The organism is Amycolatopsis sp. NPDC049868, from assembly GCF_044461365.1.
In the GTDB taxonomy this organism is placed as follows: Bacteria; Actinomycetota; Actinomycetes; order Mycobacteriales; family Pseudonocardiaceae; genus Amycolatopsis.
The window spans coordinates 521517-577484 of record NZ_JBITKV010000002.1 but is presented as its reverse complement, the minus strand read 5'-3'; the positions used below and the strand labels follow the sequence as shown (position 1 = coordinate 577484).

General features: G+C 68.2%; 55 protein-coding genes and 1 tRNA gene (2 of these 56 running past the window's edge). 23 read left to right on the top strand and 33 right to left on the bottom strand.

Going from position 1 to position 55968, the window contains the following annotated elements; translation table 11 throughout:
- Positions 1-430, bottom strand: partial view of a 2-keto-4-pentenoate hydratase gene (locus ACIBTM_RS10920; RefSeq protein ID WP_395876306.1) — the 5' portion only. The gene continues 332 nt to the left of window position 1, outside the view; the window shows 430 of its 762 coding nt (coding positions 1-430); its start codon is at positions 428-430; its stop codon lies off the left edge, out of view.
- A complete protein-coding gene (locus ACIBTM_RS10915; RefSeq protein WP_395876305.1) occupies positions 427-1224 on the bottom strand; it encodes a 2-keto-4-pentenoate hydratase in 798 nt (265 codons plus the stop codon). The genes ACIBTM_RS10920 and ACIBTM_RS10915 overlap by 4 nt, the downstream gene beginning before the upstream one ends.
- Positions 1225-1354: 130 nt before the next feature.
- On the opposite strand from ACIBTM_RS10915, the gene ACIBTM_RS10910 reads away from it, so the two are divergent.
- The 6 genes from ACIBTM_RS10910 (at position 1355) to ACIBTM_RS10885 (ending at position 6773) form a co-directional block, all read left to right on the top strand.
- Positions 1355-1927, top strand: a complete 573-nt coding sequence (locus tag ACIBTM_RS10910) for a hypothetical protein (protein WP_395876304.1) — start codon at positions 1355-1357, stop codon at positions 1925-1927.
- A gap of 195 nt (positions 1928-2122) precedes the next feature.
- Entirely contained in the window at positions 2123-2530 is a 408-nt protein-coding gene (locus ACIBTM_RS10905; RefSeq protein WP_395876303.1) for a CoA-binding protein, read from the top strand.
- A 280-nt stretch (positions 2531-2810) separates the two neighbouring features.
- Positions 2811-3593, top strand: a complete 783-nt coding sequence (locus ACIBTM_RS10900; RefSeq protein WP_016337669.1) for an IclR family transcriptional regulator — start codon at positions 2811-2813, stop codon at positions 3591-3593.
- A gap of 1 nt (position 3594) precedes the next feature.
- Positions 3595-5283: an L-lactate permease gene (locus tag ACIBTM_RS10895; RefSeq protein ID WP_395876302.1), complete on the top strand. Its 1689-nt coding sequence runs from the start codon at positions 3595-3597 to the stop codon at positions 5281-5283.
- A 107-nt stretch (positions 5284-5390) separates the two neighbouring features.
- Positions 5391-6263 (top strand): nuclease, encoded by an 873-nt coding sequence (locus ACIBTM_RS10890; protein WP_395876301.1) that lies wholly within the window; start codon positions 5391-5393, stop codon positions 6261-6263.
- Positions 6264-6383: 120 nt separating this feature from the next.
- On the top strand, positions 6384-6773 hold the full coding sequence (locus tag ACIBTM_RS10885) for a sigma factor-like helix-turn-helix DNA-binding protein (protein WP_395876300.1): 390 nt from the start codon (positions 6384-6386) through the stop codon (positions 6771-6773).
- Here ACIBTM_RS10885 and ACIBTM_RS10880 read toward each other — a convergent pair.
- Both ACIBTM_RS10880 and ACIBTM_RS10875 read right to left on the bottom strand, forming a co-directional pair.
- Complete coding sequence (locus tag ACIBTM_RS10880) at positions 6770-8044, bottom strand: RNA polymerase sigma factor (protein WP_395876299.1); 1275 nt, start codon at positions 8042-8044, stop codon at positions 6770-6772. The genes ACIBTM_RS10885 and ACIBTM_RS10880 overlap by 4 nt on opposite strands.
- A 193-nt stretch (positions 8045-8237) precedes the next feature.
- Positions 8238-8654, bottom strand: a complete 417-nt coding sequence (locus tag ACIBTM_RS10875; RefSeq protein WP_395876298.1) for a YciI family protein — start codon at positions 8652-8654, stop codon at positions 8238-8240.
- A gap of 133 nt (positions 8655-8787) precedes the next feature.
- Between ACIBTM_RS10875 and ACIBTM_RS10870 the strand changes: the two genes are divergently transcribed.
- Positions 8788-9795: a small ribosomal subunit Rsm22 family protein gene (locus ACIBTM_RS10870; protein WP_395876297.1), complete on the top strand. Its 1008-nt coding sequence runs from the start codon at positions 8788-8790 to the stop codon at positions 9793-9795.
- Here the strand turns inward: ACIBTM_RS10870 and ACIBTM_RS10865 are convergent.
- The 4 genes from ACIBTM_RS10865 to ACIBTM_RS10850 form a co-directional block, all read right to left on the bottom strand.
- Positions 9777-10691 carry a LysR substrate-binding domain-containing protein gene (locus ACIBTM_RS10865; protein WP_395876296.1) on the bottom strand — a complete coding sequence of 305 codons (915 nt, stop codon included), beginning with the start codon at positions 10689-10691 and terminating at the stop codon, positions 9777-9779. The two genes, ACIBTM_RS10870 and ACIBTM_RS10865, sit on opposite strands and share 19 nt — an antisense overlap.
- A 52-nt stretch (positions 10692-10743) precedes the next feature.
- Positions 10744-11457, bottom strand: a complete 714-nt coding sequence (locus ACIBTM_RS10860) for a GAF and ANTAR domain-containing protein (RefSeq protein ID WP_395876295.1) — start codon at positions 11455-11457, stop codon at positions 10744-10746.
- A 32-nt stretch (positions 11458-11489) separates the two neighbouring features.
- The gene (locus ACIBTM_RS10855) at positions 11490-12215 is read right to left on the bottom strand and encodes an ANTAR domain-containing protein (protein WP_395876294.1); all 726 of its coding nucleotides are present in this window, start codon (positions 12213-12215) and stop codon (positions 11490-11492) included.
- A 359-nt stretch (positions 12216-12574) separates the two neighbouring features.
- On the bottom strand, positions 12575-13195 hold the full coding sequence (locus ACIBTM_RS10850; protein WP_395876293.1) for a sigma-70 family RNA polymerase sigma factor: 621 nt from the start codon (positions 13193-13195) through the stop codon (positions 12575-12577).
- A gap of 304 nt (positions 13196-13499) precedes the next feature.
- Between ACIBTM_RS10850 and ACIBTM_RS10845 the strand changes: the two genes are divergently transcribed.
- Positions 13500-14687, top strand: coding sequence for a beta-1,3-glucanase family protein (locus ACIBTM_RS10845; protein WP_395876292.1), 1188 nt, complete (start codon positions 13500-13502; stop codon positions 14685-14687).
- 219 nt (positions 14688-14906) lie between these two features.
- On the opposite strand, the gene ACIBTM_RS10840 is transcribed toward ACIBTM_RS10845, so the two are convergent.
- The 12 genes from ACIBTM_RS10840 to ACIBTM_RS10785 form a co-directional block, all read right to left on the bottom strand.
- Positions 14907-17054, bottom strand: coding sequence for a germacradienol/geosmin synthase (locus ACIBTM_RS10840; RefSeq protein WP_395876291.1), 2148 nt, complete (start codon positions 17052-17054; stop codon positions 14907-14909).
- Positions 17055-17159: 105 nt separating this feature from the next.
- Positions 17160-17939, bottom strand: a complete 780-nt coding sequence (locus ACIBTM_RS10835) for a DUF3800 domain-containing protein (RefSeq protein WP_395876290.1) — start codon at positions 17937-17939, stop codon at positions 17160-17162.
- Positions 17940-17971: 32 nt separating this feature from the next.
- Complete coding sequence (locus ACIBTM_RS10830) at positions 17972-18763, bottom strand: ArsR/SmtB family transcription factor (RefSeq protein ID WP_395876289.1); 792 nt, start codon at positions 18761-18763, stop codon at positions 17972-17974.
- A 427-nt stretch (positions 18764-19190) separates the two neighbouring features.
- Positions 19191-19910, bottom strand: a complete 720-nt coding sequence (locus ACIBTM_RS10825) for a hypothetical protein (protein WP_395876288.1) — start codon at positions 19908-19910, stop codon at positions 19191-19193.
- A 160-nt stretch (positions 19911-20070) separates the two neighbouring features.
- Positions 20071-20739, bottom strand: coding sequence for a response regulator (locus tag ACIBTM_RS10820; protein ID WP_395876287.1), 669 nt, complete (start codon positions 20737-20739; stop codon positions 20071-20073).
- Positions 20718-21824 carry a hypothetical protein gene (locus ACIBTM_RS10815; protein ID WP_395876286.1) on the bottom strand — a complete coding sequence of 369 codons (1107 nt, stop codon included), beginning with the start codon at positions 21822-21824 and terminating at the stop codon, positions 20718-20720. The genes ACIBTM_RS10820 and ACIBTM_RS10815 overlap by 22 nt, the downstream gene beginning before the upstream one ends.
- A complete protein-coding gene (locus ACIBTM_RS10810) occupies positions 21821-22915 on the bottom strand; it encodes a sensor histidine kinase (RefSeq protein WP_395876285.1) in 1095 nt (364 codons plus the stop codon). Before ACIBTM_RS10810 ends, ACIBTM_RS10815 begins: the two co-directional genes overlap by 4 nt.
- 87 nt (positions 22916-23002) lie before the next feature.
- Positions 23003-23518 (bottom strand): YbaB/EbfC family nucleoid-associated protein, encoded by a 516-nt coding sequence (locus ACIBTM_RS10805; protein ID WP_395876284.1) that lies wholly within the window; start codon positions 23516-23518, stop codon positions 23003-23005.
- Positions 23515-24015, bottom strand: a complete 501-nt coding sequence (locus ACIBTM_RS10800; RefSeq protein ID WP_395876283.1) for a hypothetical protein — start codon at positions 24013-24015, stop codon at positions 23515-23517. Before ACIBTM_RS10800 ends, ACIBTM_RS10805 begins: the two co-directional genes overlap by 4 nt.
- Before the next feature lie 42 nt (positions 24016-24057).
- Positions 24058-25512: a putative T7SS-secreted protein gene (locus ACIBTM_RS10795; RefSeq protein WP_395876282.1), complete on the bottom strand. Its 1455-nt coding sequence runs from the start codon at positions 25510-25512 to the stop codon at positions 24058-24060.
- A 60-nt stretch (positions 25513-25572) separates the two neighbouring features.
- Positions 25573-25956: a hypothetical protein gene (locus ACIBTM_RS10790; protein WP_395876281.1), complete on the bottom strand. Its 384-nt coding sequence runs from the start codon at positions 25954-25956 to the stop codon at positions 25573-25575.
- Positions 25957-26144: 188 nt separating this feature from the next.
- Positions 26145-26621 (bottom strand): hypothetical protein, encoded by a 477-nt coding sequence (locus ACIBTM_RS10785; RefSeq protein WP_395876280.1) that lies wholly within the window; start codon positions 26619-26621, stop codon positions 26145-26147.
- Positions 26622-26783: 162 nt separating this feature from the next.
- Between ACIBTM_RS10785 and ACIBTM_RS10780 the strand changes: the two genes are divergently transcribed.
- Complete coding sequence (locus ACIBTM_RS10780; protein ID WP_395876279.1) at positions 26784-27218, top strand: hypothetical protein; 435 nt, start codon at positions 26784-26786, stop codon at positions 27216-27218.
- Positions 27215-28162 carry a PaeR7I family type II restriction endonuclease gene (locus ACIBTM_RS10775; protein WP_395876278.1) on the top strand — a complete coding sequence of 316 codons (948 nt, stop codon included), beginning with the start codon at positions 27215-27217 and terminating at the stop codon, positions 28160-28162. Before ACIBTM_RS10780 ends, ACIBTM_RS10775 begins: the two co-directional genes overlap by 4 nt.
- Before the next feature lie 35 nt (positions 28163-28197).
- Here the strand turns inward: ACIBTM_RS10775 and ACIBTM_RS10770 are convergent, their stop codons facing one another.
- Positions 28198-28944, bottom strand: a complete 747-nt coding sequence (locus ACIBTM_RS10770; RefSeq protein WP_395876277.1) for a PaeR7I family type II restriction endonuclease — start codon at positions 28942-28944, stop codon at positions 28198-28200.
- A gap of 12 nt (positions 28945-28956) precedes the next feature.
- Positions 28957-30639: an Eco57I restriction-modification methylase domain-containing protein gene (locus ACIBTM_RS10765; protein ID WP_395876276.1), complete on the bottom strand. Its 1683-nt coding sequence runs from the start codon at positions 30637-30639 to the stop codon at positions 28957-28959.
- Positions 30640-31127: 488 nt separating this feature from the next.
- On the opposite strand from ACIBTM_RS10765, the gene ACIBTM_RS10760 reads away from it, so the two are divergent.
- Positions 31128-31385, top strand: a complete 258-nt coding sequence (locus ACIBTM_RS10760; RefSeq protein ID WP_395876275.1) for a hypothetical protein — start codon at positions 31128-31130, stop codon at positions 31383-31385.
- A 117-nt stretch (positions 31386-31502) separates the two neighbouring features.
- On the opposite strand, the gene ACIBTM_RS10755 is transcribed toward ACIBTM_RS10760, so the two are convergent.
- The 3 genes from ACIBTM_RS10755 to ACIBTM_RS10745 form a co-directional block, all read right to left on the bottom strand.
- The gene (locus ACIBTM_RS10755; RefSeq protein ID WP_395876274.1) at positions 31503-33281 is read right to left on the bottom strand and encodes a hypothetical protein; all 1779 of its coding nucleotides are present in this window, start codon (positions 33279-33281) and stop codon (positions 31503-31505) included.
- 75 nt (positions 33282-33356) lie between these two features.
- Positions 33357-34241: a hypothetical protein gene (locus ACIBTM_RS10750; RefSeq protein WP_395876273.1), complete on the bottom strand. Its 885-nt coding sequence runs from the start codon at positions 34239-34241 to the stop codon at positions 33357-33359.
- Between the two features lie 369 nt (positions 34242-34610).
- Positions 34611-36062 carry a hypothetical protein gene (locus ACIBTM_RS10745; protein WP_395876272.1) on the bottom strand — a complete coding sequence of 484 codons (1452 nt, stop codon included), beginning with the start codon at positions 36060-36062 and terminating at the stop codon, positions 34611-34613.
- Between the two features lie 103 nt (positions 36063-36165).
- Between ACIBTM_RS10745 and ACIBTM_RS10740 the strand changes: the two genes are divergently transcribed.
- Together ACIBTM_RS10740 and ACIBTM_RS10735 are read left to right on the top strand one after the other, a co-directional pair.
- Positions 36166-36717 carry an RNA polymerase sigma factor gene (locus ACIBTM_RS10740; protein WP_395876271.1) on the top strand — a complete coding sequence of 184 codons (552 nt, stop codon included), beginning with the start codon at positions 36166-36168 and terminating at the stop codon, positions 36715-36717.
- A complete protein-coding gene (locus ACIBTM_RS10735; protein WP_395876270.1) occupies positions 36714-37964 on the top strand; it encodes a hypothetical protein in 1251 nt (416 codons plus the stop codon). The genes ACIBTM_RS10740 and ACIBTM_RS10735 overlap by 4 nt, the downstream gene beginning before the upstream one ends.
- Before the next feature lie 377 nt (positions 37965-38341).
- Here ACIBTM_RS10735 and ACIBTM_RS10730 read toward each other — a convergent pair.
- Positions 38342-38414: transfer RNA gene (locus ACIBTM_RS10730), tRNA-Thr, on the bottom strand.
- A 44-nt stretch (positions 38415-38458) separates the two neighbouring features.
- Entirely contained in the window at positions 38459-40027 is a 1569-nt protein-coding gene (locus ACIBTM_RS10725; RefSeq protein ID WP_395876269.1) for an alkaline phosphatase D family protein, read from the bottom strand.
- 161 nt (positions 40028-40188) lie between these two features.
- On the opposite strand from ACIBTM_RS10725, the gene ACIBTM_RS10720 reads away from it, so the two are divergent.
- The 3 genes from ACIBTM_RS10720 to otsB all read left to right on the top strand — a co-directional run bounded on the left by ACIBTM_RS10720 (position 40189) and on the right by otsB (position 45852).
- Positions 40189-41754, top strand: a complete 1566-nt coding sequence (locus tag ACIBTM_RS10720) for a threonine/serine exporter ThrE family protein (RefSeq protein WP_395876268.1) — start codon at positions 40189-40191, stop codon at positions 41752-41754.
- A gap of 81 nt (positions 41755-41835) precedes the next feature.
- A complete protein-coding gene (locus tag ACIBTM_RS10715) occupies positions 41836-43287 on the top strand; it encodes a trehalose-6-phosphate synthase (RefSeq protein ID WP_395876267.1) in 1452 nt (483 codons plus the stop codon).
- A 36-nt stretch (positions 43288-43323) separates the two neighbouring features.
- Entirely contained in the window at positions 43324-45852 is a 2529-nt protein-coding gene (gene otsB, locus ACIBTM_RS10710; RefSeq protein WP_395876266.1) for a trehalose-phosphatase, read from the top strand.
- 67 nt (positions 45853-45919) lie between these two features.
- Here otsB and ACIBTM_RS10705 read toward each other — a convergent pair whose 3' ends face one another.
- From ACIBTM_RS10705 to ACIBTM_RS10690, 4 genes are all read right to left on the bottom strand, one after another.
- Positions 45920-46192 carry a MoaD/ThiS family protein gene (locus tag ACIBTM_RS10705; RefSeq protein ID WP_063274666.1) on the bottom strand — a complete coding sequence of 91 codons (273 nt, stop codon included), beginning with the start codon at positions 46190-46192 and terminating at the stop codon, positions 45920-45922.
- A complete protein-coding gene (locus ACIBTM_RS10700) occupies positions 46193-47245 on the bottom strand; it encodes a WD40/YVTN/BNR-like repeat-containing protein (RefSeq protein ID WP_395876265.1) in 1053 nt (350 codons plus the stop codon).
- A gap of 212 nt (positions 47246-47457) precedes the next feature.
- On the bottom strand, positions 47458-48414 hold the full coding sequence (locus ACIBTM_RS10695; RefSeq protein ID WP_395876264.1) for a glycoside hydrolase family 6 protein: 957 nt from the start codon (positions 48412-48414) through the stop codon (positions 47458-47460).
- A 93-nt stretch (positions 48415-48507) separates the two neighbouring features.
- Entirely contained in the window at positions 48508-49161 is a 654-nt protein-coding gene (locus ACIBTM_RS10690; RefSeq protein ID WP_395876263.1) for a C39 family peptidase, read from the bottom strand.
- Positions 49162-49319: 158 nt separating this feature from the next.
- On the opposite strand from ACIBTM_RS10690, the gene ACIBTM_RS10685 reads away from it, so the two are divergent.
- Both ACIBTM_RS10685 and ACIBTM_RS10680 read left to right on the top strand, forming a co-directional pair.
- On the top strand, positions 49320-49949 hold the full coding sequence (locus ACIBTM_RS10685; RefSeq protein ID WP_395876782.1) for an RNA polymerase sigma factor: 630 nt from the start codon (positions 49320-49322) through the stop codon (positions 49947-49949).
- Positions 49936-51048, top strand: a complete 1113-nt coding sequence (locus tag ACIBTM_RS10680) for a CU044_5270 family protein (protein ID WP_395876262.1) — start codon at positions 49936-49938, stop codon at positions 51046-51048. The genes ACIBTM_RS10685 and ACIBTM_RS10680 overlap by 14 nt, the downstream gene beginning before the upstream one ends.
- On the opposite strand, the gene radA is transcribed toward ACIBTM_RS10680, so the two are convergent.
- Both radA and ACIBTM_RS10670 read right to left on the bottom strand, forming a co-directional pair.
- Positions 51045-52403 carry a DNA repair protein RadA gene (gene radA / locus ACIBTM_RS10675; protein WP_395876261.1) on the bottom strand — a complete coding sequence of 453 codons (1359 nt, stop codon included), beginning with the start codon at positions 52401-52403 and terminating at the stop codon, positions 51045-51047. The two genes, ACIBTM_RS10680 and radA, sit on opposite strands and share 4 nt — an antisense overlap.
- Before the next feature lie 111 nt (positions 52404-52514).
- Positions 52515-53237, bottom strand: coding sequence for a hypothetical protein (locus tag ACIBTM_RS10670; RefSeq protein ID WP_395876260.1), 723 nt, complete (start codon positions 53235-53237; stop codon positions 52515-52517).
- Positions 53238-53534: 297 nt separating this feature from the next.
- On the opposite strand from ACIBTM_RS10670, the gene ACIBTM_RS10665 reads away from it, so the two are divergent.
- The 5 genes in view from ACIBTM_RS10665 to ACIBTM_RS10645 are tightly spaced (at most 59 nt apart) and all read left to right on the top strand, a layout consistent with a single transcriptional unit that may run on beyond the window.
- Positions 53535-54026 carry a CarD family transcriptional regulator gene (locus ACIBTM_RS10665; RefSeq protein ID WP_005165253.1) on the top strand — a complete coding sequence of 164 codons (492 nt, stop codon included), beginning with the start codon at positions 53535-53537 and terminating at the stop codon, positions 54024-54026.
- 59 nt (positions 54027-54085) lie between these two features.
- Positions 54086-54736 (top strand): 2-C-methyl-D-erythritol 4-phosphate cytidylyltransferase, encoded by a 651-nt coding sequence (locus tag ACIBTM_RS10660; RefSeq protein WP_395876259.1) that lies wholly within the window; start codon positions 54086-54088, stop codon positions 54734-54736.
- Positions 54733-55203 (top strand): 2-C-methyl-D-erythritol 2,4-cyclodiphosphate synthase, encoded by a 471-nt coding sequence (ispF, locus tag ACIBTM_RS10655; protein ID WP_007028591.1) that lies wholly within the window; start codon positions 54733-54735, stop codon positions 55201-55203. Before ACIBTM_RS10660 ends, ispF begins: the two co-directional genes overlap by 4 nt.
- Before the next feature lie 29 nt (positions 55204-55232).
- The gene (locus ACIBTM_RS10650) at positions 55233-55628 is read left to right on the top strand and encodes a PPOX class F420-dependent oxidoreductase (protein WP_395876258.1); all 396 of its coding nucleotides are present in this window, start codon (positions 55233-55235) and stop codon (positions 55626-55628) included.
- A 13-nt stretch (positions 55629-55641) separates the two neighbouring features.
- On the top strand, positions 55642-55968 hold the 5' portion of the coding sequence (locus ACIBTM_RS10645; RefSeq protein WP_395876257.1) for a PPOX class F420-dependent oxidoreductase. Its footprint extends 69 nt past the window's final position; only the first 327 of its 396 coding nucleotides appear in the window; the start codon lies at positions 55642-55644; the stop codon falls past the right edge of the window.

Sequence of the window (55968 nt, the reverse complement as noted above, 5' to 3'; positions counted from 1 at the left end):
GTTCGAAGCGATAGTCGCGGTAGCGGCTGTCGATGATCTCGACGCCGCCGTAGACCCGGTCCACCGCCGCCATCGCGGTCGCCGCGGTCACGCCCGGCCCCGAAAGACGTTGCCCCAGAACGAAAACCAGTTCCGGCTCGGCACGCGGATGGATCAGGGACGGCACGGGTACCCCGGCGGGGAGCACCATCGCGTCGGTCAGCCACGCGAGCAACGGCGAGTCGATGCCCATGCGCAGCTGCTTCGCTCGCGAGGTCAGGCCGAGTTTGACGCCGATCAGCGTCTCGCCGCGAGCCTGCCTGATCCGGAGCGCCTCGTCCTGGATCGCGTACGCGGTTTCGAGGTCCAGAGCGGGCCACGCGTCGGTCAGTGGTTCGCGTTCTTCCCCGGACAGCAGCGCTTCCGCCGTCTCACGCACATCAAGGCTCACGGCCGTTCCTCCCCGGAGAACTTCGCGGTGACACTGCCGAGCCCCGCCATGGTCGCGACGACGGTGTCGCCGGGACTCACCGGGATCGCCCGCGTCATCGAACCCGGCAGCACGACGTGCCCCGGTTCGAGCGCCACCCCGAGCGGGCCGACCGTGTTCGCGAGCCACACCAGCGCGTTCACCGGCGAGCCGAGTACCGCGCCACCGGCGCCGGTCGCCGCGATCTCGCCGTTCTGGTGCAGGACGCAGCCCGCCAGCCGAAGATCGACGTCGCCGATCGCGGTCGGCCTGCTGCCGAGGACGACACCACCCGAAGACGCGTTGTCCGCGATGGTGTCGACGATGCTGATCTTCCAGTCCCGGATCCGGGAATCGACGATCTCCAGCGCCGGGACGACGAAGTCCACCGCCCGCAGCGCGTCCGCCACCGTGACGCCGGGGCCGCGCAGCCTCGAACCGAGCACGAACGCGATCTCCGGTTCGATCTTCGGCTGCAGGAAACCGCCGATCGGGATCGGCTGGTGTTCGAGGTGGAACATCGAAGCGGTCAGATGGCCGTAGTCGGGCTGGTCGACGCCCATCTGCCGCTGCATGGCGGCGGAGGCGAGGCCGACCTTGTGCCCGCGCACGCCGTCGCCGCGTTCGGCCCAGTGGCGGACGAGCCGCTGCTGAATGCGGTACGCGTCCTCCGGCGTCGCGGCGGGATAGGTCTCGATGAGGGGCGCGATCGGCTTGCCGGTCTCGTACGCGCTGAGCAGCGCGGCCGCGGCCTCCTGCAGCGTGCTGGCGTCCATGGGCTCCTTCCGACAGCCGAACTCTGCCTCCTCGATGGGGGCCGCACAAGACGCCCGTTCCACTGGCCGGTACGACGAGATTAGGCCGAAAGGGTCTCGCACGACCCCGATCATCACCTAGCCTGCTCCCATGTCCGATTGGACGCTCTCCCGGGCGAAGACCAGGATCGACCGCCGCGAGGAGCTCGACGAGCTCACCGCGCGCATCCGTTACGAGGTGCGGGTGCACCTCAACGAGCCCACCGCGCACAACGCCTACGACGAGCTGACCGACATCTTCGCCATCGGGCACGCGGAGTGTTCGGCGCTGCTCAAGCACCGCCGTGTCCTGCCGTTGTGGGAGCGCCTGCTGCTCCAGCGCTACACCCGGCGCCTCTACGGCAAGGCCGTCTCGGCGACCATCGGTGATCTCCCCGCCGACGCGGGGCCTGCGCCCGCGGCCGCGTTCGGCCAGGAGATCGCCTCCCTGACCCCGGATTCCGGCGACACCGGCGCGAAGTTCGACATGCAGGGCCGCGGCCTCGTCAACGTCTTCCGGATCGCCGCCGGGCGGCACGGCGAGATCTGGCCGGACCGCCACGAAGTCGCGACGACGTCCGCGCGCAGTGTCCTCACCTGTTCCGCGGTCTTCCTGCGGCGCCGCGTCTGGCATGTCGTCTGGCCGGTGTACCGGGTGCGCGGCCTGCGGCTCTGGAAGCTTTAGGTACCCACGGATTCCGGCCGCATCGTGAAGATGTGAAGGTGTGAAGGTCGAGTTTCCTCGGCTGAGCCGAGGGAAGGGGTCCTTCACGCGCCGCCGCTGGGGCTGATGGTGTTGCCGAGGCTGCGGGTGGCGATCGCGTAGTCCGCCCTTGCCCTCGTCAGGAATTCGCGGCCACCGACCGTGGTTGTACGGGGTATGACCGATCGCGCCACCGAGATCCTCGCCGGATCGAAGACGATCGCCGTCGTGGGACTGAGCCGCGATCCGGCCAAGGCCTCGCACGGCGTCGCCGCCGTGTTGCAGGCACACGGCTTCCGGATCATCCCCGTCCATCCTTCGGCGGACGAACTGCTGGGCGAGAAGGTCTATCGCTCGCTCACCGACATCCCGGAGCCCGTCGACATCGTCGACGTCTTCCGCCCGTCCGCCGACACCCCGCCGATCGCCGAACAGGCCGTCGCGATCGGCGCGAAGGCGCTTTGGCTTCAGCAAGGCATCGTCTCCGCCGAGTCCCGCCGGATCGCCGAAGAAGGCGGTTTGGACTACGTCGAAGACCGCTGCACGGCCGTCGTCCGAGCGGTCGCGAACCTCTCGGTGCGTTAGAAACGGACTCTCGACCGAACCCTCGCCGCGATTTTCCGGCGAGGGTTCTTTCATATCCGTGAACAGAAAAATGACCTCTGAAGTCATACGCCGAACCGGACCCGCCGAACGGATTGGTCCAAACCGGTGATCTTGACGGGAAGCCCGCGAGCTGGGAAAACTTGTCCGGTCGCCAGTTTGTTAAGAAACCTTCCCAAGGGTGGATCGAGCTGTTAACGTCCGAATCCGCTTAGCGGAAACAGGTGCCGGTGATCGGCACCCCGGTCCTACGGAGGGCGAAGTGGGCACACCACGCGGGCTGGATTCCAGTGGCACACTCGAGCGCGGTCTCGCGGTTCTCGAGCACGTCGGCCAGAACCAGGAGATTTCCACCAACGCGATCGCCAGGCAACTGGGTCTCTCCCGGAGCGCCGCCTACCGCATCGTCGGCACCCTCAAGAACCTCGAATACCTCGAAGCCGATCGCGCCACCGGCCGCGTGCGGCTCGGTACCCGGCTGGTCGAACTCGGCGCCCGCGCCATGGCGGCGACCGACCTCCACCGCTGCGCGCCGCGTTACCTGGCGTCGCTCGCCGAGCGGAGCGGCGAGACGACCTACCTCGCCGTCCCGGACAACGACACGATGGTCTACGTCGCCACCGAACGTAGCGCCAACGCCGTCACCCTGGCCTGCCGCCTCGGCACCCGCCGTCCGCAGCACGCGACGTCGCTGGGCAAGGCGTGGCTGGCGGCGCTGCCCGAACAGGACCGCGTCGAACGTATCCGCCGGATGAAACTCGACAGTCTCACCCTCAAGACGATCAACGACCCCGTCCGGCTGCTCGACGACCTGGCCAGGACGAGCCGTCGCGGCTGGGCCGTGGACGACGTCGAAAACGAACCGGACGTGGGCTGTGTGGCCGCCGCCGTCCGCGACCACACCGGACGGCCGATCGCCGCGATCAGCGTCGCGGGCCCCGCCGGCCGCGTGCTCCGCCGCACCGACGAACTCGGCGCGACGGTGGCCGGGACCGCCGCCGCGCTGTCGCTCCGCCTGGGTTACGTGCGCGCGCAAAGGGGCTGAGGTGGGCTGGTTCCAGGACTACCAGCCGGCGGGCGGGCTGTGGCTGTCCGCCGCGCTGGCGGCGCTGCCGATCATCGTGCTGCTGGTGACGCTGGGAGTCCTGCGCCGCTCGGCGCATCTCTCGGCCGGGCTGGCGCTGATCACCGCGCTACTGGTCGCGGTCCTGCTGTACCGCATGCCCGCCGGGCTCGCCCTCGATTCCGCGGCCATGGGGATCGTGTTCGGGGTGTGGTCGGTGGCCTGGATCGCGTTCCACGCCGTGTACTTCCACAACGTCACCGTCGCGACCGGACGCTTCGACGACATCAAGGCGGTCCTCGCCGGGTTCAGTGAGGACCGCCGCCTCCAGGCGCTGCTGATCGCGTTCGGCTTCGGCGCGCTGCTGGAAGGGATCGCGGGTGGCGGCTCGCCGATCGCGATCACCGCGGCGATGATGGCCGCGCTCGGTTTCCCGCCGGTGAAGGCGGTCGTGCTCGCGTTGCTGGCGAACACCGCGCCGGTCGCGTTCGGCGGCCTCGGCAACCCGCTGATCGTGCTGGGCAGGCTGACCGCGCCGATCCTCGGCATGAAACAGGAACAGGCGACGGAACTGTTCTCGTCGATGGTCGGGCGCCAGCTCCCGTTGCTGGCGCTGATCGTTCCCGGTTTCCTGATCGTGGTCCTCGCGGGCTGGAAGCGGATGATCGAGGTCTGGCCCGCCGTGCTGACGGCCGGTCTGTCCTTCGCGGTCATGCAGTTCGTCACCTCGAACTTCATCAGCCCGAGCCTCGTGGACGTCGTCGCCGCGCTCGCCGCGATGGCCTCGCTGTGGATACTGACGCGGTTCTGGCAGCCATCGGCGGTTTGGCGTTTCGACGGCGAAGAACCGGTGAAGGCCGGAGGGAGTCTCGGCGCGGCGAAAGCCGGACGCGGCGCGCTGTACGCGTGGGCGCCGTACATCGTCCTGATCGCGGCGATCTTCCTTTCCCGGATCGGGACGATCTTCAAGGACCTGCCCGGATGGCTGGACCTGACGAAACTGCTGCACAAGGCCGACTGGGTGTTCGCGTGGCCGGGGCTGCACAAGGAGGTCGTCCAGCACGCGCCGATCACGCCCAAGGACACGCCGTACGCGGCGACACTGACCGTCGACTTCCTCTATTCGCCCGGGACGGTCGCCTTGATCGCGGCGATCGCGGCGGGTTTCGCGATGGGCGCGAAACCACGGCTGCTGCTGGCGACCTATCGCCGGACACTGCACCAGATGCGGTGGGCGCTGGCGACGATCTTCATGATCCTCGCGATCGCGTTCGTCATGAACTACTCGGGCGCGACGCAGACCCTCGGCCTCGCGCTCGCGACCACCGGGGTGCTGTTCCCGTTGTTCTCCGCCTACATCGGCTGGCTGGGTGTCTTCCTCACCGGCTCGGACGCGTCGACGAACAGTCTCTTCGGGCCGATGCAGGTGATCTCGGCGCAGCAACTGCACGTCGACCCGATCCTCGCCGGCGCCACCAACACCTCCGGCGGCGTGATGGGCAAGATGATCTCGCCGCAGAACCTGTCCATCGGCGCCACCGCGATCGGCCAGTCCGGCAAGGAAGGCGCGCTGCTGCGGCAGACCTTCCTGTGGTCGGTGGCGCTGACCGCCGTGGTCGGGGTGATCTCGCTGCTTCAGGCGACTGTGCTGAGGTTCATGATCCCGTCGTGAACGTGAATTCGATAATGTCCACAATGGTCATCCGATCTTAACCGGCCATTGGGCTGGATGGATGAACACCTGGTTCACCCGCCGGAATGCGAACTACCGTTGTCCTCATGCCCATGACGCTGATCAAAGGTACGTTCCAGCTTGTCGGAGCCTCACCGGACGGCGATTCGGTGCGGTTCTATCCCGAAGACCCCCAGGCGACCAAGAAGGCGGGCCTGAAGGTCCGGCTCAATTCGCGGGGCGGGATGCAGTTGCGGCTCGACGCGATCGACGCGCTCGAAACGCATTACCAGGCCAGGGGAACCGGCGGGATGTGGCATCAGCCCGCGGAATTCGCCGACGCCGCCGCGGCGAACCTGCTGAAGTGCCTCGGCTTCAAAACGGTCGAACGCGACGAGCGGGGAACGGTCACTTCGTCGACCCCGATCAAGGTACCGGGTCACATACTGACGCGATTCGCCGACAAATACGGACGAGCCGTCGCGTTCGCCTTTCCCGGACAACGGCCGGGCCGGTCGGCGGATCTTTCCAAGGTCCATCTCGACGTCAAAACGCTGAAGAACTCCGCGAACTACCGGCAGGTCGCGGACGGCCTCGTCTACCCGACGTTCTATTCACTGCTTTATCCCGATCTCCGTGACGCCTTGGCCGAAGCCGCGGTCAAAGCCCGCGAGAACGGGCTCGGGCTGTGGCCGCAGGACGTCACGAACTCCGGGTTCAAGCTCGCGTCGCGGCGGCAACTCGCCGACGAACTGGTGATCCTGCCGAAACTTTTCCGCAGGCTCGTCGACTACCTCGCGCTCGACGAAAGCGGCGGGGTCTCGCTGACCGGCTTCTCCGACTTCCTCGACTCCCGCGACGACCGCCTGTTCACGATCCCGGACGGGCACGCGACGGAATTCGAGACCTTGGTGAGCGTGAAACGGCAGACGGTGCGCCTGACGATCGAGCCGGAGCGGATCGTCTTCATCGAGGCATGACCCACCCGTGTGGGCAAAAAGACCGTACCTCCCTCCCCGTGACCGTGCTCATCTGAAAGGTGGGAGAGGGAGCCGATGGAAGGACACGGTTCACGGCGGTCGGAGGAGGCCGGCGGACGGATGGAGACGAAACTCGTCGACGCCGTACGCGTCCTCGCCGTGCGTTACTGCCGGGCGCGGATCGGCCGTCGTTCGGGCACCTACGACATCGCCGACGCGGTCGCCAAGGACAGCTGCCGCGAGATCTTCGCCGGGTCGGGCGGGGCACGCGCGCTGCTCACCTTCGCCTACGACGTCACGCACCGGCTGGTCGACGACTTCCACCGGACCACCGCCGAACTGCCGAACCCGCTTTCGGGTTTGCCGGGGCAGCAGCGCGAGATCATGGTGCTGCGGTCGCTCGTCGGGCTTTCCGCCGACGACACCGCGCTCGCGCTCGGCTGCTCCGTCCAGGCGGTCCGGCTGGGGCAGCACCGTGCGCTGACCGCGCTTCGCCCCGCCCCCGCCTAACCGCGAGGGGTGCATTCGGCGGCCCGGTTCAGGAGCAGGGTGCGTTCCCGGTCGTTCCCGGTCATCTCCGCGGCGCGCTCGAACTCGGCGCGGGCCTCGTCGAGGCGGCCGAGTTTCGACAGGAAGTCGCCGCGCACGCTCGGCAGCAGGTGGTACGACTTGAGCGCGGGCTCCGACGTCAGCTTGTCGACGATCTCAAGCCCCGCCTCCGGCCCGACGGCCATCGACAACGCCACCGCGCGGTTCAGTTCGATCACCGGCGACGGGTTGAGTTTCCCGAGCCCTTCGTACAGGACGGCGATCCGCCCCCAGTCGGTGTCCTCGCCCGTCCGCGCCCGCGCGTGGCAGGCGGCGATGGCGGCCTGCGCCGCGTAGACGCCGAAAGCGCCGCCCGTGAGCGACTCGGAGAGTCCCAGCGCGGCGAGGCCGCGGCCGATCAGGAGCCGGTTCCATTTCGTGCGGTCCTGGTCCATCAGCAACACGGGTTCGCCATTCGGCCCGACGCGGGCGGCGGACCGCGAAGCCTGGATCTCCATCAGCGCGACGAGCCCGTGCACCTCGGGTTCCTTCGGCATCAGCCCGGCCAGGATCCGCCCGAGCCGCAGCGCCTCCTCGCACAGCGCGGGCCGCATCCAGTCCTCGCCCGCCGTCGCCGAGTACCCCTCGTTGAAGATCAGGTAGATGACTTCGAGCACCGACGAAAGGCGCGCGACCCTGTCCGCCCCCTCGGGCACCTCGAACGGGACCTTGGCGTCGCCGAGCGTCTTCTTCGCGCGGACGATCCGCTGCGCGATGGCGGTCTCCTTGGCCAGGAACGCCCGCGCGATCTCGTGCGTCTGGAGCCCGCCGATCATCTTCAGCGTCAGCGCCACCCTGGCCTCGGTCGAAAGCACCGGGTGGCAGGCGGTGAACACCAGCCGCAGCAGATCGTCTTCGATGTGGTCGTCGAGGCCCGCGGTGAAGTCGGGCTCCTCCTCGTACTCCTGCTCGCGACCGATCTCGCCGAGCTTCTTCTCGTATCGCTCGTTGCGCCGGAAGGTGTCGACGGCCCGGCGTTTCGCCGTGGTCATGAGCCAGGCGCCCGGATTCCTCGGGACGCCCGACTCAGGCCACTGTTCGAGCGCGGCGACCAGCGCGTCCTGCGCCAGCTCCTCCGCGAGGCCGACGTCGCGCGTCATCCGCGCGAGGCCGGCGATGAGGCGGGCCGATTCGATCCGCCACACCGCGTCGATCGCCGAACGGGAGTCTGTTGTTGCCGTCACGCCGACCAATCAACAGCGTCGGCGCGACGACCGCAACCCTGGCCGCGTCCGGCGAGGCTTGTTCGATGGGCTTCGTGGTCCAGGCGGTTCCTGACGGTGCGGGCGGATCGCCCTCGTACCGGGTCGTACTCGGGCGCATCCGCCCGTGCCGTCAGGGACCACCTGGGCGCGAAGACCGCGAACAAGACTCGCCGGAGGCGGCCTAGTTCCCCTCGGCCTGCTCCCGCAGCTTCTGCTCGTGCTCGACGATCTCGGGGGTCGCGTTGTCGAAGTCCTCCATCTCCGCGATCCGGCGGATCTCGATCTCGCCCTCGCGGAACGGTGCGCGCTTCATCCATTCAAGGACCTCGGCCCGGTCCTTGACCTGCAGGATCCAGAAACCCGCGATGAGTTCCTTGCTCTCGGCGAAGGGCCCGTCGACGACACGCGCCTCGGCGGTGCCGGAGTACTGGAGGCGGAAACCCTCGGAGCTGGGGAGCAGTCCTTCACCCGCGAGCATGACGCCGGCCTTCACCAGTTCTTCGTTGAACTTCCCCATCTCCTGCAGCTCCTCGGCACTCGGCTGAGCACCCGCGACGTCGGTCTTCTCGTCGCTCTTGACAATCACCATGAACCGCATCGAAGTCTCCGTTCCCGGCGGGGCTCGTCCCTGCCACATCTACGCGTCGATCGGGCACCCCAGGTTTCGACACGGTCCCCGAACTTTTTTCCGCGAGTATTCGAGCAGCCGGAAAACCCCAGGTCAAGCACCCATGAGAGAATCTCCGATCGTGCCTGGACTCCCCGAAACCCTCCGCTCCGCCCTCGACGAGGAGCTGGGCAAGTACCCGCAGAACAGGCTGGCCCAGTCCGTCGAGCGGCTCAGCACGCGCTACCGCGAGAACGCCCCCGCGAGCGCGCCCATCCTCTCGTCCGAAGCCGACATCGCGGCGTACGCGGGCTACCGGATGCCGGCCACGTACGCGGCTGTCCACGCCGTTCTCGCCGAAGCCGCCCTTCGCGCTCCAGGGTTCGCTCCGCGGACACAGATCGACATCGGCGGCGGAACCGGTGCCGCGATCTGGGCGGCGGCCGACGTGTGGCCGTCGCTGGAGGAGAGCACCGTCGTCGAGCAGGTACCCGGCGCCATCGCGCTGGGGCGGCGGCTCGCGGAGAACGCCGGGGACAAGGCCGTCCGGGGCTCGACCTGGCGGCGCGGCCTGATCGACCCGGCGGCACCCGCGCCGGAGGCCGATCTGGTGACCCTCTCCTATGTCCTCGGCGAGCTGCCCGAAGCCCGCCGGGCCGACACCGTCCGCTGGCTCTCGGCGAAGGCCTCGATGCTGGTGCTGATCGAACCCGGTACCCCCGCGGGTTACGAACGGATCGTCACGGCGCGGGATCAGCTCGTCGAACTCGGGCTCTCCCTGGTCGCGCCCTGCCCCCACGAGGGCGCGTGCCCGATCCCGCGCGGCAAGGACTGGTGCCATTTCTCCGCGCGCCTCCCGCGCACCGGCCTGCATCGCCAGCTCAAGTCCGGGACGCTCGGCTTCGAGGACGAGAAGTTCTCCTACGTCGTGGCCTCCCGCACGGCCACGGAACGCGCGGATGCCCGCATCCTGCGGCATCCGGCCAAACGCAAGGGCATGGTCAGCCTGTCCCTGTGCGCCGAGACCGGACTCACCGAGAAGATCGTCACCAAACGGCACGGCACCGCCTACCGCGCGGCCCGCGACGCCGAATGGGGCGACGCCTGGCCCGATCACTCCACAGTGGACTGACGGCCGCGCCGCGCCAGGTTGCCGACGGCGGTGAGCAACGCGCCGAGCGCCGGATTGTCGTTGCCGCGCCGCCACATCAGTTCGAGTTCCACCGGACGGCCCTCGACACCGTCCACCGGACGGAGCACGACGCCCTCGAAGCGCAGCGTGCCGGCCGCGGCAGGCACCAGCGCGACCCCGAGTTCCGCCTTCACCAGCGCGAGCACCGTATGCACCTGGCAGGGGTATTGCGTGTACTCCGGCGACACCCGGGCGGCACGGAACACCGCCACGAGCAGATCGTGGAAGTACCGGCCCTCCGACGGCGAATACATGATGAACGGCTCGCCGTCGAAATCGCGGACGCCGGGATTCTTCTTGCGCCGGGCCAAAGGATGCGCCGACGGCAGCGCCGCCAGCAACGGCTCCCGCCACAGCGGCAGGGTCACGATGTCGGCGCCGGTGACCGGCGGCCGGATCATGCCGAGGTCGATCCCGCCCGCCAGCAGCTCCTCCACCTGCGCCGCCGTCACCATTTCCCGGAGCACGAGATCGACGCCGGGCACTTCGGCGTGCGCCGCGGCGATGACCCGTTCGAGAAAGGAATACGCCGCCGTAGCGGTGAACCCGAGCGTCACGACACCGGCCTCACCCTTCTTCGCCCGGCGCACGTACAGCGTCGCCTCGTGCGACGAACGCAGGATCTTCCTTGCCTCGGCGAGGAAAACGCGGCCGGCGGGGGTCAGCCGGACCGTGCGGTGCGCGCGGTCGAAAAGCTCGACCCCCAGTTCGCGCTCCAGCAGCTGGATCCGCCTGCTCAACGGCGGCTGGGTCATCGAGAGCCGCTCCGCCGCCCGGCCGTAGTGCAGTTCCTCGGCCACCGCGACGAAACTCACCAGCTGCTCCAGGGAAAACACCCATCCAGTCTAGGAATCGGCCGGGGGCGGACAAGCGCCGAACCGGTATCGCTCAGCGCCGGATTTCCACCGTGCGGTCGATGATCCCGGTCGCCACGGCGAGGATCTTGCGGTTGTTGCTCCGCGCGTAGGCGCGCATTACGCCGAACGCTTCGCTGACCGAAACCCCGAGCCGTTCGGCGAGCACGCCTTTCGCCTGTTCGATGATCACCCGGCTGTTCAGCGCCGTCTGCAGTTGTGCGGTGATGATCTCCTGCCGCTGCAACAGGCGGTGATGCACGATGCCGATCGTGGCGACGTCCGCGAGTGCCTGGCCCAGCCGCAATCCCTCGTCGTCGACCAGGGCAGGGCTGGTGCCGAACAGGTTCAGCGCGCCGATCACTTCTTCCCGCAACCGCATCGGCAACGCGTACACGGAACGAAATCCGGCGTTCTCCGCCTCCCGTGAGAACTTCGGCCATCTTCCGCGCGCACGCACCAGATCCGGGCATCTCACCGGCGCGGCGTCCTGGTAGCAGTCCAGGCACGGCCCTTCGGAGTTCTGCAACTGGAACAATTCGAGCAATCGGGTTTGTTCGTCGGAAGCGGCCACCATGGTGAGCGTGCCGCGCGGCTCCGCGAGCAACAGGCCCGCGGTGCAGACGCCGAGCAGCTCGACACATCTGAACGCGAGCAGATCGAGGAATTCGATGAGGTCGAAGTCGTCGACAAGCGTGTCCGCCAGCTGTACGAAGGTTTCCCGCAAGGCGGTCGCCGAGTCGGTCATCGTTTCTGCTCTCTCCTTAAGCACACGACCCATCACGAGCCGGGCCGGAACGCGAACCGGCGCATCACCACGTCCTCGGCCACCTCGCTCAGCTTGCGGCCGTGGGCGAAGGCGTGGGCACGCAAGCGGGCGAGCGCGTCCACGAGCCCGATGTCGAGCTGGACCGACACCATGCCCGCGGCCTGATGGATTTGAGCACGATGCTGGGTGAATTCGAGGTCGATCAGTTCGGCGAGACCGGGCCTGCCGACGTCGACGTCGGCGACAGCGAGGGTGATCGCGGCTTCGGCGCAGACGAGCGCTTCCGCCTGGCCATCCACCGAAGGGAACCCGGCGAGTTCGCGATAGCAGTCGACCACGCCCATTTTGATCGCCCCGGCCTGAATGGGCACCGCGACGATCGATTTGACGCCTCTGTCGATCGCCTCGGGAGCGAACATCGGCCACCGGAGCGACGCCTCCGAACCGGTCATATCGGTGACGACGACGAGCATACCGCCGTCCATCACCTCCAGCGCCGGTCCTTCGCCCAGGGTGAACTGCAGGTCTTCCAATTCCCTGCTGCGTTCGTCGGTCGCGAAGACCGGCTCGGCGGGACCTCCTTTCGCGACGAGGGTGAGGCCGACACCCGCGGCCTCGAGAACCTCTCCGCAGACGATGCACGCGTGCTCCACTGTCACCGCGGAACCGGTTTCCGAGGCGAGGGAACGCAACTTCGCCCAGACCAGTGCGGTGTGATCGGGCCTTGTAGGCCTCATGTCTGCCTCTCGGCGTTGTCCGGTGCCGGACGAGCCCGCCGAGGTCAGGAGCGAACAGTACGGGCCTGTCGCCCGCGCCACGACCATCCTCGCACATTTCCGCCCTTTGCCGTGTCCCCGAGTATTTCTTCGGCACCAATGCAGTAGTCCGAAAAGCTGAAAACCCGGTTCGAATGGGGGCCAATGGTCCGTTCAGCCGGTTCCGGCGCCTCGGGCCGCGCCTAGGGTGGGACCCGAGACCGCTGCTCTGGCCCTCGGCGGCGGTGCTCGACGGCGAGCTCTGGAGGGGCCATGTGCGTTCGCATTCTCGAAACCCGCGCCAAACGGGATAATCCGTTGATCCGGCTGTTGTTCCGAATTCAGCTCAAGGCGTCCTGGCGCTGAGCGCAGGCGCGCAGCCTGCTGATCGCGCGATGCTTGGTCACCCGCACGCGTGATGACGTCGTACCGAGCGCCGCCGCGGTCTCGTTCGACGTCAGCTCGCCGATCACGCGCATCCCCAGCACTTCGCGGTGGGAGACGGGCAGCATCCGCATCAACCTGCCGAGCCGGACCCCGAGGTCGGTCCGCAGCGCGCGCTGCTCCGGTTCGTCCGCGTCCCCCGCCGGGCGTTCGGGAAGTTCATCGGTGAGCACCTGCTTGCTCCGCGCCGCCTTGCGGAAGACGTCGGCGACCTTGTTCGCCGCGATGGCGCGCAGGAGGAACAGGAAGGAACCGCCGCGCACGCCGTACCCGGGGACGGCGACCAGGACCGCGAGGCAGATCTCCTGCGCGACGTCGGCCGGTTCGAGATAGGTCAGCTCGTGGCCGCCGAGACGGGTCTCGGTGTACTGCCGCGCCCACGCCGCGACGGCGGACATGAGGTCGTCCATCCCGCTCGGCTCGCCGTCCACCGCGGCCTTCGCGAGGCCGTCCCAGCCGGCGGGAGAAATCCACGTCTCACCGCCGCCGGTTCTTCGCATCGGAAATTCGTCGCTCATGTCCCGCTCCCCACGGATGAGAAAACCCGGCCGCCGGGGTCCAGGACGGAACCCGGACAACGGTAGTCGAGGAATCCGGCCACCTCAATCGACGAAGGTCCGCCACGAATTGTCCGTCGAGGCGGAAAACCGGACAGATTCCCACCAGTGGTCTGGACATGTCGGCGTCCCGCGACGTAACTTCCCGTGCTGAGACCCCTCGCCAAGGTCACGCCCAGGCCGGGAACGCGCCCCCGGCCGACATCCGCAAGCACCGCCGCGGCGCGTCCACGCTCCGCGGCGGGATTCCGCCGAGGAGTGAACTGTGCGCATCCGCAAGAAAGTCCGGCGCGTTTTGACCGCGTTGGCGGTCGCCCTCCCACTGGTCACCGGTGTTTCGGCGCTTTCGGCGCCCGGCGCGGTCGCCGCGGGGCCCGATCCGCTGCCGCTGACCGTGACGAACAATTCGAACCGCTCCGACGCGGTCCACCTCTACGTGCTCGGCACGAACCTCAACACCGGGAAGCTCGGCTACGTCAACGCCGCGGGCACCTTCACCCCGTGGCCGCCGGGCGCGAACCCGCCGAGCCCCGCGCCGGACGTCTCGATCGCGGGCCCCGGCAACGGCGGCTCGACCACGCTGCGGATCCCGCGCATGCTCTCGGGCCGGGTCTACATGTCGTTCGGGCAGAAGATCAAGTTCTTCCTGACCCCGGACGGCCTGGTGCAGCCCGCGCCGTGGGCCGACGGCGACCCGAACCGCGACATCCTGTTCGACTGGAGCGAATTCACCTACGACAACGGCGGGCTGTTCATCAACAGCTCGCAGGTCGACATGTTCAGCGTGCCGCACGCCGTCGGGCTGACCAACGGGGCGGGCGCGAACAAGGAGGCCGGGCGCCTGAAGCCCGGCGGCCGCGAGAACATCTTCAACGCCGTCCAGGGACAGTCCGGATTCTCGAACCTGGTGTACAACAGGCTGCGGGTCCTCGCGCCGGGCAAGGGGCTCGACACCGGCAAGTTCAGCGGCACCTATCTCGACGGTTACGTCACGAGCGCCTGGAACACCTACAAGTCGACACCGCTCACCGTGGTCCCGTTCGAAGCCGAACCCGGCAAGAAGTTCACCGGCCGGACCGGCGGTGACGACGTCCTGCGCTTCACCGACGCCTCGGGCGCCGAAGTGGCGTCGTTCAGCAAGCCGGGCACCCGCGACGTCTTCAACTGCGACGGACGGCTGCACGCGCCGAACGACCAGGTCGTCGGCCCGATCGCGCGGACGCTGTGCGCGGCGCTGCACCGCTCGACCCTCGGCTCCCTGCACACGCAGCCGACGTACGACGCGGGCCAGTTCTACAAGCAGTCCGTGACCGACCACTACTCGCGGATCGTGCACGAGCAGATGGTCGACGGGAAGGCGTACGGATTCGCCTTCGACGACGTCGGGCACTTCGAGTCGCTGGTGCACGACGGGGACCCGCGGACCGCGCGGATCGTCCTAACCGCGTTCTGACGGTTCGGCCTCAGGCGGCACCCGTGTCGCGAAAGCCACTTTCGGGACGCTTCTGGTGAGTGTGGGTCGGCCGGGGACGCCATGAACGGTCCTTTCCTTGCAAATTTTGCAAGGAAAGGACCGTTCATGGCGTCGGCCGGGTCTCAGGAGGGGATTGCGAGAGGTGAGAGAGGCAGGTTGCGAGGACACGCCGTCAGGTCCTCTCGCCGCTGCCAGGCTTCAGCGCGCCCCGCTCCCGATCCGCCAGGCCGACATCCCGATCCCGCTCGGCGCGAGCGAGAACACCGGCGGCTCGGGAGTGTGGAGGCGTGCCAGCTCCTCCGGCGTGTACCGCACGCATTTCCGGTGCCATTCCAGGATTCCGGCCATCCAGTCCTTCAGGTGGTCCGCGTACCTCGTCAGCTCCGCACGGACGTCGTCACCGAGTCCGAGGTCGTCGCACATCCGCGGCAGATCCTCGTCCGCGAGCTGCTCGAACTGGGCCATCCGCGCGTTCATCAGCCGGGCGGCGATGTCGCGGGCCTCGATCCGGCCGACGTCCAGGAACCGCTCGACGACGTACACGAGGTTGTGCACCTCGCCTTCGTATTCGATCTCCTTCTGGTACGAGAACAGATCGTTGGAGAAGGCCGCGTAGTCCTGCGCCGCCGTGTCGAGTTCGAACAGGACGCGATTCCGGAAGAGCTCGGCGGGCACGACGTCGCCGAGCTGGAGGAGCGCGAGGCTCTTGGTCAGGTCGGAACCGAACGTCCGCCGGCGCATCTCCACGTAGTCGACCGGGTCGGGGACGCGGTTCTGCGCCTGGTTCCCGACCTCCCAGGCCCAGCTCGCGGTCATGCTCTCGATCGCCCGCCGGAACTCCGCGCGCGCGTGCGGGGACAGCGGTCCCGCGGTCCGGCCCCACAGGTCCGCGAGACCCGTCTCGATCGGGTTCGACGGCTTCGGTACCGGCTCGTCCGCGAGCGGCATGAACAGGGAAAGCCGGTCACTGCACAGCTTCGCGGCGACCGCGTCCCGTTTCGCCCCGAAGAGCAGCGGGAAGTAGTCGTCGCCGTACGTGCCCCAGGTGAGCCAGTCGGTCGACAGCTTCAGCCCGGCGAAGTCCGCGGCCGGATCGATCATCGCGGCGCAGTGCGCCAGGTCGATCCCGCGGCACCGGCGCTCGTCCCAGACCCCGCCCTCGAACATCCCCATCTCCCGCGCCCAGCCGGGTGCGTATTCGCGGGCGGCGGCGAGGTGGGGGCTGGTGCGCACGGGGTACGGCATGCGGAATTCCGGCAACGGCAGCCGTCCGGTCTTCGCGAACGGCGGGGGCGCCTGCTGCCGCACCCGCTGGACGAGGCCCAGCCCACCGGCACCGGAGGCCGCGTCCTCGTTCATGTACCTGCTCGACCGGGTATGCCATTCGTGACCGCCGGACTGCCAGTCCTGCAGGCCTTTGACGTACAGGCCCACCCCGATCTGCTCCGGCAGCGAGACGTCGCGCTCGGCGAGCAACGCGGGCACCTCGACGAGCGCGGTGTTCTCGAACTGCTGCAATCGCGAGGTCAGCAGATCGTTGGTGAGTTCGGCGGCTTCCTGAGTCGGGCAGTCGAGGAACTTCTCGAAGACGAGGACCGCGTTGGAGTTCTCGCCCTCTTCTCGCACTTCACGTTGGTAGGAAAAGAGATCGTTGCGAAGGTGGACGGCGTCGGCGAACGTGTCGCGCAGCACCTCCATCGGCCTGGTCGCCGCGATCCTGTCCGGCACCTCGGCACCGACGGCGAACTCGATGAGGTTCGCCGACCACGGCGCCCCGCCGACCCGACGGCGCATCTGGATGTATTCGATGGGGTTCGCGATGCGACCGCGGTCGATGTTGTCCAGTTCCCAGAGCGATTCGACCATCAGGTTGTGCGTGCTGGTGACGAAACGCCGCCGCCAGGCCTCCGACATCGAAGGAATGGTGCGCGCCCAAAGGTTCTTGAGCCCGGCTTCGGCGGGGTTCCCCGGTTCCGGCGCGCTTTCCCCCGGCCCGGTCATGAACAGTTCCAAGCGGTCCAAGTAGGCCTTGGCACCCTCGGTGTTCCGGGTGTACTTGAATTGCGCGAGGAAATCGTCGTCGAAGAAGAACACCCACACGTACCAGTCCGTGACCAGATCGAGGGACGGCCCGTCACAGTCCGGATGGGTGTGCGCGCAGAGCAGCGCGTAATCCATTTTCGCCAGCGCCTGCTCGGTCCAGACGACGTCACCGGACGGCGACGGCGAATCGAGCATCCCCATTTCCCTCGCCCAGGCCATACTGTGCGCCCGCGCCGCTTCGAGGTGCGGATTCATCCTGGCCGGATACGGCACGTAGAACTCGGGCAAGGTGAAAGCCTGCATCTGCGACTGCCTCCCGGGCCGGTGTCGGATCCGTTCCGACGTTTCCAGCCCGCCGCCGCGCCGGGCAACCGTCCACCCGAGCGATTCGGCGCACCATGGAGTGAATCAGTCCCAGAGGGACGCCGGGTCGACATACGGCGCGAGCAATCCGGTCAATATCTCGTCACCGTTTCCGTTCAATTCGTCCTCGGCGATCCGGCGGGCGACGCCGACGAGGAAATCGGCGGTCTGCACCCGCGGATCCGTCCGTGAATCCACGAACTTCACCCCGGCCAATCCCGGGCTCGACTCGATCCGCGCGAGCCGGTCCCCTTTGAGCGACGGTTGTTCGTCGTGGACGAGGAAGACCGGCTCCCCTCCCGCGCTCCAGTACTCGATGGCGCGGAGGATCGCGGGCACCAGCGGATCGAGGGTCTTGGCGTCACGCGCCCGGCCGACCTTCGCCCGCAATTCGTCGGTGTCCCCGGCCATCGCGAAGAACGACCCCGCCGCCGGATCCCGGCGGTTCCTGGTCCGCAGCACGTCGTTGAACGTGGCGAGGAGCTCGTCGTCCGGCCGGATCTCCGGGCCGAGGAGCGCCCGGAGTTCGTTCGCCAGCAACCGCTTCTTGTCCACGAGGTACACGTGGGCCCGCCCGTGGACCGGGCCGAGCGGACCGAGGAACCATTCGAGTACCCGCCGGTGTTTCGTGCGGAGAAGGTGGTTCGCCTTGTACTCGACCGCCGGGGAACGGATCCTTCGCCGCAGCTCGGCCAGGCAGGCCGCGGCCTCTTCGAGACTCAACCGGACCCCCGCGTGCGCGAACACGCCGGTCTGCCCGCCGATCAGTTTCTCGCCCTCGGAGCCGGACTCGTCGCAGGCGATCTCCAGGGGCACACTGCGCATCGTGCCCGATCGCGAAGACCCGGTCGACCCGGTTACGCGGGTCCGGGCAGCGGTTCGCCGGTCTCGAGCAGCGACTTGAGGCTCGACAGGATCGGCGGCCAGCCACCCTTGACCATCTCCAGCGCGGTGCTGCCCTGGTCGAAACCGTCGTGCACCACGGTCAGCTTCACCGTGTCGCCGACGGGTTCGAGGTCGAAGGTCACCTTCGACCGCGACTCGGCCTGGAGCTTCGCCGACACGTCGTCGTCGAGCCCCACCGACTTGGCGAACTCCGGCGTGAAGGTGTGCCACGTGTAGGACAGCCGCCGGTACGGGTCGGACTCGAGAACGACCTGTTCGGGATCCTCCAGCTTCACGCCGAGCTGCTCCCAGGCCATCGTCGAGCCGGCCTTCCAGTCCGAGGTGAACTCGCAACCCCAGTACCGCTTGGTGAAGGCCGGATCGGTGAGCGCCTGCCAAAGCCGCTCCGGCGTCGTCCTGATGTAGCTGGTGTACACGAATTCGTCGGTGCTCATGGGTTCCTGCTCCAATGCCTTCTTGAGGTCGGCGAGCGCGTCGACCCGGCCCTGGTGGTACCGGTCGATCCAGCGCTCGGCGATCGCGTTGATCGGCTCCGCGTTCACGTAGTGCAACTTCTCGCGGCCACGCCACACCGTGGTCACCAGATTCGCCGCTTCCAGCACGGCCAGATGCTTGCTGACCGACTGCCGCGCCATGTCCAGGCCTGCGCACAGCTCGCGCAGGGTCTGCCCGTTGCGGGCGTTCAGGTCGTCGAGCAACCGGCGCCTGCTCGCGTCGGCCAGTGCCTTGAAGACCTCGTCCATGCCGCTCTCCCTGATATGCAGCCTCGCGGCTGCCTTTTCAGGTTAGGCAGCCGCATGGCTGCATGTCAAGCTGGGGCGGGTTGTACATGAAGGCCCCCTTCCTGTACCTAGGCGCAAGGATGGGGGCCTTCATGTACTGGGGAAGGTGTGAAGGTCGAGTTTCCTCGGCTGAGCCGAGGGAAGGGGTCCTTCACGCGCAGCAGCTGTGACTGCTGGTGTACCTGGGTCGAGTGTGGCGATCTGGGAGTCCGTGAAGGCCTCCTTCACTACCTTCAGGGTAGGCAAGGAGGCCTTCACGGACCTGACCCGAACCGCCGCTCCCTGTGGTTGACCGGGGGCGAAGGCTCCTTTCGTCGCATCAGACTCGGTGAAGGGAGCCTTCAGCCCACACCACCCCGCTAGCGCGTGAAGGCCCAGCCGTCCGGTCTCAGTGTTTCGGTGCCTTGCCGATGGCGACGGTGGCCAGTGCGGTCGCCCCGTCCTTGACCGGCGCGCCGTCGGTCTGGTTGGTGTAGTCGACGTGGTACACGACATTGCGGTATCGCGCCGTGACCGCCACCGAGTGGCCGCGTTTCCCCTGCTGGACGAGCAAGGCTTCTTCGGCGTCCTTCACATTCACCGCGACCCCGTTCGGGACCCGGCGTTTCAGGTGTTCCTTCGCGGCTTCGACCCCGGACCTCTTGCCGGTGGCGCGATAGACGTAGCTGGTGACGATCACGTGCGCCGCCCGGACCTTGTCCTTGATGAAGGTGTCGGTGTTGCTCCAGACGCACTGCCCCTGCTCCACGTAGTCCGCGGTCATGTTGCCCGAACCCGCCTCGAAGTCCGTCCGGCCGGGTATGTAGGGAGCCACCTCGCCCTTGTCGAAGACCGCACAACCGATCGGCGCCTTCGCCAGGTCCTGTGAGGCGTCCACCGGCGGTGGCGCGTCGGAGCCGCCCTCCCTGACGAACACCCAGTACCCGCCGAAAGCGAGCCCGAGCACCACGACGGTGCCCAGTACCAGCATCCCGATCAGCAGCCCGGTCTTCTTCTTCCGAGGTGGTGGCTGCTGGTGCCCCCAGCCGGCCCCCTGCTGGGGATAGTGCTGGTAACCCTGCCCCGGTTGCGGTACGGGATACGACCCTGGCGGACCGGGCTGGCTCATCGAACTCCCTCGGGCGTCTTCCTCGGAGCGGCACGCCCCTGGTCGCGGCAAAGGGCCGCGGGCGGTTCGGTACCCCTCGTCACCGAATGCCCGCGGCGCCCGTGCTCCGGCGACGTTAGACCGGCCGCGGCCCCCGGAATGTCCGGTGAACGCCTGACACCTACGCCTCGTTGAGCTCGGCTAGCGTGATGACACCGTCGTCGAGTGCCCGGGTGACGAGTTCGCTCTTGGTGCGGGCTTCGCGTCCGACGCCCGCGTACTTCACCCGCACCCGGGTGATGTGCGTGTCGACGGTCTTGACGGTGATGTGGAGTTTCGCGGCGACGAGTTCCTTGGAAGAGGCGGCGAACCATGCCCGCAGTACCTCGATTTCCCGCGGGGACAGGCGTGGCCTGCCCGGGGAGTCGTCCGCGGCGAGCGCGCCGGACAACGACGGCGCCGTGTACGCCTGCCCTCCGGCGACAGCCCTGATGGCGGGCACGAGGTGCTCCGGCCCCTCACGTTTGGTCAGATATGCGAGCGCACCGAGATCGATGCACTTGATCGCGGTGGCGTCGTCCGCGTGCTGCGAGTACACGACCACGCGGCGGCCGCTCTCGACCAGGCGGCGGAGTTCACCGAAGCCGGGATTGCGAGGCACCAGCTCGAGATCGAAGATCACCACGTCGGCGTCGGCGCCGGGGCCGGTCCACACATCGGCGAGGCGGTCACCGGCGTCGTGGAGACCGATCGGCGGGTCCGCCTGCTCGCACCAGTACCGCACCCCCGCCGCGATCGCCGCGTGATCGTCCACGATCACCGCCGTGATCAGCTTTCCGCCGGCTGCCATCGGGCCTCCATCCAGACTGTTCCGTCACCGTCGAAGATCTCGACCCGCACATCCGGTGTGGCCGGCGTGGACACGATCGGCTCCACGCAGTCCGCGACCACGTTGACCGACACCAGCCCGGCGCCTCCGGTCACGGTGACCCGCGCCCAGGATCCGGCCGTCGCCAGCGCGGTGAGCGCGGCGTCAGTGAGGTCGCGCCGTACGGCCACCGGCGGCACGGGCCAGTGGCCACGCACGTCCAAGTCGACCTCGACGCCTTTGCGGTCGGCGATATCCGCACAGTGCCTCAGCTCGTGCAGCAGCGGGTTCTCCACCGCGTCGGTTTCGGCGAACAGCCGGCGCATCCGGGCCGCTTCGATCGCACATCCCCGCTGCACCAAGGGATCCGACGGCAAGAGCGAACCGTCCGCCAGCCCCGCCAGCAACGGGACGGTCGTGTCGGCGAGTTCGGCGATCCGCTGCGTGCGACGACCGTGCGCGCCCGCCGCGGCGGCCTCCGCTGTGCGCAATCGTTCCAGTTCCCGGGTGGCACTGGCCGCCCGCGCACCGATCCTGCCCAGCATGGCCGCGACCACGGCGACGCACAGCGGAAGACCGAATACCGTCACCGAACCGGTGACGAACCGGGCCAGCACGGTCCGGTTCACGTCGTGGAACACCAGCAGGTTCGCCAACGCGAGCGACTCGTGCGTCAGCAGGAAGACCAGCATTGTCCTCAAAGGACGATCGAGCAGGACGACGACACCCGCCCAGTTGGCCGCTCCGAACAACCAGTCCACGGTGGTCGCGGTCTTTCCGGCCGGCAGGGTCAGGTACGCCAGCGTGGACGCGGCCAGCACGATGACGATGGCAAGCCGCCGCGCCCGGCCCCACGGCCGCCGCCGTACGACCAGCACCACCTCGACGGCCAGCACCGCGGTCAGCGCGGCCAGCGCGGCGAACTGAACCGCGGGCAGGTCGTGGGATTTCAAGCCCCGCGACAGATTGCTCAGCCCGAGCACGTCCACGGTCAGTATCGCGACGAGCAGCACGGCGATCCGCAGTCCACGCCTCAGCTGTTCCTGGGTCGCTTCGCCGTCGCTCATGACGACCATTTCAACCGGACCACCGTGCCCACCCCTTCGGCGGAGGTGATCGTCGCCGTGCCACCGACCCGGTTCATCCGGCCGTGCACGGATTCCCGCAGCCCGCGCCGTGCCGTCACGGTGTCACCGGCGGCGAATCCCCTTCCTTCGTCGGAGATCTCGACCAGCAGCGTCCGCGCGTCGCCGCGCAACCGGACCCATCCCCGGTCGGTCCCGGCATGGCGGCGGACATTGTTGAGCGCCTCCCGGACCGCTCCGGCGATCGCACCCGCCACGTCGGACGGCAGCGACAGCCGCGGCGGTACGTCGAGTTCGACCGTCAGGTGGCCGGTGCCGAGGTCCGCGCGGAGCAGCTCGACGAGGTCGGCCTCCGGCGATGTCCGCCCGCCGTCGAGGGCACGCAGCCGGTCCAGGTCGCGACGTGCCTGCGGGGCCAGCCAAGCCGCGCCTGGGGGTACCTGCCCGAGGCCGACCATCAGCAGGGTGGTCGCCGCGGTGTCGTGCAACGAGTTCACGAGTTCCCGTTCCTCGGCGCGGACGGCCGCCGCCACGGCGGCCTCCCTCCGCACCTTCTCGGCCTCGGCCGCCATGCGATCGGCACGCTCGGCGGCGCGGGTGACCAGCACCCAGGCCGCCCTGGACATCGCGGCCATCACCGGAACCCACACCTGCGACGCACTCAAGTCGAGCCCGGCGGCGGCGAAGACGACGAGCATCCCGCCACCGGCGATCAGCGCCGCGAGGGCACCGGTCAGCGGTGGGGTGTGCCATTGCCAGGTCACGCACGCGAAGACGACCAGGAGCCGAAGCCAGCCGGTATTGCCGTCCGCCTCGGCGCCGGTCCAGAACACGGTGAGGCACAAACCCAGCAGCACCACCACGTCCACGGCGATCTGGCCACGCCACCGCCACCGTCCCTGCACACAGGTCCAGACCACGGCGGCGGCGACCACCACCGCCGTGGCCGTGAACTCCGCGGACGAGCTTCTGAGCAGACCGATCGCCGCTATGGGCGGCAAAGTCGCGACCCGCACGACGACGGCGTAGCGGCGCCCGAAACCGCTCAGCAGCCGCCCGGCCTCCCCCGCCACCCGCTACCTCGCCAACCGTCGAACCCGGCAAACCTCGCGCGGGTGACCATACCGGCCACCAAGGTCAGGCAGTGCCGGTTCCCTGGTTCATCGGCGCCTGCCGTTTCGGTACAGCTGGAATTCCCCGAAGAATTCGTCGTCGTCGCGCTTGCGCCGCCGGCCCCCGGCCGGAGTTCCGCCAGGGTGCACGGGTTCTCTTTGCGCCGGGGCAGGCCCGGGCTCCGGCGGCGGCCGGTCACCGAACAGCTTCCGGTCGGCGTCGAGCACACTGTCCAGCAGGCGGGTATCGCCGAGGCCGCGACGGACCACTTCGGCCTGCTGTCGCACCGCGTCCGCTCGCGCGGAAGCGATCGTGTGCATGACCGTGGCCGACAGATCCGATGGTTCGATGGCGCGCGCACGGTCGCCGAAGGTGAGGCCGGTGACCTCACCTCCCGCGCTCGCGACCACGGTGACCACACCGTCCGGTGAAGTGGCGGTGCCCTCGACGGTCTTCAGCTCACCTTCCATCCGTTGGTAGGCCTCGGCTCGCCGTTGGTTGCCGGCGTTCGCGGTGTCGATCGCCTCGATCCGGCCGAGCAATCGCCTGGCGTATTCGCTCATGGTGTGTGCTCGCCTTCCTCGGGACGGATGGTCGACACGAACTTCTGGAAGTCCCCGGCGACCTGGTCGAACTGCTCCGGGAGCGCGCTGAGCACGATATGCAGCACTGCCCGCCGACGCGGTTCACGCTTGTCCCACATGCCGAGGAACACCTGTAGTTGCACGACATCCTGGCGGCGGCCGTCGAGCACCATCGACAGCCGGACGGACTGGGTCAGCCCCGGATTCGCCGGCGATCCGGACTCCTTTCGCTTGCCGAGCCGCGCTTCGGGGTCTGTCCGCCGCAGTGTCTCCAGCGCCTCGTCGGCGATGTGCGCCAGCGGGATGTACGACTCCCGGATCTCGCCGGTGATCGTGATGTTGGCGGTGAACCCCTTGCCGGCGGGCGGATGCAGCGCCACGAACGCACAGCCCCCCGCGCCGACCTCGTCAGGTGGCGCCGACAGCCAGCCCTCGGGAAGCGAGAACTCGATCGGCACCGGAAGTGTGGCTACCACGTTTTCTCCGTCTCCGTGTTGTCCCGGATGGGCGTTCCGGCCCTAGAGCCAGTCACCGGCAGCGTCCCACGCATCACCGGCGGCGTCCCAAGCATCGCCGGCGACATCGGCGACGTCGTCGGACACGTCGGCGACCGTGTCGACGACCTCGGCGGGATCGACGGACACGTCGAAACCGGCACTGGCACCGACGCCGAGCGCGGCACCGGCCGACGCACCGATATGGAACTTGCCGTCTTCGCCCATGCCGAACTGTCCGCTGGCCTCCACACCGACACCGACCCAGACCTCGCCGTTGGCGCCGGCCCCGAGGCCGCCCGCCTCGGCGCTGACGTCGCCTCCGGCCTTGGCCCCGGCGAAGGCTTCGACGCTGCCCTCCGCCCCGGTCCAGCTGATGTTCCCCTCGGCCGAGGCTTCGGCGCCGACCATGGCGTCCGCGCTGCCCGAAACGCCGGCGTGCTCGCCGAAGTTCAACTCACCTTCGGCATGGCCCTGGGCCAAGTAAGCCTCCGCATGGGCGGCACCGCTCGCCCCGAGCCAGCTCGCCGTACCGCTCGCCCCGGCACTGGCGCTGAGCACCGAACCCGAAAGCCCGCCGCTTCCGGAGACCGTGCCGTTGTCGAACTCGCCATCGATGCTGCCCTCACGCAGCGCCGCGGCCGCCTCACGTTCCCAGCCCACCTCCGTCACATCGATGCCCGCGGCCTCGGCGATGGCCTGAAGGTCCACCAAATCGGCGTCCGGGTCGCCGAACTGGTTGGCGTAGCTCCTGTTGATACCGTCCTGCTGCCAGCCGCCGGGGTCCACATCCTCGTACTCGCCGGTCTCGGGGTTGAAGACCCGCTCCGTCTGCCTGTTGTCGGCTCCCCACGCCCCGCCCCCGGGAAGGTCCGTGGAATAACCACCCTCGCCGTCGGAGTCCATCCCGAACGCCATCGCGGCGAAGTTGCCGAACATGGTCGCGATCGAGGCACCGTCGCCGCCGACCCCGAACGCCCGCGCGACCGAATCGCCGGTCGAGGCCACCGCTTCCCGAGCGGCGTCCAGGATCGACTGGGCTTCTTGTGCGAGCCCTGCCCCCGGATCCTGGAACATCCCGATCGACTGCCCCAGCTCCATCGCCTGCCGCGCCAGTCCGGTGAACTGTTCCAGCGCGGTCCTGCTCGCGGCCTGCGCCTCGGTGAACAACTCGATCGCGCGCTGCGCCTCACCTTGCGCCCACGTCAGCGTGTCACCGAAATCGGCGAGCGTTTCACCGCTCTGACCGAGGAAATCCACGGCCTGGAACCATTCGGGTATCGCGGCGCCGAACGCGTCGCGGAAGGAGTTGGCACCCTCACCGGTCCATTCCCTCGGATCGACACCCCGCAGACCGTCCCCGGCACCGCCGACCAAGTCGATATTGCCCACCAGTTGCCGAAGGTCATCGGCGATCGACTCCGGCTGCCCTGGAATCAGCGCCCTCGGATCGGTGGTCTCCCCCAGCTGAACCGCCATCACCAGTACTTCCCTTCGAATTCCCTCGCCGCGCCGTACCGCGCGTTGTCACCGGACACGTCAGGGGTTGAGCCTCGCCGCGATACCGCTGCCCGCCGCACCACCGATCGCGGGACCGATGGCCGCCCCCGCCGGACCGCCGGCGAAACCGTCGAGCAGGCCGCCCAAACGAGACAGCGCCTGCTCCGATTCCTGATCCGACACCTGGTACCGGCCGGCGGCGGTGCGTACCAGGTCGCCATGCTCGTTCGCCTTGCCCCGCAGTCCATCGACATGCGCCTTCGCGTTTTCGATGAACCGAGCCCAGCCTGCCTGCACGCCGGAATTCCCGTAGTCCCCGCTCGGGCCGTTCCAGGGCAGGCCATCGACGACCATGACGACGTCGGTGATCCTGTTCGCCGTCTGGTGCAAATCATCGAAGACCGCACCGAACCCGTAGGTCATGTTCACATCCCCATTGCAATAACCATGATTTTCGCCTGATCGGCCATCCACGACTCCGATGCCGGAATTCGCCGATCGGTTCCCTTTCGAGCGGTCTATTTTTCGCGACCGATTCCCACGATGATCGGCGATGCTACGACATAAAGACTTCTCGGGATGTCAGGTGAACACCCGACATCTCGGTCAATTCATTCTCCGGTCGGCGGCGAATCCGGGAGCTCCCGATAATTCACGGTCCCCTTGGCATAGGTCGAGCCAGGGTAGAGGACGGTCTGCCCGAAGCACACTGACCACGAATTCGCCCCCACCCCGGATTCCGGGCATTTCCAGGTGTCCAGCACCTGACTGCCGGACGGCCGGAACAGCGACACGTACGCGTTCGCCATGAAGAGGCTGGACCGGTTGTTGCGCACGATCACCGCCCCCTGCATGGAGGCCCGGTTCGGCGACACCACGATGCAGGTTTGCGCGACCACGGAGGAACTGACGGTCACCGTGGTTCCACACGTCCAGTCGCTGGAGCTGGAAGTGATCGGATTCGTGTTCCCATAGGCCCGCCAAGTACCGCTCGCGGCCGCGGCGGGGCCGGCGGTCGCCAGACCGAGCCCGAGGACGGCAGCGATGATCGCTGTCGATCCGGCGAGAACTCTTCGGGTGAGCTGCATCGATGTTCCCTTCGTCGACCATGGTCCCGAGCCGGACACTCGGGTGAGACGAAGGATGCGGACGGGACTTTCATCCCGCTTTCATGGCGGAGAAGGCGGCGCTGTCACGTTTCCGGCGGCTCTCTCGTCCAGGTGGTGACACGCCCACTCGAAGGAGTTCACATGCCGACCCCGTTGCGCGTCGCGATCGCCGTGCAGACCCTCGCCGTCTTCCTCACCCCGATCTCCGCCGGTCTCCTGCTGACCGTGCCGAGCGGTCACGCACTGCACAGCGCCACGGCCTACACGCTGTTCGTCGTGGCGACGCTGCACGTGCTCACCGCGGTCCTCGTATGGCGACCGGGTGGCGGCTCCGCCAAGCCGATCCTGCCCGCGGCCGTGTTCCTCGGACTCACACTGGTGCAGGTGTTCCTCGGGATCGCGCATATGACGGCGGTCCACGTCCCGCTCGGTGTCCTGCTGTTCGGCTTCAGCCTGGTGCAGCTGAGCCGGGTCCACCCGGCGCGGGAAGCGGCGGAGACGGCCGCCCTGAAGGCGGCCTCTTCTGTAGAGTTACTTGATCACAAGCGGAAGGCCACCGGGGGAGCCCACGCATGACACCGGAACAGTATGCCGAAGTAGCAGCAGCACTGGACAAGTTCTGGGAAGTACGCAAGAAAGCCCGGGACGACCAGGATGGTCGCGGAGTGAGTGAGCCCGGCGAACGCGCAGGAGTCACCGCAGGCGGTCACCTTGATCATGTCGCCCACATGCTCGCCATGACCTGCGTCAAAGCCGGCGCCCCGGCGACCGAGGTCTACTACAAGGCACCGCCGGAGTTCATCAAGAGCGGCCTTGTGGCGCCGGGGCAAACCTCGCCGGGATACACGCTCCCCGGCTTCTACAGACCCACCAAGGCATGGGACGTCGTCGTTCGAGCGAATAGAAGGCCTATTGTGGCGATTGAACTCAAGAGCCAGCTAGGGCCATCGTACGGAAATAACGCCAACAACAGAGCAGAAGAAGCGATCGGAACAGCAACCGATCTGACCAAAGCGGTCGAGCAAGGCCTACTGCCCGGCAAGCCTTGGACAGGCTACGTGTACGTCATCGAAGACGACCCCGCGTCCAGCATCGAACCCGGCAGAAAGGCAGACCAGATATTCCACCCCAAGGACGATATTTTTGACACGGCCTCATATCAGGACCGTGTTCGCATCCTGTGCCAACGCCTCGTCGAAGAAGACGTGTATGACAGCACATGGGCAGTGGCCACAAGAAGACCATACTGCCCAAACGAATACGCGAGCGAAAGTGCCAAGAAGAAAAATCTCTGCCCCTATCTGACCGCAAAGTTTTCACACCTGGATCACGAGACCGCCCACGGGTTCGACTTCAAGGAGCTTGACACAGAACTAAGCGGTTACGCCAAGTTCGCAAACTCACTGACCGCAGTCATCCAAAAGCACTACCCTTCCGGACAAGAGGGACGACCGTTCAGGGAACACTGGGACAGCAACTCCCCAACACTCTTCGACCACGCCCTCGACAGCGAGGCCTAGCGCTCGCTCGCGAAGCTCACGCGTCCAACCTCACTCTAGACTGGAAGCATTCCGGTGTCGCCGGGAATGCCGACACCTTCCAGGAACTTGATCCGTGCATTAATTGCGGACGAGAAGTGCTGCCAGTCGAGCTTCTTGACCAACTCAATGGGCTTGGCATCGACCTTCGATGAGGTGATGTAGCAGATCGAGTCGTAGATGCCTTCTGCCATCAGGCGCTCGCAGAACACGCTGAATCGTTTCTGATACGAAGCCTCGTGCCAGATTTCTTCGGATGGGAAGGCACCCTCGTTGATATGTATCGCCGAACGAGAGTTCGGCGCGTCTTCCAGGATGAAGAAATAACCCAGCCAGGGCTTCTCTCCTGGATAAAGGTCAGCCAGAGTGGCCCGGCGCAGGTCGACCGCGCTGCCGAGAGCTTCCTCGACCCGGTTGTTGTAGTTGTTACCGAAGGACGGGCCGCCGAGGGCCTTGAGTTCGAACGCGGCGACCAGCGTGTTCTTGTAGGCCACCACCACGTCCCATTGTTTGGTCGGGCGGAAATATCCGGGCAACTCCAGCCGCTGCCCTTGGGTCATCCGGATCGCTTCGGGCGGATAACCAGCGTCGAGGAAGAACTTCGAGATCAGTGCGGCGATCCCGTCGAAATGCTTACCGCCACGTACCGAACCAGCGGTACCAGCACCAACGGCGTCACGAATCGCGGACAGATCGTTCTGAGATTGCTTAGCCCCCCAGTACGCGGCGACAGCATCTTCGAAATTCTGGCGCGTGACCGCCACGCGGTCCTCCCCTTAGTCCGGCAACTCAGTCAACCCATATACCCGCAACGCCGCCACGGTCGCGGCTTCCACATCGCGCGCATCGAAGGCCTCAGCCAGAGCCACTTTATCGTCGGCGGTGATCGCCGTGGGGTCGGGAACGCGAATCCGACGCAGATATTGAGCCTGGAAGCGCAACGTGCCTCCACGCATCTTCACCGCGTAAGCAGCCACGAAAGCTTGCGCAACGCGGGAAAGCAGCAGGCCCCCGAGTACCCGCATGTCCCATGCGTCCGAGACGATGAAGTACAGGTTGTGGTGAGGGTAGAAGCCACCCTCGTCCAACACCGGGTGGATCGTGAGCTTCATGTCCGGGAACAGGAGCTTCTCACGGGCGGTCAACCCGTGATCGACTTTGTCGATGGTCTTGTACCAGCGGTCGGGCTGTTTCACCGCGACATGGCGTTTCCGCAGAACCTGACCACTACGCGCGAAGTACCGCGCCAACCGCGGGTATTCCTTCAGGTTGACCAAACCGCCCTCGGGCGTCCACGGATTGATCAGGTGCGCACCGTGCCATCGCAGGGCACCACTCCTGGTGTCACGCACCATCGACAACCGGAGCAGCCGGTCCGGTTCGACGTCGATCCCCTCAGGATCATCGGTCACGAAAACCTTGTCCGCCCCGGTCGCGATCCCAATCCCGACACGGGTGCCCGTCGCCTTGTCCTCCAGAGGAGCGAAGCGATCAGTCAAATCCTCCAGCATCGCCAACCTGGCCGGGGAGCCCGCCGGCCACGAGTCGTCGCCACTGAACCAATGCGGCAGCCGGGCGGCGTGGAAGGCCGGCGTGTCGATCTGGACCTCAGCCGAGCTGTTCACCCAGGTAAGGAACCTCTTCGCCTGCTCAGCCCCGAACACTTCGGTGGTGTCCGCGGCAACCGCTTCACCCTGTTCGTCGTTACCGATGATCGTGATCGCCGGATAAGCCGAGACCTGCTCTTCGAAGGCGTCCACATCGTGCATGACCAAGACCAGATCCATGCTGTAGCGCGACGCGACCAGTTGACGTAAACCGCGACCGTACTGATTGCGCATCCAACGATCAGCGCAGATGAAGCCCAGGCGCCCACCGGGTTTGAGACTGCGCAGCCCGACCTCGTAGAACCCGACGTACAGGTCAGCTCGACCGCCCATCGTCGGACAGACTTTTCGGTAAGCGCTCATCCGCGCGTCCGGCACGTCCTCCAACCGGACATACGGCGGATTTCCCACCACGAAGTCGACGCTCTGTCCCGGACAGTCCTGGAACAGATAGTCACCTTGGGTGACCCACCCATCCACGACTTTCCGTACCTCGTCGGACTCCCAGCCCTCACTCACCAGTTGCTCTGTGAGCAGCTCACGGCTTCGCCGCACGTTCTGGTCCAGCAAGTCGAAGGCCTGAACAGCCTCGGCCGCGTCCAGCAACGAGCGGCCCTGCCTGCGACACGACTCGCTCAGCCGCTCGACCATCGGCCCCAAGAACGCACCCGCGCCACAGGCAGGTTCCACCGCCCGCAGATCGGCCAAATCCCGATCGACCGTGTAACCGACCAAATCCAGAATGGTCTCCACGACCCAACGCCGGGTGAAAACCTCGCCGTGCTCGACCGCGTCAACCAGCGCCTCCGGCAGCTGAAGCGCGTCAAGGTCAAACAGTTCACGGGTGGTCACCGGACGACGATAGCCGCTGCGACCCGCTGGGCAAGCACGCGGGCGACGGCCTCGCCGATCGTCGACCACCATGTGGGGCGATCACCTGAAAGACGACAGAAGATGCCCTTGGCAGCGGAGCGCACCGAAGAGAGCGCCCCACAGCGGCGCCAAGTTACCTGCGCCGTGCCTGGCGCAGGTTCCGGCCACCCCGGCCAACACGGTCAGTAACGGCCCCGATATCACCGGCGCCTTCGCGCTCGGCGGCACGGTGCTCGATGTCGCCCTGGAACCGTGTACCGCGTGGAAGGCCTTCATCAGCTCGGGTCCCGGGCGCACCCCCGATTCGGCGGCCAGCAGCCGCCGCGCCCAGACGCTGCTGGCCGCCATGGTCGCGGGACTGTTCTTCGCCCCGGTGTTCGGCGTGACGGCGTTGCTCGCGCGGTCCCGGCGACGGCGGCTGGACGTTCCCGTTCGGCACGGTCCTGATCGCGCTCGCGGCGCTGCTGGTGGCATGGTTCGCCGGAATCCCGCTGGCCAAGACCGCACGAGCGTGGCGACGGAGACGTCAGCCTGGCATCGGCGCGGTGCTCGGCGCCTGCCGGGAGGCCGAAGACCGGCTGCGCGAACACCGCGTCCCGTGTACCGAGGGCATGACGGTCCGCGACCTGGCGGCCGCCGCGCACGGCACCGGCGAGCAGTCCACAGTGGACGGCTTACTCCTTTTGGCATCCACAGTGGACGTCGACCTGCGTCGCCGAGTTTGACGGCGGCCGCGACGTCGTGGATCGCGGTGTCGACGAAAACGACAGCGTCGAACGCGGCCGTAGGGTCGATGGGCGATGCGCCGAGAGCAGGGACACCCCGACGGCCTATCAGGGATTTCACTCCGAGGACTTCCTTTGAGCCGGGCTACGAGTCTTTCCTTCTCGCGCGACATCGACCTGCCAGGCGAACCAGTCCGCGTCCTCCGGCTCGTCCCCGTGCGGTGTGCTCCGCGGGAAGTCACGGCGTATCTGATCCCGCAGGAAGTCGCGGAACCGTGGGTCGCCATGCAGCGGCTTGAGGTCGGGGTCGTGGCCGATCCACTCCGACGCGAGCGGGTTGTCCGGCGCGTCGGCGACGAGCCGGAGCAGGTTCAAGATGCGGGCAAGATCCGCTTTCCGCACCGGGGCGGGGGCATGATCCTGGTCGGCGACTGTGAGCGTGAGCGTGCAGGCGAGGTTGTAGGCATACTGCCACTGGTCCGTTTCCCCGACCCGCGCGCACAGCCGGTCCGCCTGGTCGCGCGCCTGCCGCAGGAAGACCGAATCCGCGGCCCCGTTGTCGATCCGGTGGTCCCGGGCCCGGCAGAAGAGCAAGGCCGACTCGGCCACGGCCACCTGCCGCCGCCATCCGGACCACGATTTCATCAAAGCCAGCCAGGAAGAACGTTCGGAACGGCGCCACAGGCAACTGGCGATCATCTTCGGCCAGGTCAGCGCGGCACGATAGTCGGTGAGCTGCCGTTCTGCGTGGACCAGCAACTCACGCCGGAATCGGCACAGGTCCTCGAGCGCGTCGGAGCGGGCTGTGGGGGCCAAGGTCATGCCGGCGCGACGCAGGTAGGTCACGATGTCGCGGTGTTCACGATCGTTCCGGTCCGGTCGCCAGCACGAGGCGAGGGCGTCGCCGGCGGCCATCACCAGTGACAGCCCGAGCCGGTACTGCGCGCGGCGGAACCGAGGATTCTCCGCGACGGTGCGGGCGTGAAGACGCAGCGCGGCCAGCGGTCGTCCGCAGAGGTCGTCGAGCATCGCCAGCTCGTACCGGACGATTCCGGCCGCCGCGCCATCGCGGGCCACCGAGGCCAGCCGCTCCCGTCGTACCCGCCGGTCGGCGACAACCTGCTCGTACGTGGCGCCGGCCGCCGGTGCCGGCGGACCGAGCAGGAATTGCGCGAGGTCTTCGGCACGTTCTCGTACCGGCAAGATCCAGCGTGGCGTGGACCGGTCGCGCGCGAGGACCGCGGCGGCCACGAACGCGGCGGCGTGTTCACCGGCGTCGCTCAAGCGGACACGATCGAAGGTCGTCACCGCGACGCTGCTGTCGGTACGGCGACTCCGGACGTCGACCGTCACCCACAACAGCGGATCCGTGGCCACCTCGTCCGCTATGACGGAATCGAAGTCAGCGCAGCGCTCCGCACGTAGCCGAACCACATAGCGGCGTGGTGACGCGGTGAACAGTTCGGCGAGCCGGATCAGGGCGGCGACGACGGTGCTCCCTTTGACCTCGCTGGCGCTCACGATGGTGGCGACCTGGTCACCACCGGTCCCGCCAGGCACCCCGGCGGGCTTGCGCAAGGCCACGGCCGGCAGCCGGAATGCCAGCTCGGTCAGTAACTCCTTGGTCGCGGAGGTGTCGAACTCGACCGGCTTGGCGACATCGACCCCCGGGCTACCCCGTCGTGCGGCGATCCAGTCGAGACCCACGATCGCCACCAGCCCGAGGACCGCCCACTGCCAGCGGGCCAGCAGATCCGGCAGGCCCGGAACCCAGAGGAGGGCGACCGCCGCCACGACGAGCGGCATGGCGAAGCGCAACGTCCGACGAGTGAACCCGAACGCCACCGCCGCCAAGCAGAAGAACAGCGCGACGGTGACGGCCCATCGCAGCACCACATCCTCACCCCCTCGAAGGGAATTCCGGCCGCGCCGTTGCCCGGCCCGCAATGATCGGCAGACCACGGCGTCCGATCACGGCTCAAGGCATTCGGGAATCGAGTCGGTGTTCCCGGTGGGCCGCTCGGTACGGCCGGACGGGTCGAGGATCTTCACCCACCGAACCGACGGGAACTGCTTGAGTGTCGGCATGATCTCGTCCGCGACGGTGAATGTGGAGCCGTGGCTCGAGCAGCCTCCGGTCAGCTGGACCTTGGCGACGGAGCCGGTGATCGACAAGCCCGTGAACCCCGTCGCGTCGGAGTCGACGAACCGCAGCCGCTGCGCGAGTTCCGCTTCGGTGGGACCCGCGAACAGCCGCTGCAGCGCGCCGCGGGCGAGCGCCGGAGGTATCACCGGGCGGCTGACCGCACGGGTGTAGGGCTCGACGCCTGACTCGAAACGGGTCAGGTCCAGGAAATGTGCCCGGACGTCGACGGTCCGGAACGGCGTGGCGATGTCCAGGACGACCCGGCTGGGCCCGGTCAGGGTGAACAACCGGACCGGCGCCTGGCGTGCGAGACCGATTCCGAAGGTGAGCACCCCTTCGAAGTCGCCCGCGTTGACCACTTGCATCACGTTGGGCAGGGCATACGTCCGCCGGGCCGGCCCGTAGGTGATGTCGCCGTTGTCGTTGTGACCGACGGCGGATGCCATCCGCAGGCGAAGGAACGCGTCCCCGGCGATCGGCACCGGGTTCCCCGACGGATCGCCGATCACTTCCGGGACGTAAACCGCGTCGCGCTCGGCAGGCGGTGGACCGGCGAATTCGAACACCACCCGGTCGAAGTCGGTGTGGTGGGCCGCCCGGATCGCCGTCAGCATGGCCTGCCGAACCGGCGCCGCCGCGACGGGAAGCGCGGTGGCGGCACCAAGGACAGGCAGCATCAGCAACACGGTGAGCAACGAAAGTCTGCGCATCACGAACTCCGGGGGATCGGGTGCCGCGGCACGGGACACGAATACCCATCCATCGTCGAAGTCCGGTTCTCCGCCTGGCAGAGCCGAAAGTCCCCGCGGTGGCAGGACCGCCGGATCATCGGCGCAGCCGCCACGGCGCGACCGACGGTGATGTCGTCGTCGCTCTGGTCGATCGCGTAAGCAAGGCTTGCCGTGGCCTGCAGCGCGAGCCGGCTAAGTCGGCCGTCTCGCCAACGCACCGCCGTCACTGTTTCCCGTGCCGGCCTGGTTCGCGTGTTCACAGCTGATCGTCGGCGGGTCGCGGTGGCGCTGGTCGCCTTCGCGGTCACCTCCCGCGTCTCGCGAGTTTTCCCGGGTGGGCTCGGGCTTTCACTCCTCGTTCGGCACCAGGTACAGCTCCTGCTTTCCGAGGGTCGGCGCGTCGAGCGTCCAGTGCGCGAGCGCGTCCGGCGGTGGGGCCGCCAGCCGGCGCAGCACGAGTTCGGGACGGCGTGGCCGGACGTCGAAGTCGAAGAAGGCGTAGTTCACGCGGAGTATCGCGCGGATCCAGCGGTTCTCCTTGCCGCGCGCCTCGATCGCGGCCGGCAGCAGGCCACGGTCGGAGAAGACGTCGACGACCGGACAGCCGCAACTGTAGGCGAGGACGCCGATTTCGCCCGCGCTGCCGACGATCCGGCCTCCGGCGAGCGTTCCCAGTTCCGCTCCGATACGTGCGTACTGCGCGCTCGACGTGTAGTTCGACGTGAACGGCGCGTACGTGCGGGGAAGTCCGGCAGCCGCGTACGCGATCAGACCGGCGACGATCAACGCGAGCACCCCGCGGACCATGATCCGGTGGGAAACCGCTACGGCACAGACGAAAACGGTCGCCGCGGTGAGGCCGGGGCCGTAGTACCAGTGGTAGGGCGGGACCGCCAGCAACACGTAGCCGAAGTGGTAGAGCAGGCCACCGAGGGCGAGCAGCACGAACGGCCGCAGCCCGGCGGGGATCGTGCGCCGCCGGACGGCCAGTGTCACCATGGCGAGGACGGCGAGCACCGCGGGAAGGAACGCCAGCACGGCCATCACCGGCGAAGTCCGCGCATAGAACAGCGGGCCGTTGCCGAAGTTCCAGGCACCCCAGGCGCGTTGCGCGCCCTGGAGAGTCTTGATCACAACGGTGTCCGGTACCGCCGCGCCGAGCACCACCCAGCTGAAGCCGAACCACGGCAGCGTGATCAGCCCGGCGCCGAGCAGTGCGCGTCCCGTGCCGGGACGGAGGAAGACGGAGAGCACCACCGCGAACACGATCATGTCCAGCCGGACCAGGGCGAGCACGCCGGCTGTCAGACCGAAGGCGAATGGGTTCCTTGCGACCGCGAACACGGTGAGCCAGCCCAGGACCGCCGCGCCGAGGGTGACCTCGAGCCCGATCGACGAGAGCAGAAGCGGGTTCGCGGTCAGCGCGGCGAGGGTCAGGGCGGGGAACCGGGGCGGCAGCCCGGCCGCCGCGCCGAGCCTGCGCAACGCCAGGACGAGAAGAACCTGGCACAGCACGAACAGCACTCCGGCGGCGAAGACGGCGTCGCGGACGAAGATGGTCAGGACCGCCAGGATGAGCACGTTCGCCGGCGACGTCGCGGTGTTCGACGTCGCGTCGGCGAGCAGGCCCCAGTGGCCGTGGAAGGCGACGTTGCGCGCGTACGCCAGTGTGATGAACGTGTCGTCGATCAAATGCGGACGGGCGAGCAGGAACACCACCGCCGAGAGCACCGCTACGGACAGGGGCATCCGCCAGGGCGTCGCCTGGTTGTCCGTTGCCCGGACCTGTTCCATGATCATGTCTTGATGTGGCTCTTCCGACCCGGAAAGTTGCGCGCAACGTTCGGCCGGTGCCGGCCACAACCAGGGCGTGAGCAGTCTTGCGATCAGGGTGGGGGTACCGGTGGAACAGACCGGTGACCGGGAGCTGTGGGCCCGCGCGGCCGGCGGCGACGAGGGGGCGTTCAGTGAGCTGTTCGAGCGGCACGCCGAGGCTCTGTGGAACTACACGTATCGCCTGACCGGTTCGTGGAGCAGCGCCGAGGATCTGGCGTCCACGACGTTCCTCATCGCCTGGCGGCGGCGGGCCGAGGTGACCCTGGTGCGGGACAGCGCCCTGCCGTGGCTCTACACGGTCGCGGCCAATGTCGCCCGTGACGAGCACCGCGGTGCTCGTCGCCGGCTGCGGCTGCTCGGGAAGATCCCGGCCCAGCCCGCCGTATCCGACCACGCCGATTCGGTGGCCGAGAAGATCGACGGCCAGCGCCGGCTGAGGCAAGTCGCCGAAGCCGTCCGGTCGCTGCCGAAATCGCAGCGCGACGTCGTCGAACTCTGCCTGGCCGCCGAGGTGAGCATCGCTGACGCCGCGGAGTTGCTGGGCATCGCCGAGGTCACCGTCCGCGCCCATCTTTCCCGGGGACGAGCCCGGCTGCGTACGTTGCTGGAGGAGAAATGAGCGGCGAACCCGTGTACCCCCCTCGCCATGCGATGCCGGACGACGTCCGCGCCCGGATGCGATCGGCCGTCCGCGAGGGGATCGCGAAGCCGCGGCGGACGGCACGCGTCTGGTACGCCGCCGCGGCGGCGGTCGTTCTCGTCGCGTCCGGCGTCGCCGCCGCGACACAGCTGCTCCGTCAGCAGGGCGCGGACCCCGGCCCCGAACCGGCCGCCGGCGGGCTCAATCTGGACGCCGGGCTGGCGACGTCATCGCTCGACCGCTGCTGGGCCGCGGTGCGGTCCGCGGGCAAGACGGACCGAGTGCCCCCGCGCGAGGAATGGATCCCCCAGTTCACGGACGTCATGCTGGACGTTTCGGTCGTCGCCGCGACGGCGGCGGGCAAGCCGATGTTCTGCGAGACGACGCTGACCACCGTGACCCTGTCCGACCCGAACGCCGCCCCCACCTACGTGCCGGGCACCCGCACCGGACTGCTCCTGCAGAGCGCGACCGGGCTGATCGGCGGGGTGCTCGATCCGGCCTGGCGGGGTGCGGGTCTCGCATTCCAGGCCGAGGATTCCGACGGCGCGGACGTCGTGGAAGCTTCGCCTCTGTCACATCAGTTCGTCTCGTTCACCTGGATCGACCCCGCGAAGACGCAACTGTCCGTTTACGAGGCCGCCGGAGCGACGACTATGAGCCTGCCACCGGCTCCGGCGCCACTTCTTTCGGCCGTCGATCGCCCGGTCGTCCCGGCCGACCGGACCTCGCCCGCGGGACGAGCGCTCGGCAAATGCCTGTCCGGCGCGGTGAACGCCGTCTCCGACGTGGCGGGGTACAGGCCGGGCGCGCTGCTGGACAAGGACGGCTATCAGGTCGTTCTCGGCCGTTTGGGCGATCGGAGCCTGGCGTGCACGACCGTTCCGGACCCGCGGCGTCCCGGCCGGATGAAGACGCGGGTCTACCAAGACCATTTCGAGATCCCGCCGGAGAAGCCCCGGAATATCCTGATGCAGCCCCTGGGCGGCGTGGAAGACGGTGGTGACCGGGGCAACTCCCGGACGCCGTTCGCCGGGACGCTGCTGCCGGCGTCGGCGGTGACGGTGACCTGTGACTTCGGCGCCGGACTGACCTCGACAGCTGATGTGGTCGACGGGACCTTCGTGGTCTTCGTGCCGAAAGAGGTGAATGATCCGTTCCCGCAGGGGGTCCGCATTCAAGCGCGTGATGCCGACGGCACGGTCGTGTTCGAAGGGACTCTGTAGCCGGGGGTCGCCGGCCACCCCGGACCAGCAGGCTCGGCGACCGCGACACGCAATGGACGGGCGACGAACTTGGCCTGGGACCGCGAATCAGGTGGCGCGGCCAGGACTACGTGCGGCACAGAGAAGTCAAGCCCCTCGTCCACAGTGGATGAGGGACTTGACTTTCTCGTTTTCGGCTCATCCACACCAGCCCGTATCCGACCAGCCGGCCCCGGGAGGCCGGGGCGACCGAGGGGTATGACCACGCCTCGGCGACAACGCCGGAAGACGGCACCGCGCCCATATGCGACGCGCCGGCCATCCCCCTTGCGACCGCCGCGGCGACGAAACGGAGGCCGATAAGGCCAAAACCAGCACCAAAGCCTATGTCGATCTTGAGCCGCCAAGGGGGCTCGAACCCCTGACCTTCTGTTTACAAGACAGATGCTCTACCAGCTGAGCTATAGCGGCCTTGCCCAGGGCAGCCTGGGCAAGGCCAGTATATCGGCGCCGGTTCAGCGACCCGCAGGGCGCACCCGGGGCTCCCCGGCCACCGTCCGGAAGGCATGCGCGAACGTCACGGCCGTCGCCGGGTCGCGGCGGTCGGCGACGTAGTACCAGTTCATCCGGACGGCTTCCGGGGTCACTTCGAGGACACCCGGACCGTGCGAGTCGAGTTCCACGAAGCGCACGTGCGGGTTCAGCGCGCGGATCGCGGCCTCGACCTTCAGTGAGCCGGTCCGCGGCGGGACACCGAGCTGCTCGTCGATGTTGTCCGAGGTGACCGACGGGCAGACGAACTCGACCGCGACGCTCGTTCCGTCCCGCGGCACGTCATTCGCCCACGACGAGTGGACGTCGCCGGTCAGGAACACCGTGTTGCCCCGGCCTTGCGCGGCGATGGTGTCGAGGACCCGGCGGCGGTCGGCGGTGTAGCCGTCCCATTGGTCGGTGTTGACCGTGATCGGCTGGCCGTCGAGCAGATCGTCGAGCGCGAGCCGTTCGCGGGTGGGCAGCGCGGGGATCTTGATCGGCGTGACCATCACCGAGTTCCCGATCAGGTTCCAGGACGCGGTTCCGCGCGCGAGGCCGTCCAGGAACCACTGCCGCTGCTCGGCGCCGAGGATGGTGTCCTCCGTCGAGACCGGGCCGGGCTGCCGGGTCCGGTACGTCCGCAGATCCAGCATGGTCAGGTCGGCCAGCCTCCCGAACTTCAGCCGCCGGTACAGCCGGTCGCCGCGGTGCCGCACCGGCATCCACTCGAAGTACGCCCGGTGCGCGGCCCGCATCCGGTCCACCCAGTCACCCTCGGTCGCCGGGTCGTGTGACGGCGATCCGCCGGACCAGGCGTTGTCGGCGGCCTCGTGGTCGTCCCAGGTCGCGATCATCGGGTGCCGGGCATGCAGCCGTCGCAGGTGCTCGTCGGTCTTGTACATCGCGTGGCGTTGCCGGTAGTCCGCCAGGGTGATCAACTCGTTGGGCGGTACCGAAGGCCGGAGATCACCCGCAGGGTTGGGATTTCCTTCGTAGAGGTAGTCACCCAGGTGAATGAAGGCGTCCAGATCGTCGCGGCCGGCCAGATAGCCGTAGGGGGCGAAGTGACCGACAGCCCAGTTCGCACACGAGACCACGCCGAAGCGCAGGCTCTCGACGTCCTCGTCGCGCGAAGGCGCCGTGCGGGTCCGGCCGGTCTGCGAAACCTTCCCCTGAGACGTGAACCGGTACCAATACGCGGTCGACGCGCACAGCCCGCCCGCCGTCACCTTCACCGTGTGGTCGCGTTCCGGGCCGGTCCAAAGGTGACCGCGAGCGACGACGCGCGCGAATCCGGCGTCCGTGGCCACCTCCCACCGGACGTCCACCGCCGGCCCTTTTCCGGATCCCGGAACGGCCTCGGGCGAAGGCGTGATCCGGGTCCAGAGAAGGACCGAATCGGGCATCGGATCTCCCGAGGCCACCCCATGCGCGAAAACCGGGGCCTCCGCCCCGCTAGATGCACCCGAAAGGGTGAATGTCGCCGCTGTCCCGGCAGCGGTGAAACCGGCCGCGCGAAGAACGGAACGCCTGCTCACAGAGGACGCCATGACATGCAGTGTGCCGTAAACCGGCGAGGTCGCGATGATCTTCCTCCGACGTGGCGGACGCCACTTCGGGTTTCCTGCAACGGTCGAGGCACCGGCCCCGATGCTCCTCGGGAAGTCCGTAGAACCAGTCCCTGCAAGCAGAGTGAGGAGGTGGATCGATCATGAAGATCAACGAGCACACCAAGGGAGCCCAGCGCGGCGAACGCGGTGCCGAAAAGAACCAGGACGAAACACCCGAACGTGGCGAATGGCTGCTGGAAGCGCCGCGCCAGCGTGACGGAGAGCGATCGATCCCCCAGACTCGCTCGCACCGGCCGAATCTGCTGCGCCGCCGCGCCTGGCAGATCCTCGAAGCGCCGACGGCCGAGCAGCCCGCCGTCGACGTCGACGAGGCGATGGGCCCGCAGCCGCCGGACGACACGACGGTCAACTTCGTCCTGGACCTCGTCCTGCGCATCGGCGAGGTCCAGATGTCGAGCGGCGCCGGTGCCTCCGACGTCACCGCGACGATCATCGCGCTGACCTCCGCGCTCGGCCTCCCGCACTGCGAGGTCGACGTGATCTTCACGTCGATCACGGTGACCTGCCACCGCGGCACCGACATGGCACCCGTGACGGCGCTGCGCGTGGTCCGTTCACGCAGCCTCGACTACACGCGGCTCACCCAGACCGAGACCCTGGTCCGCAGGATCGTCCGCGGCAACATCGGCGCCGAAGAGGCGCAGCAGGAACTGCAGCGGATCACGACGGCGCCGCACCCGTACCCCCGCTGGGTGGCCACGGCCGCTTGGGGCGGGCTGGCCGCGTTCATCACCCTGATCCTCGGCGGCAGCATCGACGTCGCGCTGGTCGCGCTGGTGATCAGCGCGGTCATCGACCGGCTCGGCCGCCTGCTGAACCGCTTCGCGCTGCCCTTCTTCTTCCAGCAGGTGATCGGCGGCCTGGTCGCGACGCTGTCCGCGATGGCGATAGTCAGCAGCGACCTGCTCACCACGGACAAACCCACGCTGGTCGTCGCGGCGGCCGTCACCGTGCTGCTGTCCGGGCTCTCCACGGTTTCCGCCGTGCAGGACGCCATCACCGGCTACTACGTCACGGCGGCCGGGCGCACGATGGAGACCGCGCTGATGAGCGCCGGGCTGATCGCGGGCGTGGTGCTCGCACTGAAGATCGCGCTACTGCTCGGTCTGCCGCTGACACCGCTGCCCGAGGTCGTTTCCTCGACACCGCAGCAGCTTCCGATCATCGTCATCGGCAGCGTCGGCGCGTCGGCCTGCTTCGCGCTCGCCTCGTATTCGACCCTGCGCGCGATGATCGTCGCGGGAGCGGCCGGGGCGATCGGCGGTGCCGTGTACGGCGCGCTGATGCTGACCGACTTCCAGGCCGTCAGCTCCTCCGCGGTCGCCGCCACGCTGGTCGGTTTCTGCGGCGGCGTGCTCGCCAGGCGCCTCAAGGTGACACCGCTCGTGGTGGCTGTGTCCGGCATCACGCCCCTCCTCCCCGGCCTCTCCACCTATCGTGGTCTATACCAATTGGGCGTCGAGCCCGGCGGGAACATCTCGACGCTGATGACCGCGGTCGCGATCGGGCTCGCCCTGGCAGCGGGTGTGGTACTCGGCGAATACCTCGCGCAGCCGGTGCGCACGGGGCTCGGCAGGCTGGAACGCAAATTCGCCGGGCCGCGGATGGCGGGTCCGCTGGAACCCGCCGAACGACGCTTGGAGTGATCGCTCGGCGACGGGCCGTGGCCTCCTCGCACGATAGGGTTTCCGCTTAGGGCAGCGACCCGCGATTCGAGGGAGCGGCTGGTGGACGATGTGATTGCCGAGACGAGCAGAACGGCCTCCGCGGATTTCGTGGTGGTGGCGAACCGGCTCCCGGTGGACCTCGAACGGACCGCCGACGGAAGCAGGCGCTGGACGGCGAGCCCCGGCGGGCTGGTGTCGGCGCTCGAACCCTTCCTGCGGTCACGCAAGGGAGCCTGGGTCGGCTGGCCCGGCGTTCCCGACGTCGAGGTCGAGGAGTTCGACGACGACGGCCTGGTGCTGCACCCGGTCTCCCTGACTTCGGACGACGTCCGCGACTACTACGAGGGCTTCTCCAACGCGACGCTCTGGCCGCTGTACCACGACGTGGTGGCGCGGCCGGTGTTCGACCGGAGCTGGTGGGAGTCCTACGTCCGGGTGAACCGGCGCTTCGCCGAGGCGAGCGCGAAGGTCGCCGCCGAGGGCGCGACCGTGTGGATCCAGGACTACCAGCTGCAACTGGTCCCGGCGATGCTCCGCGAGCTGCGTCCCGATCTCCGGATCGGGTTCTTCCTGCACATCCCGTTCCCCCCGGTCGAGTTGTTCATGCAGATGCCGTGGCGGACCGAGATCGTCCGCGGCCTGGTCGGGGCCGACCTGGTCGGCTTCCACCGGCCGGGTGGCGCGCAGAACTTCCTCTGGCTGGCGCGGCAGCTGGCCGGTCTCGAATCCAGCCGCGGCGCGGTCGGCATCCGCACCCGCCCCGGCCTGATGCAGGTCGGCGACCGCACGGTGCGGGTCGGCGCGTTCCCGATCTCCATCGACGCCATCGGCCTCGACAAACTCGCCAAGACCAAGGGCGTCGCCGAACGCGCCGCCCAGCTGCGCCACGACCTCGGCAATCCGAAGAAGGTCCTGCTCGGCGTCGACAGGCTCGACTACACCAAGGGCATCGACCTGCGGCTGCAGGCGCTGCACGAGTTGCTGCACGAAGGCCGCGTCCGTCCGGAGGACGTCACGTTCGTCCAGCTGGCCACACCGAGCCGCGAGCGCGTCGAGCACTACCAGCGGATGCGCGGAGACATCGAGCAGATGGTCGGAAGGATTAACGGCGAATTCGCCCGCGTGGGTCACCCGGTCGTGCACTATCTGCATCAGTCCGTGAACCGGACGGAACTCGCCGCGTTCTTCTCCGCGGCCGACGTCATGGTGGTCACTCCCCTGCGTGACGGGATGAACCTCGTCTGCAAGGAGTACGTCGCCTGCCGCCACGACCTGGGCGGTTCGCTCGTGCTTTCGGAGTTCGCCGGCGCCGCGGCCGAGCTGACCAGTGCGCTCCTGGTCAACCCGCATGATCTGGACGGGGTGAAGAACGCACTGGAGACTGCCATTACGCTCGACCCCGCAGAGGGACGCCGCCGTATGCGCGCCATGCGTCGACAGGTCCTCACGCATGACGTCGACCGCTGGGCGCGCTCGTTCCTCCAAGCGCTCGGCGCCGAACCGGCCGACTGATCCCCCTACCCCGCATAGTTTCCCGAGGAGAAATCGTTGACCGCCGAGGCACTGCCCGCCGAGCTGCGGCGCGCGATTGTCCAGGTCGCGCGCACCCCGCGGCTGCTGGTCGCCTGCGACTACGACGGCACGCTGGCTCCGATCACGGCCAACCCGGACGAAGCCCGTCCCCTGCCCGAATCGGTGGGCGCGCTCAGGTCGCTGGCCGGCCTGCACGAGACGACCACCGCGGTCATCTCCGGCCGTGCGCTGCGTGATCTCGCCACCCTGTCCCGTCTCCCGGCCGAGGTGAACCTGGTCGGCAGCCACGGGTCCGAGTTCGACATCGGCTTCATCCACGCGCTCGACGACAAGGCCCGCGAACTCCACAGACGGCTCGAGGCCGAGCTGGAAGACCTGGTGCTCGACGTGCCGGGCGTCTCGCTCGAGGTCAAGCCCGCGAGCATCGCGGTGCACGTCCGCCGCGCCGAGCACGAGGCGGGCCGCCGGGTCCTTCGTGATGTCCACAATGGACCTTCGAAGTGGGAGGGCGTGTCCACGACCGACGGCAAGGAGGTCGTCGAGCTCGCGGTCGTCCAGACGGACAAGGGCCGCGCGCTGGACACCCTGCGTCACCAGGTCGGCGCGACGGCGGCGGTCTTCCTCGGCGACGACGTCACCGACGAGAAGGCGTTCGCCCGGATCTCCGGCCCTGACCTCGGCGTGAAGGTCGGCGAGGGCGAAAGCCTCGCCCAGTTCCGGGTTCCGGACACCGTCGACGTCGCGATGGCGCTCGCCTTCCTGCTCGAAGAGCGGCGCAACTGGCTCTACGGCGAGCAGGCGCCGCCGATCGAGCGGCTTTCCCTGCTGGCCAACGAACGTTCGGTCGCGCTGGTCACACCGGACGCCCGGCTGACCTGGCTGTGCCACCCCGGCCCCGACGCGCCCGCGATCTTCGCGGACCTGCTCGGCGGCGCCGGCGCGGGCCACTTCTCGATCAAACCGCACCGCAACGGCCTGCCGCTCGGGCAGCGTTACCTGCCGAACACGATGACGGTCGAGACCCGCTGGTCGCGGCTGCTCGTCACCGACTACCTCGAGCCGGAGAGCCCCGCGCACCGCACGGATCTCGTCCGGGTGATCTCAGGTGAGACGGCGGCGGAGATCGTCTTCGCGCCGCGGCCCGAATTCGGTGGTGTGCCGGTGAAACTGGTCGCCGAGGGCGACGGGATCCTGGTGCAGGGCACCTCGGAACCGTTCGCACTGCGCTCGCCGGGAGTGACGTGGGAGATCACCTCCGACGGAATGAACGACACCGCGACGGCACTCGTCACCCCCTCCCCGGAGAACCCGGTGGTGCTCGAACTCCGTTGCGGCACTTCGGATCTCAGCGCGCACGAACTGTCCGAAGTGGATCGACGGGCGCGCGCGGGCGACTACTGGAGCACCTGGGCGCGAACGCTCAAGCTGCCCAGCGTCCAGACCGACCTCGTCGGCCGCTCGGCGCTCACCCTGCGCGGGCTGGTGAACACCGACACCGGCGGCGTGCTCGCGGCGGCGACCTCCTCGCTGCCGGAGGAGATCGGCGGCGTCCGCAACTGGGACTACCGCTACTGCTGGATCCGCGACGCGGCCATGACCGTGCGCGAACTGGTGCACCTCGGCTCGACCGAAGAGGCCGAAGGCTACCTCCGGTGGCTGCACGGCGTTCTGTCCACTTTGGCCGGTCCGGAACGGCTGCACCCGCTGTACACCTTGGCGGGCAGCGTGATCGGCGCCGAAGCGGTCATCGAATCGCTGCCCGGGTACGCCGGTTCGCGGCCGGTCCGCGTCGGCAACCTGGCGAACCACCAGGTGCAGCTGGACGTGTTCGGCCCGGTCGTCGAACTCGTGCAGACCCTGGCGGAGGCGCGCGGTGAACTGCGCGACGAGGACTGGCAGATGGTGCGCGCGATGGCCGAGGCCGTCACGCGGCGCTGGAACGAGCCGGACCACGGCATCTGGGAGGAACGGCACGTACCGCGCCACCGGGTGTACTCGCGGGTGATGTGCTGGGTGACCATCGACCGGGCCGTCAAACTGGGCGAGGTCTACGGCCGCGCGGTGCCGGGAGCGTGGCCTTCGCTGCGCGACGAGATCGCCGCGGACGTGCTGGAGAAGGGCTGGAACGAAGAGGTACAGGCCTTCACCACCGCCTACGACGGAACGGACCTCGACGCCGCGTCGCTGTTCGTCGGGCTGACCGGGCTGATCGATCCGGCCGACCCGCGCTTCCAGTCGACGGTGACCGCGATCGAGGCGGAACTGCGCAGTGGGTCCACTGTGTACCGGTACCGCCGCGACGACGGCCTTCCCGGCGGCGAGGGCGGTTTCCACATCTGTGCGGCCTGGCTCATCGAGGCGTACCTGCTCACCGGGCGGCGCACCGAGGCCGAGGAACTGTTCACGCAGATCGTCGACGCAGCGGGCCCGACCGGCCTGCTGCCCGAGCAGTTCGACCCGATCGCGGAGCGTTCGCTGGGCAACCACCCGCAGGCGTACTCGCATATCGGGCTGATCCGCTGCGCGAACCTGCTTTCCCAGTAGCCCGCTTCACGTGTCAGGAAAGGGTCGTTCAGGACATCTTTTGTCCTGAACGACCCTTTCCTGACATTCAGCCGCCGGCGACCGACGGGATGATCTGCACTTCCTTCGCCTCGGCGAGCGAGGTCTTCGCACCGTCGAGACGGCGGCACTCCTCACCGTCCACATAGAAGTTCACGTAGCGCCGCAGCGCACCGGTCTCGTCACGCAGACGGCGTTCCAACGCGGGGAAACCGGCGCCGAGCGAGTCCAGGACGGCGTCGAGCGTCGGAGCGTCGACGTCGAGCGTCCCCGCACCGCCCGCGAGCGGCCGCAGCATCGCGGGCAGCAGCACCCGGACCATCTAGACCACCTGGGCCCGGACGCACAGCACGTCCGGCAGATGCGCGGCCACCTGATGCCAGGTGTCGCCTCCGTCTGGGCTGGCCCACACCTCACCGGATCGCGTGCCGAAGTAGATGCCGCCCCGCGCGTCGACGCACATGCCGTCCCGGAGCACACCCGCGTAGAAACCCTTGTCCGGCAAGCCGTTTCCGAGTGCCGTCCAGGTCTCGCCCGCGTCTTCGCTGCGGTAGACGCGGCAACGGCCTTCCGGCGGGAACCGGAGCACGTCGGCCACCAAGGGGAAGTTGTAGACGATGTCCGGATCGGCCGGATGGACGACCATGGCGAACCCGAAGTCGTTCGGCAGGCCACCGGCGATGGACTTCCAGGTCTTCGCGTCGTCGTCGCTGCGGTAGACACCGCCGTGGTTCTGCAGGAAGAACCGTTCCGGCCGGGCCGGATGCATCGCGACCTTGTGCACGCACTGCCCGAATTCGGGTTCCTCGCCGGGCAGGAATCCCGCGCTGATGCCGCGGTTCGACGCCGTCCAGCTCTTGCCGCCGTCCTCGGTCCGGTAGACGCCGCCCGTCGACATGGCGACGGTGATCCGCTGGGAGTCGGTGGGATGCGGCAGGATCGTGTGGATCATCTGGCCGCCGCCACCGGGAGTCCAGTGTGGACGGTGCTCGTGATCCCACAGCCCGCGCACGAGCTCGAAGGTCTCGCCGCCATCCTCGGACCGGAACAGCGCGGACGGCTCGACACCGGCGTAGACGACGTCTCCGGCGAGCACGATCTGCCAGATGCCTTCGAGCGCGGTCTCCGTGTCGGCGGGGAAGGCCACCGGGGCGTGAGCGGGTTCGGACCAGGTCTCACCGAAGTCCGCGGACGTCGCGATCGTCGGGCCGAAGTGTTCGTTGACCGCTGCCGCGTAGACCTTGGCGGGCGTCAGCGCGACCGCGCGCACGGCCTCCATCGGGAACTTCGGCTCGGAGAGTTCCCAGTTCTCGCGATCCTCGCCGCGGGCGAGGAACAAGCCCTTCCTGGTACCGATCCCCAGCTGGAACTCCACGACGCCGTCCTCCTCGGTCGATACTGTGACTCAGGTCACCGTACTACCGGAAGCGCGTGAAGGCCCCCTTCCCTCGACTGAGCCGAGGGAAGGGGGCCTTCACGGGAATTGGAGGCGTCGCGCCGGCTGCTGTCCAAGGGGTCGTGGCCTTCGCCTTCTCGGGAGAACGAGGGTCACAGACGAGCAGCCGGCGCGACGGGCTTCGGGAGCGGTCAGGTACCGCTGATCAGGCGCAGGGCGAGATCGGGGCTGAACTGACCGGCTTCGACGTCCGGCGCGATCCCGCATTTGCCGTCGGAGTCGCCGGGCACCTTGACCCAGAGCAGCATCTCGGCGCCGCCGCCGGTCTGCGAGGTCGCCCCGAGCTTGCGCCCGGCCGGGTTGCACCACTCGGAGCCCAGCGGGCCGTTGCCGTTGCGGCTCGTGTCGATCACGAACGGCTTGGTGTAGCCGTACTTGCTCGACAGCGCGGCGCTGACGGCCTTGCCGTAGTTCGCCGAGTCGGTGGTCGTCTTGTAGTTCGACACGTTGATCGCGAGACCGCGGATCGACTTCACCCCGACGGCGTTGAGCCGGTCGGCCATGGTCGCGGCGGGGATCCAGGTCGAGTTGCCGCCGTCCATGTACGCCCAGGTGTTCGGGGCCTTCGCGGCGAACTGCTCCGCGGCGTACTTGAGGAGGTCGAGGCGGGTCTGACGCTCACCGGTGGGCAGGCAGTCGAGCTGCGCGAGCGCGTCCGGCTCGATGACGACGACCGCGGGCTTGCCGCCGATGCCGTCGGCGAAGTTCGAGATCCAGGTCCGGTACGCCTCCGGGCTGCCCGCGCCGCCACCGGAGTGACCGCCGCAGTCGCGGCCGGGGATGTTGTACGCGACCAGGATCGGCAGCTTGTCCGCGACGTCGGCGGCGTAGGTGTAGCCGTCGACGGCCTTCTTGATGTCGCCGCTCCAGTTGCCGAACCAGCGCGCGCCCGCCTTGGTGGAGATGGCGGCCTTGATCTTGTCGGCGGTGCTGCCCGGGTGGTCCCTGACCCAGACCGCGGGGTTGGAGTTCGGGTCGACGTAGAAGCCGTTGGTCTTCTCAAGCGGGTTGCCGTCGGCGGCCATGGCCGGCGTGGCGACCAGGGCCAGCAGCGAGGCGGCCAGCAGACCGAGCGTCTTGATGCGCATGGGCACCAGCTTCGAGCCCTCCCGTACAAGATTCGTACAACCCGCGCGTTTCGTCCTCCGGACGCATCCAGAGGACGAAACGCGGGAGGGGGATCAGGCCGAGTAGCCCTTCGGCGGGATCAGGGTGGCGAGCTGGTTGAAGGTGAGCCAGTAGATCTGGTTGCCGCCGAAGTTGGCCGGGTCGGCGATCTTCACCGTCATGTTGTCGCTGTTGTAGCCGATGACCGTGAAGTAGTGGTAGATCGTGTAGTTCGGGTAGCCCGGCGGGTGGTTGTTCGCCGGGGCGACGATATTCGCGACGATCGCGTAGCCCTTGTCGATGTCCAGCACGATGTCGCGCCACAGCAGGTCGCGCTGCGCCTGGGTCGGCGGGTCGTTCGGCATCTCCTTGGTCTCGTACCAGCCACCGGCGACGTGGTTGTTGAGGACGCGGGTGACCTGCCCGATCCAGTCGGTGCCGTTGGTGGTGGTCGGCAGCTCGTTCGCGAGCTGCTGCTGGCTCGGCGGGTTGCCGTTCTTGGCCGAGATGGCGATCCGGGTGGCGGCCGGGCCGCACCAGTAACCGGTCTCCTGGATCTGGTACTGGATGTTGAGCTCCGCGGCCGCCCTGACCCCTTCGACCTTGGCGGGCGGCGCCATCGACTTCACGTCGACGGCATTCTCACCTTGAGCGACGGCCACCGCCGGAGCGGTGATCAACGCGGACGCCGCGAGCGCGGCGACGACCACGGTCCTGAATCGACGCATGATAATCCTTCCCCAGTTTCACTTTTTAATGGTGAATAGCGAACATGATCGCCGGTCTCGCGGCTTTTGTCTGCGGCTTCACCTGCGCTTTCCCCGGTCGGCCCACGACGAAAGTAGGATCGGATGAACGCTGGATGGGGTATCGGGCAATAGCGATCGTGCAGGTGATGAAAGACGATCACGAGCAGGCCGGCTCGCGTGGACTGGACAGGCCGGATCTCGGTGGCCCCGATCCCGCACCCGTCTTCGGCATGCTCTTCGACGCCCACGCGGCACCGCTGCAGCGCTATCTCGCGCGCCGCGTCGGCACCGAGACCGCGCACGACCTCGTCGCCGAAACGTTCCTCGTGGCGCTCCGCCGGCGCGAGACGTACCGCCCGGAGGCCGGGACGGCGCGGGCGTGGCTCTACGGCATCGCGACGAACCTGCTTCGCCATCATGTCCGCACCGAAATGCGGGCCCTGAACGCGACGGCCCGGCTCGCGGCCGCCGACCAGACGGTCTCGGCCGGACACGACGGCCGCGTCGCCGAGCGGGTCGACGCCCAATCCCGCGCGGCCCAGCTGGCGGGCGCGCTGGCCGAACTGAGCGTCGCGGACCGCGACACCCTGCTGCTGGTCTCGTGGGCGGGCCTGGATCCCGGCGAGGTCGCCGAGGCGCTGGGGATTCCCGCCGGGACGGTGAGATCGCGGCTGCACCGGATCCGGAGATGGCTGCGCGCCAACGCTCCGGAGTCCACAAAGGACGGACGAAACAGAGAGGAGGAGGGCGAAAGTGCACGGCGATAGCATCAGGAAGGTGTGGTCGGAGGCCGAACTCGACGAGGCGCTGGCCGACCTCCACGCCGAACCGGAAACCCGGCGGGACGAACTGTCCCGTGCCAGGGCGGCGCTCCTGCGCGCCGCCGGCGAGGTCGAGGACGAACTGCTCCCGACGCTCGCGCCCCCGGCGAGGAAACGGCCCGGCGCGTGGCGATGGATCGCGGCGGCGGCCGCCGCCGCACTGGTGTCCGGCGGTGGGATCGTGGCGACGAACGCCTTCACCGACGGCACGGCCCCCGCGGACCGCACGGTCACCGCCTCGGGTGAAAACGCCCTCGAATCCCTCCACGGCGACGACTTCCCGCTTCGCGACGATCAGTACCGGCTCGTCACGGAATCCACCTGGACCACGCGCGTCACCAAGTCCGGGCTGGTCTATCAGACCCACGAGATCCTCGAACGCTGGCTGCCGGTCCCCGGCTGGCAGCCGGTCAAGACCCGGTTCACCGGGACCGGCGAGATCCGCTGGCTCAAGGGCGACTACCAGACGGCGATGAGAAACGGCGAAGTGCTGCCGGGCCCGTCGTCCTCGGTCACGGTGAACGACATCCCGCCGCCGACCACCACTACGTCGCCGGCACCTCCGGCCCTCCCACCGCAGGACCGCCTGCCGTCGGAGAGCGGATGGACGCACCCCGCCCCGGACTTCCTCAAGGAACTTCCCATCGACCCCGGGAAGATGGCCGAGCGGCTCCGCCACGACGGCATCTGGCCCGACGGCCGCCCCTCGGGACAGCCGAACTCGGCGCCCGAGATGTTCGAGATGGCCTTCAACGTGCTCCGCTCGTCCCAGGGCTTCGGCGCGCAGCGGGTGGCGCTGTGCAAAGCGCTCGCGACGATGCCCGGAATCGTCCTGGAGACCGTGGCCACCCCCGACGGGCGGCCCGCGTTGTCGTTCTCGGTCACGCTGCCCGACCGGACACGCACGTTCATCGTCGACCAGGCGACGGCGGCCGTCGTCGGGAGCCGCGCCGTCCGGGCGAACGACAAGAAGGAGGGCTGGCCGGGGCTGACCTTGTTCGACACGAAGATCTCGGTGGTGATCACCGACGACGACGGCCCCTAACGGGCATGCTTGGCGGCGTTGAGCGCGCTTCCGACGTCAGCGACCTCCAGCACCCGGATACCCGGCGGGATCTTGCCGGAATCCGGCGGCACCAGCGCGTAGGTGAAGCCGAGCCGGGCGGCCTCCGCGAGCCGCCGCCCGACGCTCGGCACCCGCCGGACCTCGCCCGAGAGCCCGACCTCGCCCATCGCGACGAGTTTGGGCGAGAGCGGGGTGTCCCGCGCCGACGACATCAGCGCCAGCACCACCGCGAGGTCGATACCGGGCTCGGTGATCTTCATGCCGCCGACCGTCGCGACGTAGACGTCCTTGTCGCCGACCTTGATGCCCGCCCGCTTCTCCACCACGGCCAGCACCATCGCGACACGGGCCGAATCGAGGCCGCTCACCGCGCGCCGGGGCTGCGGTGACTGGGTCGCCGACACCAGCGCCTGCACCTCGCCCAGCAGCGGCCGCTTGCCCTCCATGGTCACCGTGACCGCGGTGCCCGCGACCGGCTCCGCCGTGTGGCTCAGGAACAGCCCCGACGGGTCGGGCACGCCTACGATGCCCTCCTCGACCAGTTCGAAGCAGCCGATCTCGTCGGCGGCGCCGAAGCGGTTCTTGATGCCGCGCAGCATCCGCAGCGTCGAATGCTTGTCGCCCTCGAACTGCAGGACGACGTCGACCAGATGCTCCAGCACGCGCGGCCCGGCGACCGAACCGTCCTTCGTGACGTGGCCGACCAGCACGATCGGCAGCCCGCGTTCCTTGGCCAGCGCGACCAGCCCGGAGGTGACCGCGCGGACCTGGGTGACCCCGCCCGGCGCGCCCTCCACCTGCGGAGAGGCCATGGTCTGGACCGAGTCGACGATCAGCACCCCCGGCTTGACCGCGTCGACGTGGCCGAGGATCGCGGAGAGATCGCTCTCGGCCGCGAGGAACATCTCGTCGTGGACGTTGCCGGTGCGCTCGGCACGCAGGCGCACCTGCCCCGCCGACTCCTCGCCCGTGACGTACAGCGCGCGGCCCGCGGTGGCCGCCCACTGGTAGGCGACCTCCAGGAGAAGTGTCGACTTCCCGACACCGGGCTCCCCGGCGAGCAGGATGACCGCGCCCGGCACGAACCCGCCGCCGAGCACCCGGTCCAGCTCGGAGACGCCGGTGAGCTTCGCGCGCGCCGTCTCGACGTCGACCTCGCCGATCGGACGCGCCGGGGCGCTGGGCGCACCCGCCGCGACCCTGGCTATCGCCGGGCGGGCGTCGCCGCGTTCTTCGAGCGTTCCCCACGCCTGGCATTCGGGGCAGCGCCCGACCCACTTCGGCGCCTCGTACCCGCATTCACCGCAGCGGTAGGTGCTGCCTTTCTTGGCCACCCCGCGAGGCTAGCGGCCACCACCGACAAACCCCGGGAGCGACAAGTACATGAAGGCCCCCTTCACTGCGCTAGACGCAGTGAAGGGGGCCTTCATGTACTTACGAGAGATCTAGTGCCCGCCGCCTTCGGCCTTGGGCTTCTCCGGCGCGGGTGCCCGGCTGCCCGGGTGCGACGGCGCCGCGACCGGCAGGTCGACGGTGATCGAGCCGGAGTTCTTGAAGACGAAGGTGACCTTGATGGTCTGGCCCGCCCACACCGGCTGCTTCAGCCCCTGCAGGACGATGGTGGCCTTGCCCACCTGGTCCGGCGCGTTGGTCTGCTCCGGGCCCGCGGACGGCGTGACCGTCCCGGCGGAGCTCGACGGGGCACCGGAAGACGAGGGCGCCCCCGACGAGGACGGCGCGCCCGAGGACGACGCCGGCGCGGAGGACGGGGCGCTCGTCGGTGCGACCTCCTTGGTCGACTCGACCGCGTCGGACGGGCCGATCACGAGCGCGTGGCTCGCGGCGACGACCTTGGAGCCGGTGATCTTGGCGTCACCGGTGGCGGCTTCGGAGGAGACCGAGACGAGCTCGTCGTCCAGCTTGCCCTGGTTCACGATGGTCAGCGTCAGCGGCGCGGCGGCACCGGCCGGGTAGGCCTGCCCCTCGGTCGGGAACTGGAGCGCGGCGTTCCGCAGCACCAGATCCTTCGCCTGCGCGTACGTCCCGTTGACCGCGGGCTGCTGCGAGTCGGTCTGGGTGATCTGACCAGCACCGCAGCCGGCGAGCACGAGCGCGGCGCCGAGCGCCAGCACACCTGCGCCGAACACGCGACGATTCTGCAGCCTCACGTCGGAGTCCTTCCATCTCACGGCCTCTTCACCGCGAAGACTAGCCGGGCGCCTTCACGGGCCAAGAACCCGGTGCGTGTTGGCACCCCACCAATGCGGTGACGTGCCCAAGATCAACCGTCCACAAAGGATTTGGAAATCGTTCGCTTCTCACCAGCGTGAGCATGGGCGAATTGGGTTTGTCAACCCCCGGGCGGACCACCGTCAGGCCGCTGACCTGCGACGACGATCGCGGGCCACTAGGTGGGCCTCGTCGGCACGTGCTAAGATGAATTCAGCGAAAGGGGCAGAGGACACATGGTTTTCAAGGTCGGAGAGACCGTCGTCTACCCGCACCACGGTGCCGCACTCATCGAAGCCATCGAGACCCGCGTGATCAAGGGCGAGGAGAAGAAGTACCTCGTCCTCAAAGTCGCGCAAGGGGATCTTACGGTTCGCGTGCCCGCAGACAACGCCGAGATCGTCGGCGTTCGCGATGTCGTCGGGCAAGAAGGACTGGACAAGGTTTTCGACGTTCTGCGTGCTCCGCACACCGAAGAGCCCACCAACTGGTCTCGTCGGTACAAGGCCAACCTCGAGAAGCTCGCCTCCGGCGATGTGAACAAGGTGGCCGAAGTGGTGCGCGACCTCTGGCGGCGAGAGAAGGACCGCGGACTTTCAGCCGGCGAGAAACGCATGCTGGCGAAGGCGCGGCAAATTCTGGTCAGCGAGCTGGCGCTCGCGGAGGGCACCGACGAGGACAAGGCTGAAGTCCTCCTCGACGAAGTTCTGGAAACCGCGGCAGTCTGAACCGGCGGGTGTCCCACGCCAGGTGAGGCTGCGGGGGATACCTCTACGATCGCGCACATATGAGCACCGTCCATATGAGCACAATCGTGTTCGTCACTGTCGTTCGACACCATGCCTCCGACGCGGAGCTCGCTCTCGCGCCGGTCAATGGTGAAGCGCTACTCACGCACACTGTGCGGGGGCTGCTCGCACTGCCGGATCTCGATCTGGTGGTCGTAGCGGCCCCCGAGCGGTGTGCTGATTCGTTTTCGGCCGCTTTGAGCGGCTTCGAGGAGCGTTGCCGGATAGTACCCGGCTCGTCGCTCAAGCATGCTTTCGACATCATCGAAAAAGAGATCACCGGGAATCCGGTCTTCCTCGTGCACGACGCCTTGCGCGCCTTCACTCCCCCGGACACGGTCCGTGCCGTCGCGGACGCGGTCCGTGCGGGCTCCCGCTTCGTGGTTCCAGTACTGCCGATGGCGGACACCGTGAAGGTGACTGATGCGGCGAAAGTGATTACAGGGACCGAAGACCGCGCACATCTGCGTACGGCGCAAACCCCCCTCGGCTTCACTCGTGAGACTTTTCTCTCGTATGTCGACAAGCCGTCTCTCGACGGCGCGCACACCGTCGCCGGGCACCCCGATGCGATGCGCGTCACCAACTCGTTCGAACTGAAGCTGGCCGAGGCGATCGCCCGGGCCGGGGAAGCAGAGGAAACCCTGTGAGGATCGGGAACGGCGTCGACGTCCACCCCGTCGAGGCGGGCCGCGAATGCTGGATCGCCGGGCTCCTCTGGCCCGGCGTCGACGGTTGCGCGGGCCATTCCGACGGCGACGTCGCCGCGCACGCGTTGTGCGACGCGCTGCTGTCCGCGGCGGGGCTCGGCGATCTCGGCGCGGTGTTCGGCACCGGCGATCCGCGGTGGGCCGGCAAGCACGGCGTCGAGTTCCTCGCGGAGGCGCGGCGTCTGGTCGAGGCGGACGGCTGGACCGTCGGGAACGCGACCGTCCAGATCGTGGGCAACGCGCCGCGTGTCGGGAAGCGCCGCGAAGAGGCGCAGAAGGTGTTGAGCGAGGCCGTCGGCGGGCCGGTGAGCGTCTCCGGGACGACGACCGACGGACTCGGCCTGACCGGACGCGGCGAGGGCATCGCGGCGTTCGCGACGGCCCTGCTGCTGCCCTCGCAGGAATAGCCGCGGCCGGAAGCCGGTTCGGGTCTGTCATGGCAGTCACACTTCCCGAACCGGTCCGTGAACTGGTGGACGGCAAGAACTTCGCGACCGTGGCCACGCTGGACGCCGACGGCGGCCCGCAGACCTCGATCGTCTGGGTGGGCATCGACGACGGCGATCTGGTCTTCAGCGCCACCGAAGACCGACTGAAGGTGCGGAACCTGCGTCGCGACCCTCGCGCGAGCGTGTCGATCACCGACGCGGAGAACCCGTACCGGCACACGCAGCTGCGCGGCACGGTCACGATCACCCCGGACCCCGGGAAGACGTTGCCGAAGACGCTCAGCCACAAATACCTCGGCCAGGACCCGCCGCCGGAAGGCCCGGAGGTCGAACGGGTGATCGTCCGCCTCCAGGTCGAACGGATCGCCGGGAACGTTCGTTGACTAGGCTCATCCCATGGGTGTGACCTTCAACGACGCGACCAAGAAACTCCTCGACGGCAACAATTTCCCGATCCTCGCGACCATCAACGCCGACGGCTCCGCGCAGACGTCCGTGCTGTGGGCGAAGCGGGACGGCGACACGGTGATCTTCGCGACCGTCCGCGGCCGTCTCAAGGAGCGGAACATGGCCAGGGACTCGCGGGTGTCCGTCTCGGTCTTCGACCAGGCGAACCCGTACGACTACGTCGAGATCCGCGGGACCGTGGAGATGACCGACGAGGGCGGGCGCGAGCTGATCAACGAGCTGTCGCACAAGTACCTCGGCAAGGACTACCCGGAG

Excerpts from the sequence above, each read along its gene's own strand:
- ACIBTM_RS10785 (WP_395876280.1), bottom strand. The coding sequence starts at position 26,621 with ATGCAGCTCACCCGAAGAGTTCTCGCCGGATCGACAGCGATCATCGCT.
- ACIBTM_RS10695 (WP_395876264.1), bottom strand. The coding sequence starts at position 48,414 with ATGCGCATCAAGACGCTCGGTCTGCTGGCCGCCTCGCTGCTGGCCCTG.
- ACIBTM_RS10720 (WP_395876268.1), top strand. The coding sequence starts at position 40,189 with ATGAAGATCAACGAGCACACCAAGGGAGCCCAGCGCGGCGAACGCGGT.
- ACIBTM_RS10840 (WP_395876291.1), bottom strand. The coding sequence starts at position 17,054 with ATGCAGGCTTTCACCTTGCCCGAGTTCTACGTGCCGTATCCGGCCAGG.
- ACIBTM_RS10665 (WP_005165253.1), top strand. The coding sequence starts at position 53,535 with ATGGTTTTCAAGGTCGGAGAGACCGTCGTCTACCCGCACCACGGTGCC.
- ACIBTM_RS10790 (WP_395876281.1), bottom strand. The coding sequence starts at position 25,956 with ATGACCTACGGGTTCGGTGCGGTCTTCGATGATTTGCACCAGACGGCG.
- ACIBTM_RS10805 (WP_395876284.1), bottom strand. The coding sequence starts at position 23,518 with ATGAGCGAATACGCCAGGCGATTGCTCGGCCGGATCGAGGCGATCGAC.
- ACIBTM_RS10725 (WP_395876269.1), bottom strand. The coding sequence starts at position 40,027 with ATGGCGTCCTCTGTGAGCAGGCGTTCCGTTCTTCGCGCGGCCGGTTTC.
- ACIBTM_RS10780 (WP_395876279.1), top strand. The coding sequence starts at position 26,784 with ATGCCGACCCCGTTGCGCGTCGCGATCGCCGTGCAGACCCTCGCCGTC.
- ACIBTM_RS10860 (WP_395876295.1), bottom strand. The coding sequence starts at position 11,457 with ATGACCGACTCGGCGACCGCCTTGCGGGAAACCTTCGTACAGCTGGCG.
- ACIBTM_RS10870 (WP_395876297.1), top strand. The coding sequence starts at position 8,788 with ATGAGAGAATCTCCGATCGTGCCTGGACTCCCCGAAACCCTCCGCTCC.
- ACIBTM_RS10890 (WP_395876301.1), top strand. The coding sequence starts at position 5,391 with ATGCCCATGACGCTGATCAAAGGTACGTTCCAGCTTGTCGGAGCCTCA.
- ACIBTM_RS10915 (WP_395876305.1), bottom strand. The coding sequence starts at position 1,224 with ATGGACGCCAGCACGCTGCAGGAGGCCGCGGCCGCGCTGCTCAGCGCG.
- ACIBTM_RS10855 (WP_395876294.1), bottom strand. The coding sequence starts at position 12,215 with ATGAGGCCTACAAGGCCCGATCACACCGCACTGGTCTGGGCGAAGTTG.
- ACIBTM_RS10835 (WP_395876290.1), bottom strand. The coding sequence starts at position 17,939 with ATGCGCAGTGTGCCCCTGGAGATCGCCTGCGACGAGTCCGGCTCCGAG.
- ACIBTM_RS10690 (WP_395876263.1), bottom strand. The coding sequence starts at position 49,161 with ATGCGTCGATTCAGGACCGTGGTCGTCGCCGCGCTCGCGGCGTCCGCG.
- ACIBTM_RS10705 (WP_063274666.1), bottom strand. The coding sequence starts at position 46,192 with ATGGTCCGGGTGCTGCTGCCCGCGATGCTGCGGCCGCTCGCGGGCGGT.
- ACIBTM_RS10750 (WP_395876273.1), bottom strand. The coding sequence starts at position 34,241 with ATGCGCAGACTTTCGTTGCTCACCGTGTTGCTGATGCTGCCTGTCCTT.
- ACIBTM_RS10905 (WP_395876303.1), top strand. The coding sequence starts at position 2,123 with ATGACCGATCGCGCCACCGAGATCCTCGCCGGATCGAAGACGATCGCC.
- ACIBTM_RS10910 (WP_395876304.1), top strand. The coding sequence starts at position 1,355 with ATGTCCGATTGGACGCTCTCCCGGGCGAAGACCAGGATCGACCGCCGC.
- ACIBTM_RS10820 (WP_395876287.1), bottom strand. The coding sequence starts at position 20,739 with ATGGCAGCCGGCGGAAAGCTGATCACGGCGGTGATCGTGGACGATCAC.
- ACIBTM_RS10775 (WP_395876278.1), top strand. The coding sequence starts at position 27,215 with ATGACACCGGAACAGTATGCCGAAGTAGCAGCAGCACTGGACAAGTTC.
- ACIBTM_RS10875 (WP_395876298.1), bottom strand. The coding sequence starts at position 8,654 with ATGCGGTTCATGGTGATTGTCAAGAGCGACGAGAAGACCGACGTCGCG.
- ACIBTM_RS10745 (WP_395876272.1), bottom strand. The coding sequence starts at position 36,062 with ATGATCATGGAACAGGTCCGGGCAACGGACAACCAGGCGACGCCCTGG.
- ACIBTM_RS10795 (WP_395876282.1), bottom strand. The coding sequence starts at position 25,512 with ATGGCGGTTCAGCTGGGGGAGACCACCGATCCGAGGGCGCTGATTCCA.
- ACIBTM_RS10735 (WP_395876270.1), top strand. The coding sequence starts at position 36,714 with ATGAGCGGCGAACCCGTGTACCCCCCTCGCCATGCGATGCCGGACGAC.
- ACIBTM_RS10650 (WP_395876258.1), top strand. The coding sequence starts at position 55,233 with ATGGCAGTCACACTTCCCGAACCGGTCCGTGAACTGGTGGACGGCAAG.
- ACIBTM_RS10660 (WP_395876259.1), top strand. The coding sequence starts at position 54,086 with ATGAGCACCGTCCATATGAGCACAATCGTGTTCGTCACTGTCGTTCGA.
- ACIBTM_RS10825 (WP_395876288.1), bottom strand. The coding sequence starts at position 19,910 with ATGAGCCAGCCCGGTCCGCCAGGGTCGTATCCCGTACCGCAACCGGGG.
- ACIBTM_RS10815 (WP_395876286.1), bottom strand. The coding sequence starts at position 21,824 with ATGAGCGACGGCGAAGCGACCCAGGAACAGCTGAGGCGTGGACTGCGG.
- ACIBTM_RS10885 (WP_395876300.1), top strand. The coding sequence starts at position 6,384 with ATGGAGACGAAACTCGTCGACGCCGTACGCGTCCTCGCCGTGCGTTAC.
- ACIBTM_RS10830 (WP_395876289.1), bottom strand. The coding sequence starts at position 18,763 with ATGGACGAGGTCTTCAAGGCACTGGCCGACGCGAGCAGGCGCCGGTTG.
- ACIBTM_RS10850 (WP_395876293.1), bottom strand. The coding sequence starts at position 13,195 with ATGAGCGACGAATTTCCGATGCGAAGAACCGGCGGCGGTGAGACGTGG.